Annotated in this window: 40 protein-coding genes and 7 pseudogenes; 8 read left to right on the plus strand and 39 right to left on the minus strand. The window is 60.0% G+C overall.

Features of this window, described 5'->3' with window-relative positions; translation table 11 throughout:
* Window positions 1–171 precede the first annotated feature (171 nt).
* The 22 genes and pseudogenes from bioD to IVB48_RS32605 all read right to left on the minus strand — a co-directional run.
* Window positions 172–800: pseudogene (bioD, locus tag IVB48_RS32500) on the minus strand (dethiobiotin synthase); the annotation flags it as partial.
* A gap of 412 nt (window positions 801–1,212) precedes the next feature.
* Window positions 1,213–2,237 (minus strand): annotated as a pseudogene (locus IVB48_RS32505) (8-amino-7-oxononanoate synthase); the annotation flags it as partial.
* Window positions 2,238–2,254: 17 nt separating this feature from the next.
* The gene (locus IVB48_RS32510; RefSeq protein ID WP_247406543.1) at window positions 2,255–2,914 is read right to left on the minus strand and encodes an enoyl-CoA hydratase/isomerase family protein; all 660 of its coding nucleotides are present in this window, start codon (window positions 2,912–2,914) and stop codon (window positions 2,255–2,257) included.
* 24 nt (window positions 2,915–2,938) lie between these two features.
* The gene (locus tag IVB48_RS32515) at window positions 2,939–3,583 is read right to left on the minus strand and encodes a hypothetical protein (protein WP_247406546.1); all 645 of its coding nucleotides are present in this window, start codon (window positions 3,581–3,583) and stop codon (window positions 2,939–2,941) included.
* Between the two features lie 309 nt (window positions 3,584–3,892).
* A complete protein-coding gene (gene hypE, locus IVB48_RS32520; protein ID WP_247406549.1) occupies window positions 3,893–4,933 on the minus strand; it encodes a hydrogenase expression/formation protein HypE in 1,041 nt (346 codons plus the stop codon).
* Window positions 4,930–6,072: a hydrogenase formation protein HypD gene (gene hypD / locus IVB48_RS32525; protein ID WP_247406552.1), complete on the minus strand. Its 1,143-nt coding sequence runs from the start codon at window positions 6,070–6,072 to the stop codon at window positions 4,930–4,932. The genes hypE and hypD overlap by 4 nt, the downstream gene beginning before the upstream one ends.
* A complete protein-coding gene (locus tag IVB48_RS32530) occupies window positions 6,069–6,305 on the minus strand; it encodes a HypC/HybG/HupF family hydrogenase formation chaperone (RefSeq protein ID WP_247282131.1) in 237 nt (78 codons plus the stop codon). Before IVB48_RS32530 ends, hypD begins: the two co-directional genes overlap by 4 nt.
* The gene (gene hypF, locus IVB48_RS32535; protein ID WP_247406555.1) at window positions 6,305–8,560 is read right to left on the minus strand and encodes a carbamoyltransferase HypF; all 2,256 of its coding nucleotides are present in this window, start codon (window positions 8,558–8,560) and stop codon (window positions 6,305–6,307) included. Before hypF ends, IVB48_RS32530 begins: the two co-directional genes overlap by 1 nt.
* Complete coding sequence (hypB, locus tag IVB48_RS32540; RefSeq protein ID WP_247350423.1) at window positions 8,557–9,447, minus strand: hydrogenase nickel incorporation protein HypB; 891 nt, start codon at window positions 9,445–9,447, stop codon at window positions 8,557–8,559. Before hypB ends, hypF begins: the two co-directional genes overlap by 4 nt.
* Window positions 9,447–9,788 (minus strand): hydrogenase maturation nickel metallochaperone HypA, encoded by a 342-nt coding sequence (gene hypA / locus IVB48_RS32545; protein WP_247406560.1) that lies wholly within the window; start codon window positions 9,786–9,788, stop codon window positions 9,447–9,449. The genes hypB and hypA overlap by 1 nt, the downstream gene beginning before the upstream one ends.
* Entirely contained in the window at window positions 9,781–10,875 is a 1,095-nt protein-coding gene (locus IVB48_RS32550; RefSeq protein WP_247406563.1) for a nickel-dependent hydrogenase large subunit, read from the minus strand. The genes hypA and IVB48_RS32550 overlap by 8 nt, the downstream gene beginning before the upstream one ends.
* Window positions 10,872–11,387, minus strand: a complete 516-nt coding sequence (hybE, locus tag IVB48_RS32555) for a [NiFe]-hydrogenase assembly chaperone HybE (RefSeq protein ID WP_247350417.1) — start codon at window positions 11,385–11,387, stop codon at window positions 10,872–10,874. Before hybE ends, IVB48_RS32550 begins: the two co-directional genes overlap by 4 nt.
* The gene (locus IVB48_RS32560) at window positions 11,384–11,593 is read right to left on the minus strand and encodes a rubredoxin (protein WP_247406566.1); all 210 of its coding nucleotides are present in this window, start codon (window positions 11,591–11,593) and stop codon (window positions 11,384–11,386) included. The genes hybE and IVB48_RS32560 overlap by 4 nt, the downstream gene beginning before the upstream one ends.
* Entirely contained in the window at window positions 11,590–12,453 is an 864-nt protein-coding gene (locus IVB48_RS32565) for a hydrogenase expression/formation protein (protein WP_247406569.1), read from the minus strand. The genes IVB48_RS32560 and IVB48_RS32565 overlap by 4 nt, the downstream gene beginning before the upstream one ends.
* Entirely contained in the window at window positions 12,450–12,893 is a 444-nt protein-coding gene (locus IVB48_RS32570; protein WP_247406703.1) for a hydrogenase accessory protein, read from the minus strand. Before IVB48_RS32570 ends, IVB48_RS32565 begins: the two co-directional genes overlap by 4 nt.
* Before the next feature lie 224 nt (window positions 12,894–13,117).
* Window positions 13,118–13,414: a HypC/HybG/HupF family hydrogenase formation chaperone gene (locus tag IVB48_RS32575; RefSeq protein WP_247406572.1), complete on the minus strand. Its 297-nt coding sequence runs from the start codon at window positions 13,412–13,414 to the stop codon at window positions 13,118–13,120.
* 25 nt (window positions 13,415–13,439) lie between these two features.
* The gene (locus IVB48_RS32580; protein WP_247406575.1) at window positions 13,440–14,024 is read right to left on the minus strand and encodes a HyaD/HybD family hydrogenase maturation endopeptidase; all 585 of its coding nucleotides are present in this window, start codon (window positions 14,022–14,024) and stop codon (window positions 13,440–13,442) included.
* 18 nt (window positions 14,025–14,042) lie between these two features.
* Window positions 14,043–14,786 carry a Ni/Fe-hydrogenase, b-type cytochrome subunit gene (gene cybH / locus IVB48_RS32585; RefSeq protein WP_247406578.1) on the minus strand — a complete coding sequence of 248 codons (744 nt, stop codon included), beginning with the start codon at window positions 14,784–14,786 and terminating at the stop codon, window positions 14,043–14,045.
* Window positions 14,787–14,802: 16 nt separating this feature from the next.
* Complete coding sequence (locus IVB48_RS32590; RefSeq protein WP_247377578.1) at window positions 14,803–16,593, minus strand: nickel-dependent hydrogenase large subunit; 1,791 nt, start codon at window positions 16,591–16,593, stop codon at window positions 14,803–14,805.
* A gap of 31 nt (window positions 16,594–16,624) precedes the next feature.
* Window positions 16,625–17,716, minus strand: coding sequence for a hydrogenase small subunit (locus tag IVB48_RS32595; protein ID WP_247406582.1), 1,092 nt, complete (start codon window positions 17,714–17,716; stop codon window positions 16,625–16,627).
* A gap of 353 nt (window positions 17,717–18,069) precedes the next feature.
* A pseudogene (locus IVB48_RS32600) lies at window positions 18,070–18,534 on the minus strand (nickel-dependent hydrogenase large subunit); the annotation flags it as partial.
* A gap of 27 nt (window positions 18,535–18,561) precedes the next feature.
* Window positions 18,562–18,734, minus strand: a pseudogene (locus IVB48_RS32605) (HupU protein); the annotation flags it as partial.
* Between the two features lie 2,165 nt (window positions 18,735–20,899).
* Between IVB48_RS32605 and IVB48_RS32610 the strand changes: the two are divergent.
* Complete coding sequence (locus IVB48_RS32610) at window positions 20,900–21,961, plus strand: pyridoxal-phosphate dependent enzyme (protein ID WP_247406585.1); 1,062 nt, start codon at window positions 20,900–20,902, stop codon at window positions 21,959–21,961.
* Window positions 21,962–22,030: 69 nt separating this feature from the next.
* Here the strand turns inward: IVB48_RS32610 and IVB48_RS32615 are convergent, their stop codons facing one another.
* From IVB48_RS32615 to IVB48_RS32645, 7 genes are all read right to left on the minus strand, one after another.
* Window positions 22,031–22,546, minus strand: coding sequence for a hypothetical protein (locus IVB48_RS32615; RefSeq protein WP_247406588.1), 516 nt, complete (start codon window positions 22,544–22,546; stop codon window positions 22,031–22,033).
* A 776-nt stretch (window positions 22,547–23,322) separates the two neighbouring features.
* Window positions 23,323–24,660, minus strand: a complete 1,338-nt coding sequence (locus IVB48_RS32620; RefSeq protein ID WP_247350392.1) for a glutamine synthetase — start codon at window positions 24,658–24,660, stop codon at window positions 23,323–23,325.
* A complete protein-coding gene (locus IVB48_RS32625) occupies window positions 24,660–25,946 on the minus strand; it encodes an ATP-grasp domain-containing protein (RefSeq protein WP_247406592.1) in 1,287 nt (428 codons plus the stop codon). Before IVB48_RS32625 ends, IVB48_RS32620 begins: the two co-directional genes overlap by 1 nt.
* On the minus strand, window positions 25,943–26,905 hold the full coding sequence (locus IVB48_RS32630; protein ID WP_247406596.1) for a DMT family transporter: 963 nt from the start codon (window positions 26,903–26,905) through the stop codon (window positions 25,943–25,945). Before IVB48_RS32630 ends, IVB48_RS32625 begins: the two co-directional genes overlap by 4 nt.
* Window positions 26,902–27,693 (minus strand): gamma-glutamyl-gamma-aminobutyrate hydrolase family protein, encoded by a 792-nt coding sequence (locus IVB48_RS32635; protein WP_247350385.1) that lies wholly within the window; start codon window positions 27,691–27,693, stop codon window positions 26,902–26,904. The genes IVB48_RS32630 and IVB48_RS32635 overlap by 4 nt, the downstream gene beginning before the upstream one ends.
* A gap of 38 nt (window positions 27,694–27,731) precedes the next feature.
* Window positions 27,732–28,790, minus strand: coding sequence for a dhydrorhizobitoxine desaturase (gene rtxC, locus IVB48_RS32640; protein WP_247406600.1), 1,059 nt, complete (start codon window positions 28,788–28,790; stop codon window positions 27,732–27,734).
* Between the two features lie 32 nt (window positions 28,791–28,822).
* The gene (locus IVB48_RS32645) at window positions 28,823–31,300 is read right to left on the minus strand and encodes a 2-aminoethylphosphonate--pyruvate transaminase (RefSeq protein WP_247406603.1); all 2,478 of its coding nucleotides are present in this window, start codon (window positions 31,298–31,300) and stop codon (window positions 28,823–28,825) included.
* A gap of 1,899 nt (window positions 31,301–33,199) precedes the next feature.
* Here IVB48_RS32645 and groES point away from each other — a divergent pair.
* Both groES and groL read left to right on the plus strand, forming a co-directional pair.
* The gene (groES, locus tag IVB48_RS32650; protein WP_247350375.1) at window positions 33,200–33,514 is read left to right on the plus strand and encodes a co-chaperone GroES; all 315 of its coding nucleotides are present in this window, start codon (window positions 33,200–33,202) and stop codon (window positions 33,512–33,514) included.
* Window positions 33,515–33,599: 85 nt separating this feature from the next.
* Window positions 33,600–35,249 (plus strand): chaperonin GroEL, encoded by a 1,650-nt coding sequence (groL, locus tag IVB48_RS32655; RefSeq protein WP_247406607.1) that lies wholly within the window; start codon window positions 33,600–33,602, stop codon window positions 35,247–35,249.
* 317 nt (window positions 35,250–35,566) lie between these two features.
* Here the strand turns inward: groL and IVB48_RS32660 are convergent.
* From IVB48_RS32660 to IVB48_RS32690, 7 genes and pseudogenes are all read right to left on the minus strand, one after another.
* A pseudogene (locus tag IVB48_RS32660) lies at window positions 35,567–35,953 on the minus strand (hypothetical protein); the annotation flags it as partial.
* 265 nt (window positions 35,954–36,218) lie between these two features.
* The gene (istB, locus tag IVB48_RS32665; RefSeq protein ID WP_247406609.1) at window positions 36,219–36,962 is read right to left on the minus strand and encodes an IS21-like element helper ATPase IstB; all 744 of its coding nucleotides are present in this window, start codon (window positions 36,960–36,962) and stop codon (window positions 36,219–36,221) included.
* A 13-nt stretch (window positions 36,963–36,975) separates the two neighbouring features.
* A pseudogene (gene istA, locus IVB48_RS32670) lies at window positions 36,976–38,513 on the minus strand (IS21 family transposase).
* 187 nt (window positions 38,514–38,700) lie between these two features.
* Window positions 38,701–39,698, minus strand: a pseudogene (locus IVB48_RS32675) (IS5 family transposase); the annotation flags it as partial.
* Window positions 39,699–39,959: 261 nt separating this feature from the next.
* Entirely contained in the window at window positions 39,960–40,337 is a 378-nt protein-coding gene (locus IVB48_RS32680) for a hypothetical protein (protein WP_247406612.1), read from the minus strand.
* A 523-nt stretch (window positions 40,338–40,860) separates the two neighbouring features.
* Complete coding sequence (locus IVB48_RS32685; protein ID WP_247406614.1) at window positions 40,861–41,781, minus strand: prolyl oligopeptidase family serine peptidase; 921 nt, start codon at window positions 41,779–41,781, stop codon at window positions 40,861–40,863.
* Window positions 41,687–42,220, minus strand: coding sequence for a hypothetical protein (locus IVB48_RS32690; RefSeq protein ID WP_247406617.1), 534 nt, complete (start codon window positions 42,218–42,220; stop codon window positions 41,687–41,689). The genes IVB48_RS32685 and IVB48_RS32690 overlap by 95 nt, the downstream gene beginning before the upstream one ends.
* A gap of 1,565 nt (window positions 42,221–43,785) precedes the next feature.
* Here IVB48_RS32690 and IVB48_RS32695 point away from each other — a divergent pair.
* The 5 genes from IVB48_RS32695 to IVB48_RS32715 all read left to right on the plus strand — a co-directional run bounded on the left by IVB48_RS32695 (window position 43,786) and on the right by IVB48_RS32715 (window position 53,041).
* Entirely contained in the window at window positions 43,786–45,246 is a 1,461-nt protein-coding gene (locus IVB48_RS32695) for a biotin carboxylase N-terminal domain-containing protein (RefSeq protein ID WP_247406621.1), read from the plus strand.
* Window position 45,247: 1 nt separating this feature from the next.
* Window positions 45,248–45,754 (plus strand): biotin/lipoyl-containing protein, encoded by a 507-nt coding sequence (locus tag IVB48_RS41455; RefSeq protein WP_247350361.1) that lies wholly within the window; start codon window positions 45,248–45,250, stop codon window positions 45,752–45,754.
* A gap of 1 nt (window position 45,755) precedes the next feature.
* Entirely contained in the window at window positions 45,756–47,363 is a 1,608-nt protein-coding gene (locus tag IVB48_RS32705; RefSeq protein WP_247350359.1) for a carboxyl transferase domain-containing protein, read from the plus strand.
* A 1,334-nt stretch (window positions 47,364–48,697) separates the two neighbouring features.
* Window positions 48,698–49,711 carry an anthranilate phosphoribosyltransferase gene (trpD, locus tag IVB48_RS32710; protein ID WP_247406624.1) on the plus strand — a complete coding sequence of 338 codons (1,014 nt, stop codon included), beginning with the start codon at window positions 48,698–48,700 and terminating at the stop codon, window positions 49,709–49,711.
* Between the two features lie 1,797 nt (window positions 49,712–51,508).
* Window positions 51,509–53,041 (plus strand): long-chain fatty acid--CoA ligase, encoded by a 1,533-nt coding sequence (locus IVB48_RS32715; RefSeq protein WP_247406626.1) that lies wholly within the window; start codon window positions 51,509–51,511, stop codon window positions 53,039–53,041.
* A gap of 930 nt (window positions 53,042–53,971) precedes the next feature.
* On the opposite strand, the gene IVB48_RS32720 is transcribed toward IVB48_RS32715, so the two are convergent.
* From IVB48_RS32720 to IVB48_RS32730, 3 genes are all read right to left on the minus strand, one after another.
* Window positions 53,972–54,448, minus strand: coding sequence for an Lrp/AsnC family transcriptional regulator (locus IVB48_RS32720; protein ID WP_247406628.1), 477 nt, complete (start codon window positions 54,446–54,448; stop codon window positions 53,972–53,974).
* A 607-nt stretch (window positions 54,449–55,055) separates the two neighbouring features.
* Window positions 55,056–55,418 (minus strand): hypothetical protein, encoded by a 363-nt coding sequence (locus tag IVB48_RS32725; protein ID WP_247406631.1) that lies wholly within the window; start codon window positions 55,416–55,418, stop codon window positions 55,056–55,058.
* 1,593 nt (window positions 55,419–57,011) lie between these two features.
* Window positions 57,012–57,218, minus strand: a complete 207-nt coding sequence (locus IVB48_RS32730) for a hypothetical protein (RefSeq protein WP_018459463.1) — start codon at window positions 57,216–57,218, stop codon at window positions 57,012–57,014.
* Window positions 57,219–57,671: the final 453 nt, after the last annotated feature.

The raw sequence follows: 57,671 nt of genomic DNA on the forward strand, positions 1-57,671 counted from the left end.
TCTGTTCCGACGCCGCGAGACTGGCGGTGCTGATCCATGATCACGACCCCTGTGGGTGCTGAGTTCCTTCAACACAGCTTCGATCCGGACATCGCAGGCAGATGCCTTCTCGCGATAGGCGTCGTAAAGGGCGAGTGCCTGATCGAGCGCAAACAGATGCTCGGCACGGTAGTGTATGAAATCATCGCAGCGGAATGACGCTTTGAACGCTGTCTGCAGCGTGTCCATGGTTAGGGAAGAAAGCCAGGGCAATCGCCCGAGCCAACGCGCCCGCCCAATCTCGCGAATAGCAATCTGCGCCTCAGCATTTTTTCGCCAATGAAGGCAATCCCAAGAATGCAGATCTCGCGCCTTCGCAGTGCCTCTATCGAGAGCAGTGTGTGATTGATTGTGCCAAGCGCTGTGCTCGCACAGAGAACGACTGGTAGCCGCCATCGCTGAAAGACATCAATGTAGAGTGTACTGCCACTCAGCGGCACCATTAGCCCGCCGGCGCCCTCGACCACGAGCGGCCGCTCCGCAGTATCTGGCACATTGAGCGAATCCGCGTCGATGCGAACTCCGTCAAGTTCCGCGGAATGGTTGGGCGAAGCAGGCGTTGTCAGGCGGTAACGCTCCGGTACGATGCGATCGGCCGACAGACCGCCCAGTCGCGCGACGATCTGAGCATCGGTCTCTCCTTCGAGACCGGCCTGAATTGGCTTCCAGTAGTTGGCGCCGAGGAGATTGGCGAGCCCCGCGGAAAACACGGTTTTTCTGATTCCAGTACCCGTACCGGTCACCACGATCTGCTGGCTCATCGAGCGCCTCCTCTCGTCTTCTCAGTGAGCGCATCGAGCAGCGAATGCTGTCATTTTGCTCCACCCTAATCGACGGATAGTATCTAAATTCGCGCTCTTTATTGCCTGAGCTATGAGCCCAATTTACCCAATTGTTGGCCGCTTGTTGCCGAATTGCGGCGCCCGATCAGTCGAATACAAAGCTTTTCATGCGAGACGGATCTCGAGCTTCCTCAAGCAAAGCACGCGAGGCGATCTGAGGTTTGGAACGATCAAAGCTGGGGATCGCCCAGCCGTGCGACGAGCTCGCTGGTCTCTCCTTCGCGGCCAGGCTGAATAGGTTTGCAATTTCGCGCGCATGAGATCGACCGACATTGCGGAAAAAACCGATCTTCGGACTTTGGTATCCGTAACGGTCAACAGATCTGCTGGCTCATTGAGCCTCATTTGTCGTCTCCTCGCTTAGAGCATCAAGCATTGCAAGCACATCCTCCTCGGCGACGTTGAGCGTCAGTGAAATTCATAGACGAGCGTGCCAACCGGCACCGTTGGCGGCCGGATCGACGGATATCAAAGCCTCGAGCCTGCAGTGCAGAGGCAAGCCGCATTGCGCGCGCATGTCGCCAACGATACAGGGCACAATCTGCGAGCCCGAAGGACTTTGCCAGCCACGTTTACGCATCTGCCGATGCGCAAATGTGACGAGCTTGGCCAGATGCTGCTGACGCTCGGACTCCTCCTGCAGGATCGACAGCGCTGCCCGCACGGCGATGACAAGGACGAGGGTGCGGCGGCGAAGATGAAAGGACGACAGCGATTGACCGTTAAACTGCGCAGCACGCCGGATGCAGTGACAAGCGCGCCGGCGGCACCGAGCGCCTTGCCACAGGTGTGAACGACCGGAAGATTTTCGCGCCCCTCACAAGGCGCGGTTAGCTCCCGCCCTTGCTCGCCGTAGACGCCTGTATGCGCCTCATCCACGATCAGGAATGCATCGGGTCGGGCCGCGATTGCGATAAGGTTCTTCGAGCGGCGCGAAATCGCCATCCATGCTATAGAGACTTTCGACCACGATCCAGGCGCGGCCTATTCCGCTGTTGGCCCGCCAGTCGCGCTGTGTTTTCGACCAAGCAAGAATCGTTATGGAGGCTTATTGAAACTCGGACCCGAACCGGCACGCGTGCCTAAATGAAGATTTGCGTGCACCAGGAAATCCAGGATAAGTAAATTGTCCCGCTGGGACAGCGTTGTCATGTGAGCAAAATTTGCGACATAACCGACGCCAAAAGAGTGCCGTTCTTGCTCAAAAAAAACTGACAGCTTCTGCTTGGAGACGTTCGTGCTCCTCGGAATTGCCGCGCAGAAGGCCGACGCGCCGGCTCCGATCGGCGTGCCAGCCTCGAGCGCGGTCAGATTCATACGCGGCGCGCTCGCGAGCGCGGGATCATCGTTCGCGCTCACGCCGCGACCGGTGATTAGCGATGGTCAGCGGCGTACGCGACTTCGGGGCCTTGTGAATGAAATTGTAACGCGCCACGTGGTAGCTTGGATCGAAGCCGTAGAAGTTGAGCCGCATGCGGCGCAGCTCCTCGTTGCGGTACGGCTCGAGCGGCTTCGTCGGCGGCGCGGCGCCTTCGCTTGTCGACGAGGCGCGCGGCATAGTCGGGATCCGATGCAAGCGCGGCGGCGAGCCTCACGAGATCGTCCGTTGCAGCGCCCCTGGCCGTCAGCACGCGATCGACGATGCCGAGGCGACCGGCCTCAGCCACGCCCATCGGCAGCCGGCATTGAGTGATCATGGCCGCATTCGCGGCACCCGCGCGGCGCGGCAGAAGATAAGTCCAGTATTCCCAACCGTAGAGATTGCCCATGTCCTTGTAATGCGGATTGAGCACGATCCGATCGCTGGCCCAGACCTCGTCGGCGGCGAGGCTGAGGAACACACCGCCTGCGCCGGCATTGCCGCGAACGACGGAAACAACCAGCCGATCGGTGGTCTCGATGATGGCCCGCGCAAAATCGTCGATGGCGTTGATGTTGCGCCAGGACTCATCCGCTGCGCTGTCGGCGGGCTCGATCTCGGCAAGATGAATGCCGTTCGACCAATAATCACGGCCGCCGGTCAGCAGCAGCACCTTGGTTGCGCGCGCAAGCGCGGTTCAAGCGTTGAGCAGTGCCTTGCAGTTGTCGGAGCTCATAGCGCCGTTGTAGAAGTGGAATTGCAGCTCGCCAACCTCGCAATACTCGCGATATTCGATCGGACCGTAGCCGCATCCTGGCCTGTGCGGCAGATGCGCGGCTTCCGACGCGAAGATCTTCGCCGCCGCAAGTTTCAAGCTCTTCGGCGCGACACTCCGACGTGGCCGATCCAGACCGCGCCGTCGGCGGTGGCCCAGCGCGCCGTCGCACTGCGCCACCACGGTGCCGGGTACGCTGGAGATGTCATGGGCCTCATGCGCATCGAACAGCCGGACGTGCTGCCAGAACAGACTGTCGGTCAGGCCGGGCATGCCGTCGGCGCTGTCGATATTGCGAAGCACCTCGACGGTTGTGTCGTGTTGCCAGCCGATCGCGCGATCCGCTTGCGGGCAGGGCCCCCGCACGCGAATGCGCGGATCGTCGCTCGCCATTGGCGCGGGCGCCTCGTGCCCGGCCTCGATCGCGGCAATGGCCTCGAGCACCGCCTCCACCGCGTAGGGGGTGACCTCGTTGCGGTAGATGCTGGACTTCGCGGCACGCCGCATCCGGAACGTGCGATGGACCCAGATTGGACCGGCGGTGAATTCGCCATCCGCCTGCAGCACCGTGACACTTCACTCCGCGACGCCCCTCGAGAATGGCCCAGTCGAGAGCCGCAGGACGGCGGTCACCGGGCGGGCCGGGGTGCACGATAAGGCAACGCACGCCACGCCAGACATCGTCCGGGATCGCCCGTTTCAAGAACGGCGCGATAACGAGGTCGGGCCGATACAGCGCAACGCTTTCGCGGGTCACGTCGGGATGGATGTCGAGCTCGACGGAGACCTCATGGCCACGCTCGCAGAGTTCGACATGCAGCCGCTGCGTCAAGTTGTTGAAGGAATGCGACAAAAGCAGAATGCGCATCCTGAGCCTCAACAGATCCGGGGTAATTGTTCGCCCGATAGCCAGTCGACGATCCTTCCGCCGCCAAAGCTCGTCGCCATCTGCACGAAATGGTGGTCGTCTGCCACGGCCTCGCCGATCTCGGCGGCATCACGGCCGAGCGGATGCATCCGCATCGCCGCAAGCACGGCTGCTGCAACCTCGGGCGCCACGATCGCTGCCAGCTTCCCTTTGTTGGCGACGTAGAGCGGATCAAGCCCGAGCAGTTCGCAAGCCGCAGCAACACCGGGCTTCACCGGGATCGCCGCCTCCTGAAGTTGGAAGCCGAGGCCGGACTGCTGGGCGATCTCGTTCAGCGTCGCGGCGAGCCCACCGCGGGTGGGATCGCGCATCAAACGGATGCCCTCGCCGCCGGCCGCCAGCATGCTCGCGACGAAATCATGCAACGAAGCAGAATCCGAGACGATCTCGGTCTCAAAAGCGAGGTTCTGGCGTTTGGACATGATGGCGACGCCGTGATCCCCGAGCGTTCCAGAAATCAGGACACGATCGCCGACGCGGGCATTCCCGGCAGAGAGGTCGAGCCCGGCGGGCACGACACCGATCCCGGCGGTCGAGATGAACAGGCCGTCGGCCTTGCCGCGCTCGACGACCTTCGTGTCACCGGTGATGATGTAGACGCCCGCGGCTCGCGCGGCTTCGCCCATGGAATCCGCAATCATCTTCAGGTCGGAGAAACGAAAACCTTCCTCGATGATAAAGCTCGCCGAGAGATAGAGGGGCCGCGCGCCGGCCATGGCGATGTCGTTGACCGTGCCATGCACGGCGAGCGAGCCGATATTGCCGCCCGGAAAGAACAGCGGCGAGACCACATAGCCGTCGGTCGTCATCACCATGCGCCCGGCGCCGACATCGAACGCAGACTGGTCGTTGCCGCACGCCAGCCATTCATTGCCGAAGGCCTCGTGGAACAGGCCCGAGATCAGTTGCGACATCGCGCGGCCACCGGATCCGTGGGACAGGTCGACGCAGCCGTTCTTTATCTCGAGCTTGCGCTGATGGGCTTTCATGAGGCCCGCCGTTGCTGATGATCGCGGAAGCGGCCGTAGGTCCAGTGTGCCGCACATGCACCCTCGGACGAGACCATGCAGGACCCCATCGGCGCCTCCGGCGTGCACACCGTGCCGAACAGCTTGCAGTCAACCGGCTTCTTCACGCCGCGCAGGATGGCGCCGCATTCACAGGCCGGATTGTCGGCAACCCGAAGCTCGTTCATGTCGAAGCGGACCTCGGCGTCGTATTTGTCGTAGGCCCGCTTCAGCTTGAGCCCGCTATAAGGCACTAGGCCGAGACCGCGCCACTCGAACTGGTCACGCAGCTCGAAGATGTCGGAGACCTCCTCCTTGGCGCGCAGATTGCCGTCACGGGTCACTGCGCGGCTATATTGGTTCTCCACCTCATGTCGGTGCTCGTTGACCTGCCGCACCAGCATCAAGATCGCCTGCATCATGTCAAGCGGCTCGAAGCCCGCGATCACCACCGGCCTGCCGAATTCTTCGGCAAAGAACTCGTAAGGCTCGGTGCCGATGATGGTCGAGACATGGGCCGGCCCGACGAAGCCGTCGATCTCGACGGGGCCGATATTGCGGATATCGGGGCTTTCCAGGATGTTCTGCATCGCCGGCGGCGTCAGCACATGATTGCAGAACACGCTGACGTTCTTGAGCTGCTTCTTCTCGGCGAGCCGGATCATCACGGCGGTCGGCGGCGTCGTGGTCTCGAAGCCGATGGCGAAGAACACGACCGCGCGGCCGGGAATTTCTTCCGCAACACGGATTGCATCAATCGTGGAATAAACCATACGGACGTCGGCGCCGCGCGCCTTGGCCTTCAGCAGCGAGGCACCCTGCGAGCCCGGCACCCGCATCAGGTCGCCGTAGATGCAAAGGATCACGTCCGGCCGTTCGGCGAGCCGGATTGCCATGTCGATGCGTCCCGCTGGCAAGACGCAGACAGGGCAGCCGGGGCCGTGGATCATCCGCACGTTCTTCGGCAGCATGTCCTCCAGCCCGTAGCGGGAGATTGCATGCGTGTGGCCGCCGCAAAATTCCATGAAACGATAGGATTTTTCCGGATCGGCCTCCGAGCGAATCGCCTTCCCCAATCCCACCGCGATCTCCTTGTCGCGAAACTCGTCGGCATATTTCATTGCGCGGCCTCCCGGCTTTCGGCGCCGATTTCACGCAACAGCTCCAGCGTCCGCTGCGCCTCCTGCGCATTGATCTTGGTCAGGGCGTAGCCCACATGGATGATCACGTAGTCGCCGACGGCGAGGTTTTCGATCAGCGCCACCGAGATCTCCTTGCTGACACCATCGATCGAGACGACGGCCATGTCGTCGGGCAGGAGCTTTGTGACCTCAGCAGGTATCGCGAGACACATCAGGCGTTTCCCTCCAGGCCTTGCTGTTCGAGGAGTTGGAGCGCGGCGACCCAGGCCTGCCCGAGGCTGAGGCCGCCATCATTGGACGGCACCTGGCGAGGCAGCAACGGCGAGAGCCCGGCGGCGACGCAGCCGCGCGCGATCTCGTCTGCGAGGATCGCGTTCAGGAAGCAGCCACCGCTCAGGATGACAGTCGTGACGCTGGTCTCCAGTGCCGCGCGCGCGATCCAGTCGATGCAGGCGGCGGCGAAGGTGCCATGGAAGAGCTCGGCCCCAGCGACCGGATCGACCGCAAGGCGCTCGAGCAAGGGGAAAAGAGACAGCACGCCACTCTCGATCGTCCAGCCGTCCTCGGCGACGCGCGGTGTGCGGACACACGCTTCCAGCTTCATTGCGGCTTCGCCCTCGTAACTCTGCACCGGACAGACACCAAGCAGGCCCGCCGCCGCGTCAAACAGCCGGCCGGCGCTGGTCGTCGTCGCCACGCCGGGCTGGTCGAGCATAGCGCAGAGACGCGCAGCCTGCGGCTGCATCGCAAAGCGCTTCGCAATCGTGTCGCCGCGCCGCAAGGCATGCAGCACGCTCGCGGCCATGCGCCACGGCTCGCGCGTCGCGCGATCGCCACCCGGCATCTTCATCGGGGCCAGATGTCCGATTCGCCGGAAGCGTGCACCATCGCACGCGAGCAACTCGCCGCCCCAATTGCCACCGTCGCTGCCATAGCCGAAGCCGTCGAGCACCAGCGCCAACGCCCTCCCCGCGACGCCATGTTCCGCCATCACGGATGCCGCATGGGCATGGTGATGCTGGACCGCGATCAGCCGCCTCCCGCTGGCTTCGGCGAAACGGGTCGAAGCCATGTTCGGATGCAGGTCGTGGGCGATGACGACCGGCTCGATGTCCAGCGTCGAGAGCAGGTGATCCACCGTCTCCTCGAAAAAGCGAATGCCTTCCGCGGTGTCGAGATCGCCGATGTGCTGGGAGACGAAGGCTTCGTTGCCGCGGATGACGGTGACCGTCGACTTCAGCGCGCCGCCGACCGCAAGCACCGGCGGGACCGACTTCGCGAGCCTAATCGGCTCTGGAATATAGCCGCGTGCGCGGCGGATGAACTGCGCCCGCCCCGCGACTACCGACACGACAGAGTCGTCCGCGCGGGCGACGATATCGCGGTCATGCGTGACGATCAGGTCGGCGATGCCGGCAAGCCGCCGTTTGGCCTCGTCATTGACGATCACCAGCGGCTCGCCGCCAGGATTGGCGCTGGTTGCCACGATCGCCCAACTTGCGCCGTCCGCTCGCGGATGCCCCGAATTGAGCGCCTTCAGCACCAGATGATGCAGCGGCGCGACGGGCAGCATGACCCCGATCCGCGACAGCTCCGGCGCTATCCCGGGCGCGAGCATATTGCGGGATCTCATCAGCACGATCGGCCGCGGCGAGGATTCCAGCAGCGCGAGCGCGACCGCATCGATTTCAGCGATCTCGCCGACCACATCCGCCGAGCCGACCATGACGGCGAACGGCTTCTGGTTGCGATGCTTCCGGTGCCGCAGACGCCACACGGCCGCATCTTCACGGGCATTGCAGAGCAATTGATATCCGCCGAGCCCCTTGATCGCGACGATCCTCCCGTCGGCGATCGCAGTGGCGATCTGTTTGGTACCATGACTGATCCTTGGCCCACATCGCGGGCAGGCAATTGCTTCGGCGTGGAAGCGACGGCTCGCCGGATCGGCATAGTCTGCTGCGCAGGCCGTGCACATCGCGAAGCGCCTCATCGCGGTGGTACCGCGGTCATAGGGCAGCCGCTCGGCGATGGTGTAGCGCGGGCCGCAATGGGTGCAGTTGACGAAAGGATAGAGATGGAAGCGGCTCGCCGGATCAAACAGCTCGCTCAGACACTGCGGACAGGTGGCGGCATCGGCGGCGATCCGGGTCGAGACCTTGCCCTGCTCACTGGCGCGGATGTGGAACTCGTCGCTTTCGGTGATGCCGACCGGTTGCATGGAGATCTCGTCTATCCGAGCCAGTGGCGGTTTTTCCAGCGGGAGCGCATGGACAAAATCCGCGGCGCGGTCGCCCTCGACCTCGATCACCACGCCATCGGGATCATTGGCAACGAAGCCGCCGAGCCGATAGCGCGCGGCGAGGCCGTAGACGTACGGACGAAAGCCCACGCCCTGCACGGCGCCGCGCACATGCAGGCGCAGCCGCCTTCGGTCTCGCGCCATGGCCTCGCCGCTCATGCTCATCCCGACACCGCCATCTCGGTCGGCTTCATCTGTGCAACTCGCTTGCGAATCCAGGCATAGAATGCCGCAAAACCCTCACCGGTGCACGCCGACACCGTCAAAACCTCGATCTTCGGACTGACCCGGCGCGCATATTCGATCGTCCTTGCAAGATCGAAGTCGAGTACGGGCGCAAGATCGATCTTGTTGATCAGCATCAGAGAGGAGGCGGCGAACATGTCCGGATATTTCAGCGGCTTGTCCTCGCCTTCCGTGGTCGAGAACACCACGATCTTGCAGGCCTCGCCGAGATCGAACGCCGCGGGACAGACGAGATTACCGACGTTCTCGATGAAGAGGATGCCGCCGTTAAGCGAGGGCAAGCGGTCATAGGCTGCGCCGACCATGGCGGCATCGAGATGGCAGCCCTTGCCGGTATTGACCTGGATCGCCGGCACGCCGGTCGAGCGAATCCGTTCGGCATCGTTGGAGGTCTGTTGATCGCCTTCGATCACGCCGATGGGAAAGCTGTCCTTCAGCTCGGACACGGCGCGAACCAGAAGCGAGGTTTTTCCGGCGCCGGGGCTCGAGACCAGGTTGAAGACGAGCAGGTCGTCGGTGCGGAAGCGCGCGCGGTTGTCGGCGGCAAGCCGATTGTTCTTGCCGAGAATGTCACGCTCGACTTGGATGATGCGGTCGCTGCTCATGCCGGCGATCTGCTGGCCAGCCGGGTTGGCGCTGCAATCGACCAGTCCGCCATCGCCGGGCGCGTGATCATGATGATGGTGATGGTCGTCGCTGTGCCCATGATGATGCGAATGATCGTACCCATGGGAACGATCATGGGAATGATCATGGGTGTGTTCTGTGGACGCTTTGGCATCGCGGCAACCACATACCGTGCACATCAGTCGACCTCCAGTTCCCTCACGCGCATGTCTTCGCCGTCGGTCACCTGCAATTGATAGCTGCCGCAGGACGGACACGGCTCATAGCGCTGCTTGATCTCGACGCCTTTGGAGCAGGCCACGCACCAGGCCGCTCCCGGCGTCTCGACGATCTCGAGCCTTGCTCCTTGCGCAATGGTGCGCGCGGCGGCGACCTCGAAGCAGAACTTCATCGCCTCAGGCGCAGCATGGCTGAGCGCGCCGATCTCCAGGCACACGACGTTCACCCTAGCGAAGGCGCGCTTGCGCAACTCCTCCTGGATAATCTCGACGATTCCCTGGCACAGCGCCATCTCATGCATGGCCGATCTCGCGGAAGCTGAGGCTGAAGCCGACGCATGGATCGAACGAGCCGACGAGCGCGCGGACCGCATCCAGCCCCTGCCGGCCCCCGGCGAGAACGGAGCCCTGGAGGCTACGAACCAACGGCCCGCGGGCATGGAAATTCCACTCCGTCGGCGCCAAGAATTCGAAGCGGAGGATGCGGTCTTCATCGTCGAGCTCGACGGCATGATAGAGCCGGCCCCGCGCGCATTCGACGGCACCCGCGCCTCTGCCGGTCCCCAGCCGGTAGCTCTGGAGGACACCGTCCTCGACTGTCCCATCGTCCGCCTCGAGGAAGCCGCAGAGCCGCGCCACTTCCGCGATCCGCGCCTTCAGACGCTCGGCGGGCCCCGCGCCCGGCGGCAGGATCGGCTCGCGCCTAACCCGCCGCGCCCAGACGCCGGTCTCCGGAATCCGGCCATGGAGATCAGGCGCATCGGAGAATATCGCGCCATCGGCGAGCAGCCGCATGACGATTTCGAGATCGTCGGCTGCCGACAGGAATGACTGTTCGATGACCGGCGGCAGCAAGGCATCGCCATCGAAATTCGCAAGATGTACCGCCAGCGCGCTGCCGGCCCCGGGGGTTTGCTCCTCGCTCGCGATCCCGAGCGCGGTGAGCGATGCCCTGATCTTCGCCACCGCCTCGCGGCGCGAGACCGCCTCCCCGCGCTCTGCGATGCTGCCACCCAGAACGGCCGTGGCCTCCATCATGGCACGAACCGCTGCGGCGCCGGCGCCGTCAAGCGTGAGACGGCCAACGAACAGGCCGCGTAACAATTCGGTCAGGCGTTCGGCGACGACAACGACGAGGCGACCGCGCTCGATCTGGAGACCGGCATCCTCGCCCCGCGCCGCCTCGACCGCGGACAGGAAAGCTACCTGATGCGCCATCGAGCACAGGGAGAACAGACGCGGCAGCACCGACGGCAGTGACGAGGCCAGCTTTCCCGCGAACAAGCGCGTCAACGGCGGCCGGCTGCGCGGCCGGATCGCGACGTCGGCGATCGTGCCGCCGGCGAGCCACACCGTGATGTCGATCTCGTTCCGGAAGGCTAGGCTCATCCACACCGCTCCGTCAGAACACCGCGCAGGAAGTTACGCCGGTCGATCGGGCTTGTTGCGGGCTCGCGGCAACGGACCGCCTCCTCGCTGTTGGCCGGCAGCATCAGCTCGGCGAAGGTCGCTTTGGCCGTCGCCCGCGCGGCGACTATGTCCGCAAACTGGAACATCGGCGAGAACAGCGAGCAGCTCGCGATCCGGCCCATTTGTCCGACCTCGCTGACAGTGAATTCGAGATCACCCGCAGGGAAGCGCATTCGCAGGCTCGGGCCCGAAGTATCCCGCGCGATCGCGCTCGCCGGGATCACCACGTTCATGAACCAGGGCGTGACCATGACGCCGATGGTCGTGCCGTTGAACCAGCGGAAACCGACAGCTTCGACGCCGAGCGCGTTGTTGTAGATCGGCAGATCGCGCACCGCGCGCTCGCCGATCTCCCGGTAGCTTCCTGCCAAGAGCTCGCCCCACGCTTCGGCGTTGGCGTCGCGGGCACGAATTTGCGCATCAGCCGTCATGACTCGAGCGCCATGAACTTGGATTTTGGAGAGTCGCAGTTCGGGCAGCGCCAGTCTTTCGGCAACGCCGCGAACGGAGTGCCAGGCGCGATCTGTGCCACCCCGTCGCCATCCGTAGGGTCATAGACCGTCCAGCAGATGCCGCATTCCAGCCGCGTGACATCGGCGACGTCCTGGCGCACCCCAAAATTCTCGAACCCGCTCATTTGAAATAGGCCTCGATGATCTCCTGAAGCCGCTCAGCCGAGTCCTCGAAGTCCTCGTCAGCCGCAATCGCCACCGTGGGCACGCCGCCGACCTCCAGCGTATCGAGGATGACGGTGTCCATGGCGTTGAAGAACTGCACCGACCAGACATTGCGGATGCCCGTGGAGAGCACCCGGCAGGTACCGTAGCCGCGAGAAAGCAGTTGGATCGGCCCGTGCTTGATCGTGTCCTGGAGAAAACTCATGTCGATCGGGCTCATCGGCAGCAGCGTGAAATTGATGATCTGCGAGCGGATGCCCGGCCGCCATGCGAGCGCCCGCTCGCGGATTTCCGCAAGCACCGGCAGCACGTTCATGGCCCCTTCGGGGGCCTGCCCGATCTCAAAATCCGCAGCCGTGAGATCGGCAGCGGCGCGCTTCACGATCTCCGGGATCGGCCCGACCTCGAGATATTCGTGATTGGCGTCGCTCTCGAGCCGCACGCGCCAGATCCCGGCCAGCACAGATTCCCGGATCTGCGCCAACGATCCATCGGGCAGCTCAACCACGGCGGCCACTTCGCCCTCGCCCACCACGTCGGCAATCAGCTTGCGCTCGAGATCGTTGAGATTGCCAAGCCGGAACAGTTGCGTCGGCATGTCGGCCTTCTGGCTCGCGATCGCTGCGGCCACCTTCGACAACAGCTCGATGGCGTTCGGGCACATCCTGGCGAGTTCCGCGCTGTCGAGCGTGGCAAGCTTGGCCAAGGCACCGGCCGCGGTCAGGCTGCCGCCCGTCGCGTTCAGGCTCTCATCGCCGATCGGAAACACGTTGATCGGCTGCTCCGCGCCCTCGGGCGCAGTCCAGAAACCAGCTTTCATAGTTCGACACCTCGGCGGTGCTGTGGAACGATGGTAGTCATGACAACTGCGCTCGTGCCGCGCGGACGGTCGATCAGCTTGGTGATGCGGTCGAGATAGATTGACCAGTCCTGGATCTTCGCGATCAGCCCGAGTGTCTCGCCGTTGGCGACGAAGATCAGCGTCGGCTGCACGCGCACGCCAAAACGGTCACCGAGTTCGCTCTCGGCACGGCGGGCGATCACCGCGGCACGCAACCGACCCTTGAATGCCTCGATCAGCTCCGGCAGCACGACCGCGACATCGATCGCCTCCGGAAAACGCGCGGGGTCTCCCGCGGACAGCAACACGGCGATGGCGCGGGCCTCGTCGGTCGTATTCAGAAAACGATCGACCGTCGTAGCATCCACCTTGGGCAAGCCACGCAGCGCCAGATCCTGCCTTCCCTGCTGTAGTTTCATCAGACCTCCCCTGACAAGCTTATGATTCTGCTGGGAACTGCGATCAGCAAGGTACGTGCCAAGGACGGTTATCACCTTTCCTGATTTATCTAATTGATTTGAATCATAGGGAGATGCATCAATCCCAACGGAAAGCTAATTTCCATATCGGATGAAGATGAACTTAGCAGATAGACATTTATCTTCCAGCGCGGTCGCGGGCTCTCGCGGAGCGGGCTGCCGCCCTAATTAAACCGGAGATGCTCGGGCAGTTGCGGCTCGCGGTCAATGAGGTCGGCGAAGAAGCGATCGCAATCCTCGCCATTGATCGCTGCGCCCAAACCGTCGATCGCGGCACCGATCAGGAGCGCCTCGGCCTGATGCAGAAGCCGAACGGCGGTGTCGATAGAGACCAGCACCTTGGCACCGGCCGGCGGGTTCGAGAGCAGCAGCATCGAAACGCGCCGCTGCTCACCTCGGAACTCGCACAGCGCCGATATCCCGTCAGTCTCAACGATCGTCATCGGCAAGCCGAGGCACATGGTGGATCTCCGACGGTGCAGCCGGTCAGGCAGGCCGCCCCCTCATCTCGTAATGCTGATGATCGATGTCGTTGGCGAGCAGCCGCTCCGATTCTGCCAACGGCGCCGTGCGCGGCATCACCTCGACGCCCCATTCGGCCAGGATCTCGCAACCAAGCTCGAGCGCCGGCGCGATCTGATCGCGCACCGGCTCCGTCAGCGGCCCACCCCAATTCTCGACGTCGAGCGGCTGGCAGCCGATCAATACGAGATGTCGCGGACAACGGCCAAGCAGGTCGGCCGCGCTGATGACCTCCTGGAAGCCGGTCTGGTGCAAGCTCATCTTCTTGGCGCCGGTGAAACGCGGCACCTCGTCGTCGCGAACGAGCTTCAACTGCGCGGGCTCGAGCCCATAGTCGATCGCGTCGAACACGATCAAACGATCCGCATCCTCCAGGTAGTTCACGAGGTAGAGCCCCTGCGTGCCGCCGTCGAGAATGGTGACATTGTCGGGCACGGCGTAGCGGCGGTGGAATTCCTCCACCGCACGCACGCCGAAGCCTTCGTCGGCCCACAGGATGTTGCCGATGCCGAGCACCAGGATGCGGTTTGTTTGCGAAGATGTCGGCATCGGTATCATTCCAGTTTCTCAGTCGCGGAATTGCCGCTCGCCGGAGATCATCGAGGAGATGATGCTCTGGCGCGACATGATGTCCTCGCGGACCGCGGCGTAGATGTGCACCATCACGAACACGACCAGCGCCCACATGCCGAGATGATGCCAGGTGTGAACGTCCTGGCTGTTCGGCCAGATGGCGAACACCCAGCCGAACAGCTTGTGCTGCCAACTGTCGGTGCCCGCACCTTCCGAATAGAGCGCAAAACCGGTAACGATCATGAACGCCACGGACAGCGTGAAGCCCGTGAACATCGCGGTCCGCGCCAGCGGGTTGTGGCCGACATACATCTTCGGCTCGCGCTCCAGGAACGCATACCAGCGGATTTCATGCAGCACTTCCTTCCAGAAGTGCTTGCGATGCACCGGCAGATAGAAAATCTGCCGGGAATGGTGATTTCCGACGAAGCCCCACAAAATGCGGGCAAGGAAGAACACCGCCAGCACCTGCCCCGCCGCGAAATGGGCAAAGCGGATATAGCCCATCACGAAGTTCGCCGAGGCCTCGCCCTCGACCGAGGGCAATGGCGTTCCGATCAGATAACCAGTCACCATCAGCACGATGATCGTGAACGCGTTCACCCAGTGGCAGATCCGCACCGGCACTTCGTAGACATAGACGGCGGGACGGCCGACCGCATGTTCGCCGGCCGCCTCGGCCGCTATCGCGGAGAGGTCCGGCTCGGCTTCCGACGGACGTGCAGCTACATCCATCATGGTGTTTCCCCCTGCTTCACCTGATCTTGACCCTGGCCATTTCCTGGCCGGCCGGACTCATGACATGCGTGGAGCAGGCCAGGCACGGATCGAAGGAATGGATCGTCCGCAGGATCTCCAAAGGCTGCTCGGGATTGACCATCGGGGTGTTCATCAGCGAGGCCTCGAATGCACCGATGTTCCCTTGCGGATCGCGCGGTGAGCCGTTCCAGGTGGTCGGCACCACGCACTGGTAGTTGTCGATCTTCTTTTCCTTGATCTTGATCCAGTGCCCCAGCGCGCCGCGCGGCGCCTCGGTGAAGCCAAAACCCTTGGCCTCCTTCGGCCAGCTCTCCGGCTTCCACTTGTCGACGTTCGCGGTCGAGCTGTCGCCGGCCTTGATGTTGGCGACGAGCTTGTCCTGGAAGTAGCGCATTTGTCGACCGGCCCAGACCGACTCCAGCGCGCGCGCCGCCGTGCGACCGAGCGTCGAGAATAGCGCCGACAGCGGAAGATCCATATCCTTCAGGAACTTGTCGACAGGATCCTTGAACTCGGCCTTGTTCTGCGCATAGCCCACCACCCAACGCGCCAGCGGGCCGACCTCCATGGCGTGACCCCGCCAGCGCGGCGCCTTGATCCATGAATATTTTCCGCCCTCGTCGAGCTGCTCGATCGCGGTCTTGGTGCCTTTCGCATTGGGTCCCAGCACGTAGTTCGGCTCGGTCAGGCCGTCCCAGGGATGCAGTCCCTTGGTTTCGTCGGGATATTTGTACCAGGAGTGAACCACGAACTCCTGGATCTCATCGGGGTTGGCATGATCGACGGGAAGCACCTCCGAAAGATTGCCGTTTATGATGGCGCCCCGCGGCAGCTTCAGGCTTTTGGAGGAGTAGTCGTTGGCGTGTTCCGGCACGTCGCCATAAGAGAGTACGCTCTTGCCGGAAAGACCGCCGCCGTAGAGCCAGTCCTTGTAGAACGAACCGATCGCCGCCACGTCGGCCAGGTAGACCTGCTCGTTGAACTCGATCAGGCGATCGATGATGGACGAGATCAGGTTCAGGCGCTCGATGTTGATGGCACCGACCGCGCCCGTGCCGTCGACGTTGATCGGACAGGGCGCGCCGCCCACGAGCCAGTTCGGATGCGGATTCTTGCCGCCGAAGATGGTTTGGATCTTGACGATCTCCTTCTGGAAATCGAGCGCCTCCAGATAGTGCGCGACCGCCATCAGATTGGCCTCAGGCGGCAGCTTGTACGCCTTGCTGCCCCAATAGCCGTTCTTGAAGGGCCCCAACTGCCCCGACTCGAAGAACTTCTTGAGACGGGTTTGCAGGTCCTTGAAGTAACCCGGCGACGACAGCGGCCAGCTCGAGATCGACTGCGCCAGCGTCGAGGTTGCCCGCGGGTCGGCCGAAAGCGCGGAGACCAAATCGACCCAATCCAGCGCGTGCAGGTGATAGAAGTGAACGACGTGGTCGTGCACCTGCAAGGCAAGCTGCATCAGATTGCGGATCGAATTGGCGTTCTCCGGAATGGTGATCCCGAGCGCGTTCTCGACCGCGCGCACCGAGGTCAGCGCGTGCGTGCCGGTGCAGACGCCGCAGATCCGTTCCGTGAACGCCCAGGCGTCGCGGGGATCGCGGTTCTTCAGGATCACCTCGATCCCGCGCCACATCGTGCCGGTGGAGACTGCGTTTCGGATGACGTTGTCGGCGTCGACATTGACCTCGACCCGCATGTGACCTTCGATACGGGTCACCGGATCGACGACGATGCGCTTGCCGGAATTGTCGAGATTGAAGCCGTTGGGAGTCTGGATACCCATGATTTTCTTACCCTTGGATCTCTTTGGCGGCTTAGCTGGTGCGGTGCGCGTCTTTGCGCTTGCCGGCGAACCGCTTCACCGCGGTCACCGCTGCATGCGCGGCGACTGCCGCACCGACGGCTCCGGCCGCCACCATGCCGATCTGGTCGGCGCTCTTCTCGATGCCGAACTGCTTGATGCTGGTGAGACGGTCGTAGAACGAACCCTTGTCCCAGAATCCGTCTTCCGAGCAGCCGATGCAGCCATGGCCCGACTGGATCGGGAAGGAGACGCCGCCATTCCAGCGCACAGTCGAGCAGGCGTTGTAGGTGGTCGGGCCCTTGCAGCCCATCTTGTAGAGACAATAGCCCTTGCGCGCCGCCTCGTCGTCCCACTCCTCGACGAACTGGCCGGCGTCGAAATGCGACCGCCGGTAGCACTTGTCGTGGATGCGCTGCGAGTAAAACATCTTCGGCCGGCCCTGACGGTCGAGCTCGGGCAATCTGCCGAAAGTGGTGATGAAGGTGACGGTGCCAGTCATCACTTCGGCGATCGGGGGGCATCCCGGCACCTTGATAATCGGCTTGTTGGGGATGACCTTGTCGATGGGCGTCGCCTGCGTCGGATTGGGCTTGGCCGCCTGCACGCAGCCCCACGAGGCGCAAGCGCCCCAGGCGATGATCGCCATCGCATCCTCCGCCATCATCTTCAGCTTCTCGACGAACGGCTTGCCGCCGTCGATGCAGAACATGCCGCCTTCGTTCAGCGGCGGATTGCCTTCCACTGCGAGAATATATTGCCCTTTGTGCTTGGCGCGGGTCTCTTGGAGGATCGCCTCCGCCTGGTGGCCTGCGGCCGCCATGATGGTGTCGTCATAGTCGAGCGAGATCATCGAGAGCACGGCATCCTTCACCAGCGGGTGCGCGGAACGAATGAAGCTCTCCGAACAGCAGGTGCATTCGAGGCCGTGCATCCAGATCACCGGCACGCGCGGCTTGGTCTCGAGCGCGTTCGCGATGCGGCTCGCCGCCAGCGGCCCGAGGCCGAGACTCGTCGCAGTCAGGCTGGAAAATTTGTGAAAGCTCCGACGGGTGATACCTTGTCGCCTGATCACGCTGTAAAACGTTTCCGTCGCCGCGCCCATGAATCCTCTCGCCTCAGCTTTGGCTTGTCTATGACGCCAAGGACAGCAAGAAGCAGGCCAAGCACTGGAAGAGTAAGGAAAGTAGAGTAGAGTGATACCAAATTGTCGCAGATTTGAATTGCTCGAATTGCGGTGCGCGCGTGTGCCGCGACCGAGAAAAGCGGAGACAATTCGATTTCAGGCGACAACGAAGTTTCCGCCCCCGCGCGAGAGACCACTCAATGCGCGGTGCACACGATCCAGGGATCGAACGAGCGCACGACATGCTGGATGGCGACCGAGCGTGCGCCGGCGTGGCCGAGATCGGTGCCGATCAGCGCCTGCTCCAGCGGGCCGCCGTCATCGGCCGGCTAGAAGGCCACACTATGCAGCCACTTCCCGGCGAAGATACCCATGGGTTCGAGCAGCCGCGCCCGCGCCGGCAAGACATCGCGTGCCGCAGTGCCGCGCGTCGCTGCGAAACGGTCCCGTGTCTCGTCATGCATGCGCGGCACAGGGCTCGCGGGCGAAATGCGGCATGAAGAAGATGTAGAAGTGTGTGAGATGATCGGCGGCATTCTCCGCCGCATGCGCGAGATTGGTGGCGAGAATCCCGTTCGGCGCGACCTCGGCCGCCATCGCATCGCGAGGAGCGGCAGCCGCGGCGACCGACTGCGAGACCGAGCAGATGCCGCGGATCCGCGGCGCCAGCGCCAGCGCCTCGGGGGCGGACGCCCCTCGATGATGTGCTCGAAGTCGCGATACAGCGGCGCCGTCACCTCCGCGCGCATGCCCCGCCCACTCTCCACATCGAGGCCAACTTCGAGATCGCCCTCGATGCGTTGAGCGACCGATCGTGTTGCGCGTCATGGCATGCGCTTGGCCGTCGGGTGGCCGGGCGGCACGACCACGTGGTCCGCGGTCGACTCAGCCACACCCCTCGCGGCGTCGCCCACTTCGATAGGGCCGCGAGCGCCACGAACCAGGTCTTGGGCATGTCGGTCGGAAGTCCGACGGCAATGCCGGTAAGCTTTGCGGATGTCTCTCTCCACAGTGAAACGCGAAGCGACTTGCTCCTGCGCGAGCTCCCTCGGTACATCTGGCGCGTATGCGCGATGTTGGAAAGACAACCAATCTTACGGATGTGAAAGGTGGTAGTCGGACGGGGGAGCCCGCAACGCGCGAATTGATAAATTTGAACTTGAAGGTCGGGCTTTCTGGCCTCACAGTAGCACGGTTGGCGATAGGCTTTTTGCTGACGTGATGGAGATTCGTTCACGATGTCATGGCGTCCGCGTGACTCAATAGCGGGCACCCACGCCGAAGCCAAACTTATCGCATATAAAATAAGACAGAACTTCCTTCGCTCTGTAAACCGCCACTGCCTCGGCTTCGGAATGTCGTTTTCGCGACACACGAGCGTGCATTGAAACACGGCCGCGTCGGAATCGAACACAACACACATTTTCCGAATACAGAGTGCACATGCAGGGAGGACCAGACCTTGATGATGGAAACGATCGCCTCGATTACGCAGGCGAAGGAGCCTAAGTACTGTTCGCTCGAAACGTCGGCTGGTTCTGCGACGTGATATCCGCGAACAGGAGCAGCATCCCGCAGATGGGCGCTCGCGTCGGGCTGCGTCGCGAGGGCCATCGCCGCAATCCTTCAGTCGAGCTTCGCTGGGATCGCTCCAACCGCGGGCGTATTGTCATCAGCACTAAAGCTGTGATGCCGTGCGACATCCGCGTCGAAGGACTAGCCTTGCATCTCACGTCTCGTCAGGTCGTAGAAACTTACGAGAGACGGCGCTTCACCGCGGATGCCAGACCCACGGTGCTCCTAAATGCCAGGACTGGAGGTAGTGAACTGCAACCAAAGCAAGAGCGAAGACAAAGTGGCGGGCTGGAAAGCCCTCGTTCTCGGCTCCAGACGATGATCCATATTGTGATTGGAACAGATCGCAAGCGCGCAGGCGCTGAGATTTATCAAGCGGGAGAATTACAAGACGTTGCAGACGTTTGACGGAGCGGCATTCGAGCGGGAGCGGGACGCGCTGGCCTCGATTTACGATTGATCAGACATTATATCTTATATTAGCCGGCGTGGCGGCTATCTCTACAATCTCTGGAAGTGCACCAACAATCCGCGGGGCCTCTGGCGACGAACCACTCTGGAAGAATTCGAGCGCCGCGTTGTGGGAAATTCTGCTCGACATCGGCCAGCTCGGTATCAGCGAGGGCGAAGACTGGCTTCTGAATGCGACGGCCTCGCTGCCCGGGGCTCATGGACGCACGAAACTGAGCCTGCCGGCGCGCCAGCGATGCTGTCACCTTGCGTGAGTTCAACATCGACGCGAAAGCGTTCGCTCGCGATAGCTTCGTGTTGCCGGAAGCCAAGCGACGCTGAATGGGTTGATCTCGATACGGTGGTGCTGTCGAGCTCTTTTGGGCGGGACATGGCGACGACATCTGGCTATGCGCGCACGGTGCGGCTGTGGTGGCGCGGCACGGGGGCAGATCAAGCTCCGGTGATCTTTGACATTGCAGCCGATCTCATGGCAGAGCCCATCGCAATGTCGACCATACCGTTGCGCGAGCGCGGATGTGGTTCGTCGATCAGGTCAGCGCGCGTGCGGAGAGCTTTGCTCTACCGAGCTACACCACCACCGGCGACACGACCTTGCGCCATATCGGGGACGCGTGATTTGGTCACGCGAGATCGGGATGTACCCCGCGTTGTCGCGATTGCTTGTATTGCGGTTGTGGCTCACCAAGCGTCCCACGTTGTTGAGGTTAACGCATTTGTCTTCAGCGCATATAGCTCACAGGTTCAGGCAGACGTGACGAGCACCTCATGCAGCTGTGAGTGTGATGGATCCAACAGGCTCGGATTGTGAAGTCCGAGGCAAGGTCCCGACAGGATAGTACAGCAAGATCGCGATACTTGCGGAAAGAGGGCACGTGCTGCTCACAAACTTCTTACGGCTCCCAGAGACTTCCTGCCGATAAAACTCTCAGATCATTGCGCAGATGCGCAATTTAAGGCGTAGGCGGACTCGAGCGCGAAAGGGGCCTCCGCGAAAAGCGCGCGATCGAAGTCGTCGAGGGTGGTGCTCGCAAATACAGCTGATATGATCGACGGAAACAGTTGCTGTGCAACGGTCCAGCAGCAGCCGTCACCTGTAGCGGGCAAGATCAATCCATGAACAGCACCTCCTCTTCACCAGTCAATGCGATCGCAGCCGAGCTTGGCCGCCTCGATCCCGCATACGCGCCGACACCCCTCCTGAACCTTCCGGCGCTTGCGGAGCGGCTCGGAGTGGCGCAGGTGCTAGCGAAAGACGAGGGCCGCCGCATGCTCGGCAGTTTCAAGTCGCTTGGTGGCACCTATGCAGGGCTGCGCGCGCTCGCCCGGGCCTCGCGCATGCAGTTAGCCGACCTTCTCGCGGCCCGACCTAAGGGGCAGCCGACCCTGGTCTGCGCCAGTGACGGCAATCACGGGCTCGCGGTAGCTGCCGCCGCGCGCTTTGCCGGGGCGCCTGCCCGCGTGTTCCTGCACGAGGGCGTGCCGAACGCGCGTGCGCGCCGCATCGAGAATCAGGGTGCCGAGATCGTATGGGTGCCGGGCACCTACGACAATGCAGTTGATGCGGCCGCAGCCGCGGCCTGCCAAGGCGCCGGCATTCTTGTCGCCGACACGACCGACGATCCGAACGACCCCATCGTTTGCGACGTCATGGCGGGATACGGCGTCACGGCGGCGGAAATCCGCGATGAGGTGGATTTCGCCGGCCTTCGGCGTCCGACACACGTCTTTATACAAGCTGGGGTCGGCGGACTCGCCGCTGCCATCGCCGAGGGCCTCTCGGGCTGGCTGGCATCTCCGGGCTGCATCGTGACGGTCGAGCCGGAAACCGCCGCGTGTCTTGCGCCCGCGCTCGCTGCCGGTCGCCCGATTCGGGTGATGGGCGATCTCCGAACATCCGCGGAGATGCTCTCCTGCGGCCAGGCGAGTGCGGCCGCCGTTGCGGTGCTCAGGCGTCACGGCGCTCGAGCCATCACCGTGCCCGAGGCGGAATTAGTGGATGCTGTCCGCGTACTCTCCGCCCATGATGGCCTTGCCACCACGCCGTCCGGTGCAGCGGGCCTGGCGGGTGCCATGGCTGCCCTCGCAGACCCGAGCCATAGAAGGGATCTCGGACTCGACCGGTTGAGCCGCATTCTCGTCCTCCTCACCGAACGCGCCTGGGAGGACCGAACGTGAGCACCGCAATCTTCGCTCCTAGTTCGAATTGCATCCTCATGTCTGGCACGCTCGACGCTCATCATTGGATCATCGGCGGTCCGTCTCCGGCTCGGGGACCAGCGGCGCGCCCCCGACGGAAACGGGCCCTTCTGCTTTAGGCGGGCGAGTGGCTCTTGTAGTCGGCTTTGAAGCGGCCTGGGCTGCTGGCGGACGAATATCCGCAGGAAGAGGCGCAGCAATGTTCTGCAGAGACTCAATTCTTGAGGCCAGGGCTGCGATTTGATCTAACATCCGTTTCAAATCGGCTTGCTGCGCATCGATGTTGCGGTTGAGCGCTGAAAGCTCCTCGCTCACCTCCTGTTGCCCCGACCGAATCTCCGAAAGGGCCGCCTTGTCTTCAGGTGACAACGCCGGCATTGGGACGACTTCACGTGCCACTAACGCCTCGATCATTCGGTCGATATGGGGCCAGTAAAATGGAACCCCAACGCATAGCCCGATGAAGATGGCGACAAATCCAAAAACCCACGGAAGGCGTCTTGATGACTTCTGCAGGACGGGCGGCAACTCCGAACCGTTCGCTTGATCAATCACATCCATCATTCTTTCTCTCGATCTATATTGGCTCTCGTTGCCGCGGTAGTAGCGATGACGGTCAAGAGCGTCCATGCGAAACTAATTGGCCATGCGCACAAAGATATCGGGAAAGATCATGCCGCTTCAGCGTCCAACACGACTCTGCTCGTGCAACGGATCGATGTTTTTTAGCCCCAACAGGCACTCGGCGCATTAACGCTGCACGCGCAACGAAAAAACGCACGAAACGATCGCGTCCATAGCTCTAAGTACACTCGCGATCGCGCGGGCTCCTCCGCACTGGCGGCAATCTGCCGGGAGCCCGGTGTGGGCAGCACGCGGCGGGCACCAAGATGGCTTTGTGCCGCGGCTGACCGCGTCGATGCCGCCAGTCAACGTACGCTAGTCTTATGATCGCGGTCGAGTAGCTCGGCATTTGGCTTTGCCCTCACAGACCCAGGCAGCCGGCTTTCCCGGCTCTTCCCGGGAGTAACCCGCGCCATTCATTGGATAGATAAAAATGACCTGGGCAGGCAATACCGCGCTCGGCCAAATCGGTTCTGTTTTGTGATCAGCCGCTTTTTCACCCTTGTGGATCCCTGGCGCGACGCGCGCCTCTTTCAAAGCACGCGACCCGGGCATCCGGCCAAAGTGGGTCAAGCGCCATCATAGTGATGGCGACGCTCGAATGCTTCGAACCCTCGCTAGCTTGCGTTTGATTCAACCACAATGCCAGCCTCACTCGCGTCTCACGTGATAGCCCCAACATCAACCGCGGTTCGGACGAACGACCGGCATACCTGCTAAATCGCTTCGAAGTACCGCTGGCGTTCACAGTCGGAGACTCGATGTTGAACGGCTTCCCACTCCCATCGCCGGGAACGGGAGAACGCTTCAACAAACCTTTCGCCAAAAACGTCCATCGCCTTTGGAGATTGTTCAAACCGGGATGTGGCCTCAGATAAGTCTTGGGGAAGCCGTTCGAACGGAGGATGTTTTTCCTCGCTTGCATCACCCACAGTTGGAGCTGCCAACCCAGCATTCTCTTCAATCCCCAGAATACCGGAGCCGATAGCACATGCGAGAGCGAGATAGGGGTTCACATCTGCGCCACTCAATCTGTACTCGAGGCGGTGTGCAGACTTGTCTCCCGGAATGACCCGCACCGCACACGAACGATTGTCAACTCCCCAGCTAGGACAGGTTGGAGCCCAGTAGCCTGGCCGCAGCCTCTTATAGCTGTTCACGTTGGGCGCAGCGAGTACACAAAAGTCGTTCATATATTTCAGCTGTCCGGCGAGGAATTGGCTCATAGTTCTTGAGATGTTGCGGCTTGCCTCGCTTTCGTAAAATGCATTTTGACCATTTGACGACATTGAAATGTGAATATGTCCCGACTGTCCCGGCCAATTCTCGGAAACCTTCGCCATAAACGTTGCCATCATACCCCGCTTCTGAGCCCAGGATTTCAACATCGACTTGAATACGACTGCTCGATCCGAAGCCTCCAGGGCATCACAATGACGAAGCGATGCCTCAATCGCCCCAGGGCCGGTTTCAAAGTGGAGCCCGCTGAGCGGCAATCTAGCATTCTCACAAAGCGCCAGAATTTCTTCGAATAGCTCATTACTGGCAAGTGTGCGCGCTACTGAATAGCCAAAAGGGCCCCTCGTCAGGGGGACCCATTGATTATAAGGCTTTTTCTCAATTGTCTCGGCGCTCTCATTAAACAGCATAAACTCGAACTCAAATCCAGCAGCGCAACTGTATCCGTGGTCAGCAGCTCTTCGTAAGACCTTCCGCAAAACACCACGCGGGCAGATGCTCTCATGGCCACCTGCAAACTCTGCGAGGTAAAGATACCGATCATGACGATTAGACACCGGACGCGCTGTGCCTGACAGAACACGCAGGTTGGCGTCTCCGAAGATCGATGGCGCCTCGTGCCCGAAATTCGCAGGTATCACTCGGTCCGAACAATCCCAGCCGAGCACGGCTTCGGAGAACTTGATTGTCCGGCCTTCGTCCGAGATATCGTCAGCAAATACGTGCTTGCCGCGAAGAATGCCGTCAAAGTCGCATACTCCAATCAATGCCTTACGCGCCTCGTCCGCGCCAGCCACCTGTATTTCGCTTGCCATCACTCCTGACCCTGCGCCGTCAATCCGAATACCTCGTCCATACGCATTGCTCGCAGCTTTCGATAATCCTCATAAAGCTCAGTCAAGTTGTTGCTCACGAGATACACAATACCCGGCGTCGAAGCTAAGTCGGTCGTCGGGACCAGATTTTGACCTATCGGAACAAACGCTATCGAATCTGCGAAGCTGGGCAGCTTGCGGATTGCGTCCAGTCCGGGATAACCGCCAACAACACCGTCGATATCGGAGATGAGTGAGACGCACAATGCGTGCGCAAGGCGCGTGTAAGGCCCGCGTCGTCTCATATGAGCAGTAAAACCGATAGGATCTGCGTAGCGCCACGCCGTCAGTGTTATATGATTGTGACCCAAAGCCATGGTCCGGGCTTTTGCCGACATTGTCCCCTGAAGCCTCGCTCCAAGATCCACCAGAACCGGCCCCTTATGATCGATGATAATTTCGGCATGAGCAGGTCCGTTGACCATCTCAAGCGCCCTTAGCGCCGGCACCAAGTAATCGGACAGCTCTTGAACAACTTCTTCGTCACCTCCCAGCAACTGCTCGAGCGCGCAGACCGATGCCGCGCCCTTGATGGCAACGGTGTCATAAGTCCACACCTCCGTGACAAAGATTTCTCCGTCGATCGAGACAGCGTTTACGGTGTATTGTTTGCCGTTTATCTTCTCCTGACCAAGAACAAAACGATTTATCGCTCCGAGGCAATTGGCCTTGCCGACAATAACATGCACAGCTCTGCGAACATCAGCCTCGGTCGCGCAAAAGAACACGTCCTCCGTACCTGCGCTGTTCAAGGGCTTGATCACGATTTCGTCGTAGCGCTGTTGACGCATCCAACTTATGACGTCCTCCGCATCCTCGGAAACAACTTGTCTGATCGATCGCACTCCTGCAGAGCTCAAAGCGTCAGCCAAGCGCGATTTGTCACGTCTTGCAGCGGACAACGCGGTTCCATTTGAAGGTAGTCCGAGCCGCTCGGACAAGGAATCGGCCACTTCAACTCCTGACTCACAACCCGCTATGATGAATTCCAACTCCCTACCTCGGAGAGCCTTCAAATGAAATTCAACGACCTCCTCCTCAGGCATTCGCTCGTCTGGCTGGATGATTTCATCATAGATGTCGACGTTAAAGTGCGATTGGAAGATTGGTGGGATTCGTGCATTCGACATCGCATGCACGGTCCTAATTCCGTAGCGCTTGAACTCTTCCGGCAGATATCGGCCTGTCGAGTATGCGTCGACAATTACACAATTCCGTTCCTTCATGCCGATCTCCGATACTGCAAGTAGACGTTAGCCACGGCGACAGCCGTAATGAGAACGTTTCCAACAAACGTATATAAAGAAGGCACGATACGAGTATCGAAATACTGGAAAAGAAACGTAATGACAGGTGCCGTGGACAAGACCATGTTTGCCGTAAATGGCTCTACGCGGCGAATGCCCTCCTGCACAAGGAGCAAGGGAACAATGATCGTCGAGAGTGCAATCACTATGATCGCAAGCCAATGCTGTGAGATCTCTCGTAAGATGGAGGAAGGATCGCTGAGTGCTAGCAGCAAGAGGATTGCTCCATAGAAGCGATGGGCCAGCACTTGTCGACCAGATAATCCACGGTCGAACAGCAGTTTCACAAGGATACTGGTAAGCGAAAGGGACAGCCCAGCTGCGATCGCCAGGAAGATACCAAAGGATGAGCGAGATCCCCATTCGATCCCAGCGTTGCCGCTTGCCGCGATCCAGACCATGTAAACACCAATGGCCGCAATCAGAACGCTCACGGCGATATCTGACTTCGGAGGACGCCCCTGTCTCCTGATCAGTGCGTTCAACCATGCTGTCGCTGTAGGTCCCAATGCGACCATGAACGTGACGACTATAGCTGGCTCGGCGTACTTCAGTCCAATAAACAAACCGACCCAGCTTATCGCGGTAACGCAATTGAGCGACACAAAAGCTAGCATCGACGACTTCGTGACCTTCGCTCCAATGCCTTCGCGGCGAGCCAAAATGTTGAACGTCATACTTACGATACCAAAGGAGAACAGGAGAGTGACCCACACGTTCGCTTGCTGAAAATATGACGCCGCAAAGACTTCACCTGCCGCGCTAACGACAACGTAGAGGGCAATAAAGAGCACTCCTGCGGCGAATTGTCTGCTCGGCCTGTCGAGAGGCTCTTCTTCTTTCAATCCCAAAGGGCCCCATTTCGATCGAAACTTCACGCTACGCCCCTATCACTTCTTAGGCGATACGTGACACACGCCTCTCCAAATGCATTGAAAAGCTGCTTGCTCAGGGAATCAGTTTCGACGTGCCATTCGGGGTGCCACTGCACGCCGATCTGCAGCGTCGGTGCGCCTATTACGGAAGCCGCTTCGATCAGACCGTCGGACGCCCAGGCCTCCGGTTTCAGCGCAGCCCCAAGCCGTTCTATGCCTTGATTGTGCAAGGAGTTAACGTGCGCTTCGATCGCGCCCGCGATAGCAAGGAGAACGCCGTCAGGACATAATTTCACGCTGTGCGCTATATCGTACTGGCGATCCCTCGGCAGCCCCGCCTTCTCAGCGTGCATCTGTCCGCTTTCCAGCCTCCATTCGGACAACGACGGGTGAAGCGTGCCGCCAAAATAGAGGTTAAGCTCCTGAAGCCCACGGCAGATGCCAAGTATCGGCATCCCAAGGGCAACCGCCTTCTCGATTGCGCCCGCGGACAGCCTGTCACGAGGACGGTCCCTCACGCCAGCTTCAACGTCCGCCTGGCCTGTCAGTTTCGGTCTGCGCGAAGCGGACCAACTGAAGATGGCAGGATCGATATTCGATTCATCACCTGTCAAAATCAGACCGTCGAGCCTGCCCATGATCGACAGATCACTGTCGCCTTCCGCATCGTCAGCATCGATCGTTGGCAATATCACGCAAGCCACGCCCGCATAGCGAACGAGGGCTTGAACATATTTGCGCCGCAACCAGTCGCGGTGTACGCCATCGGCCAAAAGGCGGTTTGAGGTCACGCCCACCACGGCCCGGACCGACTCTGTTAGCCGCGATATCAAGCCAACTGCTCCTTCGCCACGGGACTGGCCAGAGACTGCTCATACAAGCATCGATTTCGCTCCTTCAACTGGGCAATTACGCTGGGTTGACCTTGAGGGCCCTTGACGAAGAGCCCTCCCCAGGTTGCGGCAACACTTGCGTAATGAGGATCCTGCATTCGAATTTTCTGAGCTTTGCGCAGGAGCCAGAAAGGAATGCCGGGCGATAGATGGTGCTCAAGGTGGTATTCATCCAGATTCTGACCGACAATTGCTCGCTCGATAAAATTCCCCTTTCTATTCCGGGTCAGGTAGACATTCGTTGTCTCGGTCTCGCACATAGGTGAGTGCTCGGCGAGCTCGATAAACCAGCCGAGAGCTTGAAACGTGGTGAGATAGGGCACGATCCAAAACAGGACTACGACGTGGAGCAGTCCAAGAAGGTATGACCCACCGAATATGAGCGTCCAAAAGAGATAGAAGCCATACTTGTCGATGAGGATTCCCGACCGGCTCTGGTCCTCGACATCCGTGATCGAAAACCGATTGGTCCAAAGATACTTCAGATACGCGACTGTCGCGCCACCCAGTATCGGCTTCCAGATGATGTTGAAGGCGTACTGCTTAGGCGGCACAACATCGTAAACGCCGCTGGCCAAGAAGAACTTCAAGTCGGGATCCTTCTCCGGATCGCCGAGATTCGGGTGATGCAGGTAGACGTGTGAAATCCGATATGCCCAGTGGCGCTGGAACAAAGGATAGGACGCGAACAAAATGCCCAGCATATAATTCCAGGTCGTGTTGCTCGCGAGGGTGCGGTGAGCCGCATCGTGAGCGATTGTCGTCAATCCACGCTGGTAGGCGCCAATTAACAGAACTGCGAGGGGATATAACCACCATGACACATGAACCGTCGCCAGCACGCAAGCTGCGATCACAGCGTAGTCTTTCGCGATGTAAGCAGCTCCCGTCACGTTGTCAGGCCTCAGCGCGGAGAGCTGCTGGTTGATCTCGCGGCCAAATTGAACCGCCTCAAAACGTGACGACCTCAATTTCCAAGTATCTGCGTGTTTCATGAGAACCCCTTGCTTGATCGGCTTTCAGGTTGTCAGATTGCGGAAAGCGCTTTTTCCAAGTCCTTGATGATGTCGCTAACATCTTCAATGCCGACGCAAAGCCGGATGGAGCCACCAAATATGCCGGCTGCTTCGCGCTTTTCCCGTGGGACGGTGGTGTGGGTCGTAGAGACAGGATGGGTTACCAGCGTGCGGGCGTCCCCCACATTCGACACGTGATACATCAGCTCGACGTTCTGGATGAACTTGCGTCCGGCTTGCTCGTTCTCCACCTCAAACATGATCATCGCCCCGTGCCCATACCCGGTATTAAGTGTCTGATCGATGATTTCTCGGTCAGCTCCCTCAAAGAGGCTCGGGTAGAAGACACGGCACACTTTCGGATGTTCCTTCAGAACGTTGGCTACAATCCTGGCGTTTTCACAGTGCTGCCTCATGCGAAGAGGCAGCGTTTCAAGTCCCTGAATGAGTTGAAAGCTCGCAAAGGGGGCGATGGCCGCGCCAGTATCGCGCAACCACGTCATACGGGCCTTGAGAAGATATTCGCTCTTTCCGAGGTCCTCGAGCTCCGCCAAGGCGTTACGCCAGATGATCCCGCCGTGCGCATCATCCGGACTATTGAACAGTGGGAAGCGAGATCTTCCCTGGTAGTCGAACCCACAGTTGTCGACGATCAGTCCGCCGAGCGTCGTCCCATGACCGCAAATGTATTTCGTGGCAGAGTACGTCGTAATCGCGGCGCCGAGAGCTGACGGCTGGCAAACCAGGGGGGTTGTCGTATTGTCCACAACCAAGGGGACGCCGTGCCTCCTGCCGATCTCCGCCAGCTGCTGGACAGGAAGCGGAATCAGACAGGGATTGGAGATGACCTCCCCGAACAGACATATCGTGCGATCATCAATGGCGCGTTCGAAGGTCTCGGGGTTTCGAGGGTCTGCCGTCCTTACGTTGATACCAAGACGCTTCAACGTGTTGTGGAGCAGATTCCAGGTATTGCCGTATAGATACGGAGAAGCGACGACGTTATCTCCCACCTCACCGCTTGATAAGTTTACGATCGCAAGAAACGTCGCCGCTTGACCTGATGCAACGGCCAGCGAGTCGCTTCCCATGTCGACGGCGGCGTACCTTTTTTCCAGCGCCCGGGTCGTCGGATTGATGATGCGAGTGTATGTGAAACCATCAGCCTTCACGTTATAGACGTCAGCAATATGGCTCAAATTACCGTCGAGCTCATAGGCCGTATTCTGGTAGATCGGCACTGCCACAGCTTTCGTCACCGGATCACGACGGTATCCTGCGTGCAGAACAGCAGTTTCGATCGAATATGAATGCCGCGCGATGCTCGCCATTGGGCGCGATATCTCTGTAGGGCTCTCGCGTGTTTCCTGGGCTGACACTGGTCCCACGGTCAGAGTCTCACCGGAGCGGAAGTATGTGCGAAAGGCACAGCCCAACTGCTCAATCCAATTGGATTGAATCTCGCCAATACAGCCGATCCGAAAACTGCGGGTAGGAAGATGCAGTTTAGAGTAGACGTAGAGGTTATGGGCTGCCAGGTGCCGATATAGGCAGTCAAACGCTACCTGGTCGGAGATGTCAGCTGGCGCGGTGAACGCCACGCAAACCGGCGACTGGAGGTTCGCTGGAAGCAGTGGGGACGCCACTCCTTCCAGCTCTTTTATGACGCTGCCTCTTATCTTCTCATACCTGCGGCGCCTGGCATCAATGCCTTCGATGCTCAGGACCTCCAATGCCTTTGTGACTGCCTGCACGATATGCGTTGGTGGGGTCGATCGCCATTCACCAGTGCGCTCAAGCGAGCGCCATTGATCTCTCACGTCGAGCACAAACGATCTTGGCTCTTGAACTGCATTCTCAAGAAGCTCGCGAGAGGCAATAACGAAAGCCAGCCCTGGCGGACCTTCGACGCACTTGTTGCTCGACGTAACCAAGACGTCTGGCCCGCCTCGGCCTAGGTCGATGTCGACGCCGCCGAAAGAACTCATTGCGTCGACGATAGTCTTTACACCACGCTGCCTTGCTCCTTCTATGATCGCTTCGAGCGGATTCACAATCCCGGTCGTAGTCTCGCAGTGGACCAAGCATACGTGCGTGATACCTGGATCTCGGTTCAAACGCTCGATGACTTCCTCGGGGTCCAACGGTTCGGTGGCTCCCTTGATAAGATTCACCGCTTGGACGCCCCACAGCCGCAGAATTTTGAGAATGCGCTCGCCATAAATGCCGTTTATGCAAACAAGCGGCCGGTCGGTCTGGGCGACAAATGAAGAGAGAGCAGCTTCCATTCCAAAGGAGCCGCCACCCTGGATAGGAACGACCGAATAGCCTTCCGCATTGCCCGACACATTGAGCATCAGCTGCCTCATGCGAGCGGTCACTTTCTTGAACTCGCAATCGCGCGATGCGAGGTCGAGTTGCATCTCGGCCTTCACTGCCGACGATAACGACATTGGCCCAGGCGTCAGCAAAGCACGTTGTGTTGTCACACTACCTCCGGTTAGTTGTCTCGTCACACGATCCCCTTATGTAGTGCCCATCGCAGTTCGACAGAGTCACACGATGTGTTTCGCGTGAAGACGACCGAAACCCGAATGAACGAGACCCTTGAGCCTAGTCGCGGATTCCGGAACGATCTGCGTAAAGCCCGCAGATGTCCGGTACCGCACCACGTAGCCGTTCGCAGTTGCCACGAAGCATCAGCTTCCTTCTGGCATTGAGATGCAGGCTTGAGGGCCACCATCTTGCGTCGCTCACAGGCAAGTCAGCCGCTCTACTTACGTGCGAGCGGCGTCTTACGATCCGACGGTGAGCCAAGCGCATCTGTCAGACGCGCGTTGCTATGACCCAGAGACAGGGGAGCTTCACGACAGTCGTCGATGACCGGGCTCGCCTTCCGTGAGCCTAGGATTGGGACATTCGCACTCTATGTTACTCGTTGGGACGGCTTCGGGTGCTGAAGTCTGTCACCGCCCATTTCGACAGGTTACATCTTGACGTAAGGTGCGATTCAAGCCCCTCCGATAACTTATCGTGCGAAACTTTTCGGACGATGCGGCTGTGTCGCATGTAATCCGAGGCGCCACAGTATGTGCACGATGTCCAAGATGAATCCCATCAAGCTCCAAACTTAAAGACGCGCTCGACGCACAAGGCAGGCAAATGACCGCTGGGGCTTCTTGAAGGAGAGCGCTTGTCGTGACCGCAGGTATAAGAGCCGCCCGACTGCGTCGTTAGGGCCCGCAATATCATATCCACTTCACGCCGACTAAATCCGCAGACCAGACGGCTCTGCCACAAGGCCTGGCGGACCTGGGGCGAACTTAGATCACCTGACTAGTTTCGGAGTCCGTATCCCTCCGGCGGCGCCGGCGGCGGCCGTGTTGTGTAGTTTGAGAGGCGGCCGAGTATTTGATCTTAAGTCTAGCTTTGAGGTCACGTAGCGATAGGGCGCCGAACGTCGGTGGCGACGGAGCTGCGACGAGCAGGTTCGCCATTTGCAGGCTGACGAGACGGTCTGCGGCCTCGCGCGCCGGTACGCGGTGGCTTACAGCCTGCTGTTCACCAGGCCGACAAGCGCACCAGGGGCGACCGGGCGGAGATTTTGTGCCAGCTCTTGTTCCTGTCGAGATCACACCTACGCTGGCTCCGGTATTGATCAGCACGCCGCCACCGGCGTCTTCACAGCTCGCCCATCGCTTCAGGATTTAGTTGAACGCGTCGACCAGGCCATGGTCGCGGGACAGTTCGGCGAGCTGTTCGCGCATATAGAGCTGTCGCGATGCGGGCAGAGGTCCTTTCGCGCAAACCGGGACATCGGCGCGCTCGCTGTCTGGAGCACGGGCGATCCGTCCAGCAGCCTTCGCCGCGCAAAGGTGATCTGAAACTGGACCAGGTGCCGAACGATCTGAGCACATTTCTGCGCTAGCTCTCGCAGCCGGCGTTGCCTCGCCTCGAGTTGCTGAGTATCGGATCATCGATCAAGCGGAGCGATACCCCCCAATTCGCGACCTCTGCGTCAGGTTCTAAACGCATCCCAATCTTAGAACGAAGTCAGCCGACGATCCGCACTTGAACCGGCACCAGATCGGCGGGCCTTTACCAGCTCGAATTTAGGGCAGAGGAATTGAACTGTTAGGCTACATCGGGCTGAGAGACAGAGCCGTACGACTCAATCAGAAGAAGGTCGGGTGCTCGGCGGCAAGCGGACAAAGTGATCTGGGGCAGCCCCCACAGAGATCCCGCGCGCCCACCGGATTTTTCCTGCTACAAACACTTGTTCCCCAAAAAATCGGTCCTATTTCAGCTGCGCCTGCATTGGCACTCGCCGGCCACGATTGCTAGCAATCGGGAAATCTTCAACTGAAGTAAATGCTTAGGAGATCTGCATGGAATTCCGTCCGCTTCACGACCGCGTCGTGGTCAAGCGCATTGACGCAGAAGAAAAGACCGCTGGCGGCATCATCATTCCGGACACTGCCAAGGAAAAGCCTTCGCAAGGTGAAGTCATCGCCGTCGGCCCCGGCGGCCGCGACGAGAGCGGCAAGCTGATCCCGATCGACGTCCTGGTCGGCGACCGCGTCCTGTTCGGCAAGTGGTCAGGCACCGAGGTCAAGATCGACGGCCAGGAGCTGTTGATCATGAAAGAGAGCGACATCCTGGGCGTTCTCACCGACGTGTCCGCCAAGAAGAAGGCCGCCTAAACCATCGCTCGCACCGCTCATCCTGAGGAGCGCCTGCTGGGCGTCGCCAAGGGTGAGACCAAGTAAAACATTCAGGAAAACTCACATGTCAGCTAAAGAAGTCAAATTCGGCGTCGATGCACGCGACAAGATGCTGCGCGGCGTCGACATCCTCGCCAACGCGGTGAAGGTCACGCTCGGCCCGAAGGGCCGCAACGTTGTGCTCGACAAGTCGTTCGGCGCACCCCGCATCACCAAGGACGGCGTCACCGTCGCCAAGGAGATCGAGCTCGAGGACAAGTTCGAGAACATGGGCGCGCAGATGGTGCGCGAAGTCGCCTCCAAGTCCGCCGATGCGGCCGGCGACGGCACCACCACCGCAACCGTTCTCGCGGCTGCGATCGTTCGTGAGGGCGCCAAATCGGTTGCCGCCGGCATGAACCCGATGGATCTGAAGCGCGGTATCGACCTCGCGGTCGAAGCCGTCGTTGCGGACCTCGTCAAGAACTCGAAGAAGGTCACCTCGAACGACGAGATCGCCCAGGTCGGCACCATCTCGGCCAACGGTGACGCGGAGATCGGCAAGTTCCTCGCCGACGCCATGAAGAAGGTCGGCAACGAGGGTGTCATCACCGTCGAGGAAGCCAAGTCGCTCGAGACCGAGCTCGACGTCGTCGAGGGCATGCAGTTCGACCGCGGCTACATCTCGCCCTACTTCGTCACCAACGCCGACAAGATGCGCGTTGAGATGGACGACGCCTACATCCTCATCAACGAGAAGAAGCTCTCCTCGCTGAACGAGCTGCTGCCGCTGCTCGAGGCCGTGGTGCAGACCGGCAAGCCGCTGGTCATCGTCGCCGAGGACGTCGAAGGTGAAGCGCTTGCGACGCTGGTCGTGAACCGTCTCCGTGGCGGCCTGAAGGTTGCGGCCGTCAAGGCTCCGGGCTTCGGTGATCGCCGCAAGGCCATGCTGCAGGACATCGCGATCCTGACCGGCGGCCAGGCGATCTCGGAAGATCTCGGCATCAAGCTCGAGAACGTTACGCTCAACATGCTCGGTCGCGCCAAGAAGGTGATGATCGACAAGGAGAACACCACGATCGTCAACGGCGCCGGCAAGAAGGCCGACATCGAGGCGCGCGTGTCCCAGATAAAGGCGCAGATCGAGGAGACCACCTCGGACTACGACCGTGAGAAGCTCCAGGAGCGTCTTGCCAAGCTCGCAGGCGGCGTCGCGGTGATCCGCGTCGGCGGCGCGACCGAGGTCGAGGTGAAGGAGCGCAAGGATCGCGTTGATGACGCGATGCATGCGACCCGCGCGGCTGTGGAAGAAGGCATTGTCCCGGGCGGCGGCGTCGCCCTGCTCCGTGCCTCCGAGCAGCTCAAGGGTCTGCGCACCAAGAACGACGACCAGAAGACCGGCGTCGAGATCGTCCGCAAGGCGCTCTCCGCGCCCGCTCGCCAGATCGCGATCAACGCCGGTGAAGACGGCTCGGTGATCGTCGGCAAGATCCTGGAGAACAAGACGTATGCTTACGGCTTCGACTCGCAGACCGGCGAGTACGGCAACCTGATCTCCAAGGGCATCATCGACCCGACCAAGGTGGTCCGCACCGCGATTCAGAACGCTGCCTCGGTTGCGGCCCTGCTGATCACCACGGAAGCCATGGTCGCCGAGCTGCCCAAGAAGGGCGGCTCCGGTCCGGCGATGCCGCCGGGCGGCGGCATGGGCGGCATGGGCGGCATGGACTTCTGATCCAACTTTCTCAAAAATGCGATCCCCGGCAGAAAAATGCCGGGGTCATTTCTTGCTCGCGTCTTTTTCAGTTCGTTGTTCTGATCTCGCGCTATGCGCTGCGGAAATGACGATCAGCAGTTGCTAGACGTTCCGCTTGGGGTTTTGCGAGTCTGCTGGTAGGCATGTCACCGGCAGGACGAGCGGGTGATCGTCGTTCTGCACAGTCTTTCCCTGCGGCCTCAACGTCGGCGGCCGGTCAAGGCGAACACCTGAGAACGCCGGTCGCGGTAGCCACCCATTGGCGCTACTGACTTAAGTAGCATCGGTTCCGGCGCCTATCCATCGCTGTAAACGGATGCGCGAGCTAGGTGGCCGTCCGTTAAGAAGCCGAATTGAGCGGGGCCCGACAGGGCGCGCGTGCGCCAGAGCTGAATCAGGAACAGGCACAAGAGTTCTCTGAGCCAGGCGAGGATGCGGCGGAAGTTGTGGCCGACGGCTGAGAGGATGACGTTGGCCGCATCGCCGGCGCGGCCTTTGAGGTAGCAGCGGCCGAGGTGGCCATCGGTCTTCAGGTGTCCGATGGCGGAGCGGCGGCGCGGCTCGCGCTTGATGACACCGAAGACGCCGCGCTTCTGGCCAGAGATGAAGATTCGGCGGGGACTTTGTGCGTCGTGGCAGCGGTATCCCTTGTCGACATAGGCCCGCTCGATCGCACAGCCGGTGTGCGCATTCCAGGGATGGTGATCAGGCGTTCCAGACGATGGTGATCACGGATTCCAGATGATGGCGATCACTGGAGACGAACACGACTGACGAGTTTATGTGTGCTGGAAACGGCCTCCTCGTCAAGGCTGGCGGGCTGGTTCGAAGATTGTTCCGGCGGTCCATGGGAGGGCCCCGTGCGCGGCGCGGAGTGCCCCCACGAGCGACGCAGCGACGCGCGCGGGAGGGACCTGTGGGCCGGCGGGACGATCGTGCGCGAGGTGCTCACGGCCTTTTCTTTTCGCCGGCTTGGCGCCGCAGACTGTCGCCCTTGAGTTCGATGCGGTGGGCATTGTGAATGATGCGATCCAAAATCGCATCGCCGAGGGTGGGATCGGCAATGACATCGTGCCATTGCGACACGGGCACCTGACTCGTGATCAACAGCGATCCCTTGTCGTAGCGATCGTCGACGATCTCGAGCAGATCACGGCGCTGATCGGCGGTGAGCGGTTCGGGTCCCCAGTCATCAAGAATGAGGAGATTGACGCGCTCGAGGGCTGCGATCAGGCGCGCCAGACGGCCTTCGCCGCGCGCCTGCGCGAGATCTGCGAACAGGCGGGGTGCCCGTTTGTAGAGGACGGAAAAGCCGTCGCGGCAGGCCTTGTTGCCGAGTGCACAGGCAAGCCAGGACTTGCCGGTGCCGGTTGGGCCGACGATGACCAGGTGGTTGGCATCGCGGATCCATTGGCAGGTGCCGAGGTTCTGGAAGAGCGAACGGTCAAGGCCGCGAGCGGTGCGATAGTCGACGTTCTCGATGGCGGCGGCTTGACGGAGCTTGGCGCTGGTCAAGCGACGCGTGATGCGACGGTTGTCGCGGGCGATGGCCTCGCGATCGACGAGGAGGCCGAGCCAATCGGCATGCGGCATTCCGGCAGCCTCGGGATTATTCTGCAGTTCAGTGAGGCCATCGGCCATGGCGGTGAGGCCGAGGGCGCGCAAGCGATCGACGGTAGGGTGAATGAGCATGCTGATCTCCTGATCAATTGTAGTAACTGCGGCCGCGGATGTTGGCGTGGAAGAGGATGGGTGTCTCGTCGGCGGGCGGAGCGGTCCTGTCGGTGCCGTTCTTGAGGATGGCGGCGACCGATTTGTACGAACGGGCGTTGAGCAGCAGGGCACGGGCGCAGGCGGCGTCGACGCGCTCCTGGCCATAGCGCTTGACTAGCCCGAGAATGCCGATGGCGGAGCGGAAGCCCTGTTCCGGGTGCGGTCGCGACCGCAGGATGACGTCGACCAGGGTGTCGACGTCGGGGCCTACCTTGGCGACTTCGGAACGAATACGCTCATGGGTCCAGTCGCGATAACGACGATGCGAGCTCGGCATATGCTCGGCAATCGTCGTCGGGCGATGCTGCAAGGTGCTGCGTAGATGCGACGCCACCCGCTTGCCGCGCAGGAAAATCTCGACGGTCTTTTGGGTGACGCGGGTCTCGACCTCTTGACGCACGAGGTTGTGAGGGACGCTGTAATAATGCTTGGCGATCTCGATGTGATAATCGAGGTTGACCCGGCAGCGCTTCCACTCGGCATACTGGTACGGTTCATCCGGCAAGGGAGTGAGCGCCGGACGATCGAGTTCTTCGAACAGGTCGCGCCGACTTCGTCCCCAACTCCGGAGAGGTCGGTCGTTCAGCTCGACCAGGAGTGCGTGGATCGCCTCGTTGAGGGCGGCGAGGGAGAAGAATCGGTGGTTGCGCAGACGCGCGAGAATCCATCGTCCGACGATTTGGACCCCGACTTCGACCTTGGCTTTGTCGCGTGGACGATACGGTCGCGCCGGGACGATGACGGTGCGGTAATGGCGGGCGAGATCTGCATACGTCCGGTTGACCATCGGTTCGTGAAAGCAAGCCCGGGTGATGCCGGCCTTGAGATTGTCGCTCACCGTCTGCCGCGCCACGCCGCCGAAATAGGCAAAGGCCCGAGCGTGCGAGGCGATCCAGTCCGGCAAGCTCTGGCTGAAGCTGGCTTCGGCATAGGTGTAGTTCGAGGCGCCGAGCACGGCGACGAAGATCTGCATGCTGCGCACCTCGCCGCTGAGCCCGTCAACCACCTCCATGGTATGGCCGGAATAGTCGACGAACAGCTTCTCGCCGGCGACATGGACCTGGCGCAGGGTCGGCTTGAGGCGGCCGGTCCACTCCTTGTAGCGTTCGCAGAACCACGCATAGCTGAAGCTGTCGGAGTTTGCGTCGCAATACTCCTCCCACAACAGCATCAGCGTGACGTTCGGGCGCCGCAGCTCGCGATGCAGAGCGCCCAGTCTGGATGCGGACGCTCGTCGCTGGGCTGATCAGAAGGCGGCGGAAACAGGCGGTTGTCGAGCTGGACGTCGTCGTCCAGCTCCGGCGGCAGCGGCCAGGTCAGACCGGCGCGGCGGGGTCGGTTGAGGTACTTGCTGACCGTGCCCTGGGCCAAGCCCAGGCTGCGGGCAACGGCGCGTTGCGACACGCCGACGCTGTAGTGCAGGCGTAGAACTTCACGGATGTGGCGCATGGACAGTCTCTCGGTCGGCATCTCGATCCTCTGCGGTTAGGCAAAAGACCAAGCTACCCGGGTTGCAGACTGTCAGCCGCGCGCGCCTCCTGCCCCGATCGCGATCGCTGGAAATAGCGATCACGATCCGCTGGAAACGGTGATCACGATGCTCTGGAATGGGTGATCACGATGGCCTGGAATCCGTGATCACGATCGGCTGGAACACGCAGCCGGTGAGCGTCTCGGTGCGGTCGATGACAGCCCGCAAGGTGTGACCGTCGTACGGGTTATCGGGCAGCGCCCTGGCGTGCAGCATGAACAGGCCACCGGGAGCACGGCGGTTGTTGGTGACGATAGAGGCTTTGACACCGAACTCGTAAGGGCGGCTGCTTTGCCCTTGCCGATGCACTCCACCTCCGGGGCGTGGAAGGGATAGAGCTACCAGCCGCGCTGGCGCTGCTGCTGCGAGCGGATCTGCAAGGCCCGGCCAAGCGGGAGGGCGAAGGCGTTCTCGAGCACGGTCTGACCTTCGAGCTTGCGGCGGGTATCGCGGATGATCCGGCCCAGCCGGCTGCGCAGAATGCGCAACTGCCGCTGATGCCGCTTGAATTGCTTGGCATGGGCGTAGCGCCCCGCCATCATTGCCGCGGTCTTGGCAATGCGAAGATAGGACTGCCGCAGCCTGACCGCGTGCTTCCTCGCCAGTCGGTTGAGCCCCTTGATGGCCGCGTGCAGCAGCTTGGCATCGGTCGGGAAGGTGATGGCCTTCGGCTGCACGGTGGTATCGACCGTGACCCGCTTGAGGTCCTGGCTGCGTAACGCACCGGCCTCGTGCGCCACCCGCAAGCTCTCGGCCAGCAACGGCTCCAGCTGTCGCCCAGCCGCTTGCGCCAATAGCTCAGGTCCGAGCGCTCGTGCGGGAACGCGTGCTGAAAGAACTCTTCGCTGGTGAAGTACTGGAAATACGGGTCGTGGACCCAACGCTCGCACCCCCCCTCATCGGCAGCCCGTAAGTGTGCTTGAGCAGGAGTAGCCCGATCATGAAGCGGGTCGCGATTCCCGGCCGGCCGTTCTCGCTATAGAGCGGCGCGATCTCGCCGTCGATCCACTCCCAATCGACCTTGCCGGCAAGCTGAACCAGCTCGTGCTTCATATTAATGAGTGGTCCAGCCTGGCCCGGAACAGATCGCCCGATCCCGTCGTCCTGTGCTTCTTCGGTCGCATCGCCACCTCCGATGCGACGACGGAATCATGACTGGCCATTCGACGGAATCCTGAAAATGAAATTGCAAGGTCCCGATGCCCCAAGCATCAAAACCCTGCAATCGCAAAGCAGTCCACAAAGACAAATGCGATTCTGGCTCAATCCCTTAGCCGCTCTTCACGGACGAGTAGGTGGTGGTCCCCGGCAAGAGCGATCCTCATCTCTCCTAATTTGGGCCGATCTGTTGCACCGTTCACAATCAGAAGAAGAACATCGCCAACTCAATCGAGACGGAAAATCTTTCGCCCAACCGCTACAATTTCCCGGTCGGTCGGAGGATTACTTGTCTCGACGTGCAGAGTGAGATCCGGCCTGTTCACTCTCAGGAAGTTCATCAGCTCGGTCTTCTCGGTTCCCGGTCCGATGATCAGCAGATCAGTGCAGCTACTCAGGGCCCGACCTACCCTGACGACAAACGTCGGATCATCATTCACGTCGGCAGAGCCAGTATGCGCTTTGCAATCAAGACGCTGGGGCGCCAAATGCGCGCGTACGGCCGTCGCGCTGACGCCCGTTAAACCTATGGAGAATATCTTAGCAATGAGGTGGTCGATCCACACGACCGCGTGCGAATGAATCTGAGTTGTCATGTTGCTCATGAATGGATTCCATTGCATTTCGTAATTCACCTCTCCGTCGGAGCGCAAGCCCGCAGGCAACTTTCCTGCGGCTGACGATCCCAATCATGGCTCAAGTGATCAGCGTAAACCGACTCGCTACGTTGATGTAACCGAGAACAGATCGCGTTAATTGAGCGCTGTGCAGCTGGAAAGTGTCCACAACTTCATGCCGCGCGCCGCCTTCTTGACCATCGAAGGCTTGTGCATTCTCCGCTGCATGTCGCCCACTGCTCCGAGATGGATTTAACGCACCATTACGAATGCTCGAGCGCAACGAAGGAGGGCTCTTGTGGCTATGAGAGTTCTAGATATTCAGGTTTGCGAAGCCGAAGCCACCCCGCCGGACGTGGGGATGGCTGGAGTGAAGCCATAGAGCACAACGACATCCCGCAGTGGTGGGTCATGACATACACGGATGCGGCCTGGTCACTGATCTCTCCGACCAAACGCGCTGATGCTGACAGGCCGCCATTTGCAATGGCGACCTTAGCGAACTCACTCGTCAACCGCACTCAATCCACAAGCCGCCTGGATGCATAGGTGTATTCGAGTGCAGCCGGCACGCGTATCCCGTGAGATTGGCGGCCGCGCTATGTCCGCCATCGATATTCTCATAGCAGTAATAGGGCTGGCCGAGCGCAGCAAGCCTAGCGGCGGCCGTGGGCCGCATGCACGCGGTCGCCCTTGGTGGAAGTGAGAATGAAGGTGTCTGGGTAGGTCTTGCCCGGGACAAGCTTCTGATAGGGTGAGTAGGCCTCGATCCACCCGCGCTGCTCGGGATGGCGGGATCGCCATATTCGCCGATGTAGGAGGAGCCTGCGCCCAACTTGGTGAACCGAAACATGTCGAACAGCGCCACCTGCACGATCGCTGCGTTGAAGCGGTCTCGGCGCTGAGTAGTCGCGGTGCCCACCAGCAGATCTCCCTGGCTGCCGCCGACCACGCCCAATCGACGCGGAGAGGTGACCTTCCGGCGGATTAGGTCCTCCGCAAAGGCGATGAAATCATCCCATGTCCGCTGCTTCGTTGCCGCTTGGGCCGCCTCGTGCCATCGCGGCCCAAACTCGCCGCCGCTCCGCAGGTTCGCGACGACATAAGCATTGCCCTGCTCGGGCCAGGGCCGCCCCATCGCTCCCGCAAAGGAGGGCAGGAGCGAGGCGTGGAATCCGCCATAACCATTGAGAAGAGTTGGGATCTCCGCTCCGAACCTCGCGTTCTTGGGACGCACCAGAAAGTAGGGAATCCGGGTCCCGTCGAGCGAAGTGGCCTCGAACTGCTCCGCGACATGCCTGAACGGGTTGAACTTCGGAGGTGTCGTCCTCAGTATTTCAAGCCCTTCGCTCGCCGCGTCGAAGTACCAAAGGGGCGTCGGCTCCAAATAGTTGGCCCGCCAATTGCCCTGGTCGTACCTTGCTCTGAACATTGTCAGGGCTCGCCATCAACAAGTTCTTGGTGACCGGGAACCCGCTGAGCGCTCGCCGAGGCTCGGGCTGGAAGACGAGCGATGGCATCCCGCGCAGCGGATCTTTGTTCCATTTGCCCAAGCCATACGAGATCATCGAGCCGGCCGCAAAGCGGGTGCTGCCGGACAGTATCCAGTCTTCATCGAGCGTCACGAGCAGGCGGCCGCTGACGATGCCGCTGATGTTTGCTTTCTTTGGCAGGTTTAGCTTGATCGGTGCGTTGGGCCCAAAGAGCACATACTCCTGCTCGACGAAGCTTATGGCGCGCATGGCGCCGGCCGCATGAACTTTGCCTTTATTATCCTGCAGCACGAAGGGCGCCGCCACGGCATCGGTCGGCTCCCCACGGAAGACCTCGCGCGCTCGAACGAGCGGCTGAGCGCGCTTGAGCTCCTTCAAGACGAAAGGGTAGCCAACCTGCGTCAGGGTCCCTTCTCCCCAATCTCGTGCGATGAGCACCGCGTTGCGGTCGACCCAGCTGACGGCCTGCTTTCCCTCCGAAAGAGCGAAACCGGTCGTGACGAAGGCGTTGGTGTCCAGGTCGAACTCTCGTCAAAAACCTCAGGGCAACGTCTCTTGGTTGTTCATTAAGAGCGGCCACCATGGTGGTTCGCTACTCACCGACCTCCGATCGATGCGGCGTGCCAGGGAGAGGTTGGTCTTACCGGCCGGCAACAGCGGTCGTGATCTCCCGAGTCTCTGGTGGTCCGACGCTGACAGGGCGCCAAGGTCGACAAGCGTTCATAATCAAAGGTCTCGAGCATGGCGCGATTTGCCTTTCGACACGCGCTTGATCTCGGCATCGGTGCGTTGGCGCACGGAAGGATTTCGTTCGCGGCGGCTACAGCCGAAGGCCGAGTGTTCGGCACCTGAAATTATCCGGCGGACCGGCAATCTTGCACAGTCTTACTACGAGTTTGTGACGTCAGATTACCTTCGAAGCACTTGAGAACGGCGTCAATAAGGTCAAATCAGCGGCTCGATTTTAAATTTAGCAATCTACGGGTGGGGGCTTGCCCCGTGAAGGCGCTGCGCCGGCGCGCTGCGTAAGCCAGGAGCTTGGACAAATTTGTGCGATCATTTCGTTGAAAGGCCTTGATTCGCACGTAACGTCACATTGTACGATCTTGAAATGAGATCGCGACCTCTGACAAACGAACGTAAGCTACTCCTAGGGTGTGTGGCGATGACATAACGATCTTGTCGTATTTCGAATTTGCGGCGAACGCTCGCCGTAAATGAGCCGGCGGCAACTCTCCCTTGCCGACGGTCGGGCGATGTGTAGCAGCGTCGCTCCTCCCAGACTGACTTCGCCCGGCTTCCAAAATGAGGCCGGGCCTTTTTTTCGTCGGGAAGACCTTAGCGCCTTGTCGACGCGCAAGTTTGCCTGGTTTCCCGACGAGCTGATCGAGCAAGTTGCGAGGCGATTCCGGCAAGACAACACGCGTTAAGACGACATCGGCATGCTTATTGTAAATCGTCAACAAATCGCAGCCTTCGGTTCTAGCATACAAAGCAACGCTTCCGCAGCCACCAACGACTTGAACGGTTCCGGCCTGTTTTTCCTGTAGACAGGCCATACTGTGCCTTTGCGCAGGAACACCACTACCACAACGTAACGACTTAAAGAGGATATCGTGATGCGCACACAACGAACGCATTTGTTTTTGCGTCCCAAAGCCAACTGCTGTGCAGTAGTTCTTATTGTGCAACGGCATCTCTGTCCTCGAGTCGGCGGGTTGCGCAAGATCAGCTGCCGACCGACGCGAAGCATCTTGCATGGAAGACGTATTTCGCCTGCGTAGCACCCACACCCCCGGATCGCACCGCCATCACTGCGTGTCTCAGAGCCAAGCAGGCGAGCTTGAGTCATCAATGTCGCGACCTCCATTGGCGATACCGCCAAAGAAACCACGGGACTCGAAGTCTCGTTTGAGTTGTTTGTTTGGATGCGAATGTACACAATGCCTTTCGATACAGTCCTTATCGCCAACAGAGGCGAGATCGCCGCCCGCATCATCAAGACGTTGCGAAAGCTGGGCCTTCGTTCTGCAGTTGTCTACCACGAGGTCGATGCGCGAAGCCCGGCAGTCTCCATGGCCGACACAGCGATTCTTATCAGCGGTCACACGCCGATCGCGGCCTATCTGGACATCGCACAAATCATCGCCGCCGCTCACAAGGCGGGCGCCGGCGCTGTTCATCCAGGTTATGGATTTCTTTCCGAACAGGCTCAATTCGCCACGGCCGTGATAAAGGCCGGCATTGCGTTCATCGGCCCCGCCCCCGAAACTATTGAACTGATGGGCGATAAGATTCGGGCCCGCAACTTCGTCCAGTCGAACGGCTTTCCAGTGACGCCAGCTGCAATTGAGGAGGACGATCCAGCGACGTTCGTCTCCAGGGCGCGTGCAATTGGAACCCCTTTGCTGGTAAAACCGTCAGGGGGCGCGGGCGGCAAGGGCATGCGGATTGTACGCGACGTTGATGCTCTGGAAGGCGAGATTGAGCAGGCTCGCTCTGAGGGGCAACGGTATTTTGGGGATCACCGGCTTTACGTCGAAAGTTACATTGAGAACCCGCGGCATATCGAAGTGCAGGTACTCGGCGACTCTTTTGGGAACATTGTACATCTGTTTGAGCGGGAGTGCTCGGTGCAACGCCGCTTCCAGAAGATCATCGAGGAAGCGCCCTCGCCAGCCCTGTCGCCAGAACTACGGAAACGCGTCTGCGAGACCGCGGTGGGTATCGCACGCGCCGCGAATTATCAAAACGCAGGAACCGTCGAATTCATTTTCGATGCAGGAGAATTCTACTTTCTCGAGATGAATACGCGCCTACAGGTCGAACATCCCGTGACTGAGATGATCACCGGCATCGATCTTGTCGCCGAACAGGTCTATGCCACCGCGGGCCGAGAACTTGGTTTTGCTCAGTCAGATATCGTTTCGAACGGCCACGCGATCGAACTAAGGCTGTACGCTGAAGCCCCCGAACGAGGCTATGTTCCGACGTCCGGCAAAGTACTTCTTCTCGAGTATCCGAGCGGGGTACGGATTGACAGCGGCATCACGCGGGGTCAGCCAATCACCACTGCGTTTGATCCCATGCTCGCAAAGATCATCGCGCATTCGCCGACGCGCACATTGGCCACCGCCACAGCCAATCACGCGATTCAGGGGGTCATTCTTCTCGGCTGCGAGACAAACGCTAGCTTCCTCGCCCGCATCCTTTCCGACGAGTCGTTTGTCCGCGGACAGTTTCATACAGGATATCTGGAGGAAAACCCGCACATTGCCGCTGGTAACTCTGCTACCGGCCTACCGGCATTCCTCGCATCAGCTGCTCTCCTGACCCGACAAGTCCGCGAATCGGCCGATGCCGTGCCCGCGCTTCACGCTTCGCTGGGCGATTGGAGAAATTGACGTGTATCACTCCGTCGAGGTTGATGGCGTCGACCATCAGTTATGGCTTTCACCCTGCCAATCCGGCTCCTATCATCTTCATTTGCGCGACCAAGTCATTTCCCCGGTCGCGTTCGCTCAATACGGCGAGAATTCAGGTGTCCTGACTGTTGCCGGCGAGACCGAACGGGTCCGCTTCGTCATCGAAGGCGATCTGATTCACGTCCACATCCGTGGCATAATGCGCGTTTTGCGCTACCGCGACCCGTTGCGAACGCTCGCTTGCGTGAACCAAGAGGAAAGTTCGCTCATGACCCGCGCACCGATGCCGGGAGTAGTCGTTACGATCGCGGTTTCGCCTGGTCAACCGGTATCCGCAGGCGCGGCGCTGATGATGATTGAGAGCATGAAGCTGGAGACGATTATTCGCTCGTCACAGGATGGCGTAGTCGATGGAATCCATTTCAAAGAAGGGGAGAGCTTCGAGCGGGATGCTGTGCTGATTACGCTATCGAAAGAAGGGCGCTGAAATGCTACGAATCGCTTCTGGGGCGAATGTCAATTCGCAAGACTTTCGTCAAAACGAGCTCCACAACAGGCGGCTTTCTGACGAGTTGAAGGAGCGGCAACGTGCTGTCCGCTTTCAGCGGCCCGAGCGGGAGCTCGAGCGCCTTCGACGTCAAAATAAGCTGTTTGTACGAGATCGGATCGACGCCTTGCTCGATCCAAAAACTCCGTTCCTCGAGCTTTCAACGCTGGCCGCTAACAAGGCCTATAACGGCGAAGTCCCCGGCGCGGCACAGGTCGTCGGCATCGGGATCGTCGCGGGTCGCGAGGTGATGGTTCATGCAGATGACGCAAGCGTGAAGGGCGGCGCATGGTATCCGTTGTCTGTCAAGAAGATAGTGCGGGCCTTGGACATCGCAATCGAGAATCGTCTGTCAGTGATTCATTTGTGCGACGGCGCCGGAGGATTCCTACCTTTTCAGGCAGAGTTCTTCGCCGATCGCTACTTCGCGGGTCGGATCCTCCGTAACCAATCCATTCTCTCGAAGATGGGAGTACCGCAGGTCGCGATCGCAATGGGTCATTGCACAGCGGGAGCGGCCTACGTCCCGGCGCTTAGCGAATTCAGCATTATGGTCGAGGATACGGGAGCTATATTTCTCGGTGGCCCTCCAGTCGTGAAAGCTGCTACCGGTGAAGACGTATCGGCACAGGAGCTTGGGGGCGCCCACATGCATACGAGCGTGTCGGGCACGAGCGATTATTCCGCGAGCTCCGAGATGCACGCTATTGCGATCGCACGTGATATCGTTGCCCGATTCCATCGGGCCGCGAAGACTCCGATTGATCAAGCCGCCCCGGAGCCCCCTGCCTACGACGCATCGGAACTATACGGCATTATTCCCAAGGACCCTCGAGTGCAGTTCGACATGCGGGAGATCATCGCCCGCATGGTCGATGGCAGCCGATTTCACGAATACCAGCCGCGTTTTGGCACGTCTCTGCTGTGCGGTTTCGCGCGGCTTCATGGATATCAAATAGGGATTCTTGCAAATAATGGCGTGCTGCTCAGCGAAAGTGCGCTAAAGGGCGCTCACTTCATCCAACTATGCGACAAGAACCGGACGCCCCTGCTCTTCCTGCAGAATACAACGGGCTTCATGGTCGGCCGCGAATACGAGCGCCGTGGCATAACCAAGGATGGCGCCAAGCTGATCATGGCCGTCTCGGGAGCGTCGGTCCCAAAATTCACGGTCGTTTGCAACAGCTCGCACGGAGCAGGTACCTACGCTATGGCGGGACGTGCTTTCGATCCTCGGTTCGTCTTCACCTGGCCGCAGTCTCAGATCTCTGCGATGGGCGCCGAGCAAGCGGCAGGTGTGCTGACCCATGTTAAGGCCAGACAACTGGCCCGTGATGGTGGGCGACTCGCAGAGCAGGAGCTAGCAGCCATTCGAGGTCCCCTTCTCGACGAGTATCGGGAACGATCGAGCGCCTACTATGCAACCTCTGAAATCTGGGACGACGGAATTCTTGATCCAGTCGATACCCGAAGTGCACTCGCGATCGCCCTGAGCGCTTCGCTGAATGCTCCCATCGAAGCGCCCCATTATGGCGTATTCCGAATGTAGCCGGCAGGAGTCGAACGTCCGTGTCAGTGGATTCTACTCTCTAACCGGAGTCCAAATCGACGGATCGTCCTGTCCCCGGCATGAGCCAGATTGGTGTCGCCCACATTCCGCGCAGAACTCGAATTCGCGACCTTCGTCAAATAGATCAACCCGGGTGGGGCGTTGAATTCGGTGACCACGTTGTCGATCAGGACGACGGCGTTGCGTCGACGCAGGTGGAGCTGGTCGCATAAGCCTGATTGGCCGCGCATCGAACCTCGCGTGGGGACTACGCAAAGTGCGTAACACTCGAGATGATCTGCTCGTTACACTGCTAGCATTGCGTGGTGTAAATGCGAGGTTCCTGCGTGTCGACGCCATCGACATCTGGAGTTCGCGATCGATGCAAGCGCGGTCTGCCCTGCTGACTCTGATCCACCAACGGACGCGTCAGTCACACTAGATCTAAGGTGCGCCCTACTGATGGATTGTTGGTCCATTCATCGCCAACGATAACAATCCTTAGGAGGAGACAAGCCATCATACCGATCGCGGTCAACGATTCCGCGACGGGCTGGTTGCAGAAGAAGTCATCCCGCCATGCTCGACGATGGAACCACCCACCGTCTTGCCGTCCGATCGTCTGATCTGATCTCGAGCAAAGAACACTTGCTCCTTTGCAGGTGAACGCCATGGATAGCTTGATTCTTACGCAGCGTCAGGTTGTAGGATTGCAGAGCGGACTGACGTTCAAGCTGACACCGCGCATGCCTCGACGACGCATACGCGGTCCGAGCCGGACCGGTTGCCGAGCTGCATGACCCCACCAATGCCCGTTTCGAATGACGCCTCGCTGTTGAACGCAGAAAACGAAAAAGGGTGAGAATGATGTCATGGGCTCGCAAGTATCGATAACGAGTGACTTAGGATCAGTGCAAACATCCACTAAGCAGACGCTTCCGGTAACGAGCGCCGATGATGCCGGCCGAGACGCGCGCAAGTTGCGCAACGCGCTCTAAGGTCAAGTACCTCAAAGAGGAGGAGCACCATTGTGATCGAGACGGTGCGACATAATGCCATATCAGGAGCAGCATGCAGTGTATTTGGTCAGGATCTCGAGCTATGCGCCAGCGCCAGCGGGGAGCATCAACGGCGAGTAGTCGTGTGTGGCATCGACGTCATCCTGCAACCGTCGAGTTCGGCTCGATCCACAAAACCGCGACGTTTTGTCCGATGATATATCAGCAAAGAACAGCGTGGGTATCGACAACATGGAAGATGGGATCATCTAGCGGATTGAGGTCGCGCTCGCACGCGGGACTGGCCAATTGGAACGACTAAGCACGTGGAGAGCAATGAACGCCCTCAAATCGATCATTAGCAAAGTTGCTACAGGTGCCACGCTGACCCGCGAGGAGACCGCAACAGCCTTTGAAATCATGATGTCGGGCCAGGCGACATCCTCCCAGATCGGAGGATTGTTAATGGGGATGCGGGTACGTGGCGAAACCGTGGAAGAAGTCACCGGCGCAGCCTCGGCCATGCGGAGCAAAATGCTCCGGGTCAGTGCGCCCCCCGATCCCGTCGACATCGTTGGTACGGGCGGTGACGCTTCGGGCTCAGTCAACGTGTCCACATGCGCCTCATTCATCGTCGCCGGGGCCGGCGTTCCGGTGGCCAAGCATGGCAACCGCGCCGTGTCCTCACTACCAGGCGCTGCTGACGTCTTGGCCCGGCTCGGCGTGAAGGTCGACCTCCCGCCTGTAGGCGTTGCTCGTTGTGTGCACGAAGCTGGCATCGGCTTCATGCTTGCGCCCATCCGTCATCCGGCTATGCACCACGTTGCCCGGATCCGAGCGGCACTTGGGACCCGCACGATCTTCAATCTAATCGGCCCGCTCGCAAATCCGGCCGGAGTCAAGCGGCAGATTGTCGGAGTGTTTTCGCGTCGATGGGTGCAGCCCTTGGCGCAAGTGTTAAAGAACCTTGGTGCTGAGTCGGTGTGGGTGGTGCATGGCTCAGATGGACTCGATGAGATCACCCTCACCGGGCCGACGTTTGTTGCCGCGCTAGAGAGAGATGCGATCCGTACCTTCGAAGTCACCCCGGAAGAAGCGGGCCTCGCCCGCTGCCACAACGAGGCGCTGAGGGGCGGCAACGCCGATGCCAATGCAATCGCGCTGCAAAGCGTGCTCGACGGCATGTCAAGTCCGTACCGCGATGTTGCTCTTCTCAACGCCGCCGCGGCAATGATCGTGGCCGGCCACGCAACGAGCTTGAAGCACGGCGTCGCCCTTGGGCAAGAATCCCTTAATAGCGGTGCGGCAGCCGCGCGATTGACACACCTGATCGCGATCTCCAATGCTTGAGAACACCAGCATCGAAGCCCTACGAGCGCGAAGGTTGCACGCGCAACGCGCGAGTTCCCTCTGCCACACGTCGAGGCGCTTACCGCGGTTGCCGGGTCACAGACGCAGCAGCCCCGCTTTCGGATCTACGGGAGCGGGATGAGCGAAAGGCCTCAGATCGCGAAAACCAGTGTGAAGCAGCCTGCCGAGACAATCAGAAGGCCACGGCCGAAGCTTAGGTTCTCAATTTTGTGTGCACGCAATGCGTCAAAGGATGAGCAATGACGTTCCCCACGAACGGTAGAAGCGCTCGCATTTAGGGCAAAGGTAGAACACATCGTTCGGAAATTTCGGGAGGTCATCGATACAGACAGCTCCATCCCCCGAAATCTGCGGGGTACGCTGCACACAACACTCGATAAGCATCTTCTCGCTGCAAGAAAAGCAGATTGTCGACGATTCCGGAAACCACTGGGTGCTCTCATGCCGCTACGCGCGGAGAGCTGCCGACGCTCCCAAACCTTGGAGGTGGCGTCATCTTGCGGGCCCGGGGGTGCCGATGGTTCACCCGCACCTATGCCGATGGCGACGACGAGTTCGTGAGCCACGGCTTACGCTTTTTGGCCCAATCCTGCGCGAAGGCCTTGATGCCCGGAGTGCCTCAGGAAGAAGGCTGAAGTGCGCAAGTACTATCTGGATGATATCGCCACAACAAAAACACGGAAAACCGAACGCCGGAGCTGCGCTCTTCGATCATGCCAACCCCTTGCCACCGGGCTCGGCTTCGATTTAGTCGACGTCTTCACCGGCGGCGTTTCCGACGCGATTTGCCGCGTCGCACCGCGAATATCTGCCATCGCCATTTGCCGCCGTACGGCGGCGCGCTCGCGCATTCGTGCGGCTCGTTCTTCAAGGCAGGCGCCGCAGCCGGGGTGCATCTCGTGAATTGCGTTGGCGGGACCAAACGCACGCTATGGCGTGAGGGTCGAGTGCGGAAGACGTGGTACTGTGTATTTCTCGGTCGCGGCGATTAATTAAGCTTGGCATCGCGAGCTCTTCCAGCTTGAATCGCACGTAACGTGAAATTGTACCATCTCAAGGTACACCAGTCTCGGGCTGGTCGAGATAGGATTGCGAATGTTCGAGCATGTCAGAATTGCACCGCACCGCCTTACTTCGATCATCGCGACAGTGCGGCTTGCGGGTGGTTTTGATGGGCATGACAATCTTGGGCCGGCACCATACGCCTTCTCTGATCCACATCGCTGGAGAGCTGGTCAATTCAGAGGACGTCAACGTCACCCTACCGCGCTGTGCGGCTCCCCCCAATTGAAGATTGGAAAGCGAGTTCCTCCGCGGGCCGGGACACCCGTGGAGATCAGTTGAACCAAGGCGTTTTTGGTTCTGTTCGCTCAGCCCGCTTGGATCTCGCACGGCGCCATCATCTCGGCTGCAGGACGGTCGATCCGACCTCGGATGGTTCCAATCGGCCCATATCTGTGGTGAGCCTGTAAGTCGGAAACCTGCAGAAGATAACGTCATGGTGCGCTTATCACTGCGCGCAGATGCACGCCAGCGCTGTTGGACGAACCGGAGCCCGTGACGAAGCGCCTCCGCCTTTACGCTTTAAGAGATTCGAGCCCGGGCTGATGACGTCGTCAAGACCGTATGCTTCCGACTGAGATCGCTTGACTGCTCGCGTGCCTGAAGCCATCCGATGCGTCTGATCGCGATCGAGAGCTTCCGAACGGCTCAGGAGGTCAAGGGTTTAAGCAGTTTTCCAAGTACGTAGCGAACCTGAGCGAAAAGGGGACAAAGGTGGATCTTTGCACACTGATTGAGCGAAACGCGTCGTTTACTCCCGACAAACCCGCGATCCACTTCGACGGGGGCACCCTAAGCTACGCCGCCTTCAGTCAAAGGATCGAGCAAATCGCTCGTGCTCTAAAACATCAGCTCGGCATCGAGAGAGGCGACCGCGTCGCGATCCTTGGGCTCAACCGGCCCGACTACCTGGCCCTGCTGTATGCCTGCGCGCGACTCGGCGCAATGCTCGTCCCATTAAATTGGCGGCTTACGGTCGCGGAACAGTTGTTCATCCTCTCCGACGCCCGTCCCAAAGTGCTAGTTCTAGAACAGGCCTTTGATGCACTGCTACCAGCTCTGGCGGGGCAGTTGCCTGATACCTTTGTTGCCGGGTTGAACTTTTCGCCTCTCGGCGGAAGTAAGTGGGACTGCCTGGTAGACCAGGGTCGAGGCGACGATCGCAATCAGCACACGGACCTATCTTGCCCGCTTCTGATTGTCTATACTTCGGGTACCACAGGGCGGCCGAAAGGCGCTGTGCTGCGTCAACAAGCGTTGCTGTGGAATGGAATTATGAGTCAGCACATGCATAATCTCAGCTCGACCGATCATGTCCTGACAGTCTTGCCGCTGTTTCACGTTGGCGGCCTGAATATCCAGACCACGCCGGCGTTGCATCACGGCGCGACCGTCACCATTCACACGCGATTTACGCCCGAGGCGACGCTTGCTGCGATCGAACGCGACAGACCTACGCTGGCAGCGTTGGTGCCTACCACGATGCAATCCCTAGCCGATCATCCTCAGTGGCGGACGACGGACCTCTCCTCACTGAAGGCAATTTGCACCGGTTCAACGATGGTCCCGCAGCACCTTATCGAACGCTTTGTCGCGCGTGGGGTGCCAGTGCTGCAGGTTTACGGTTCGACCGAGACCTGCCCTATTGCTGTGTATACGAGGCTCGGCGGCGATCTTGCGCGTAAGGGGTCGAGCGGCTTGCCCGGCCTATGTTGCGAAGCGGCTATCCTCGATGATACCGGCAACGAGTTGCAGGCAGGCAGCCCGGGCGAGATCGCCGTACGGGGCCCGAATGTCTTCAGCGGGTATTGGGGCCCTCAACAAGCAACGCGCGAGCCTTTGCGCAACGGTTGGTATCTCACCGGTGACATCGGCCGCCGCGACGCGGATGGATACTTTTGGGTTCATGATCGCAAAAGGAACCTGATCATATCGGGTGGAGAAAATATCTACCCGGCGGAAGTAGAGCGCGCGCTTATGGAGCATCCCGATGTCGCAGACTGCGCCGTTGTCAGTCGACCCGATCCGCGCTGGGATGAGGTGCCGATCGCTTATGTGATCAGGCGGCCGGGGGTTCGGCTTGACGCGGAAGCACTAACGGCGCATGCAGCCTCGCAGCTCGCCCGCTTTAAGGTGCCGCGCGAAATTATTTTCACGGCAGAATTGCCACGAACTGCGCTGGGCAAGATCCAGCATTTCGCGCTGAAGGGGCTTACACGATCAAGCCAGCACAACGACGGCGACTGAAGATTTCGATCGGGTGTGGCATTTCCTTTACCCCGCAGGCGTGGCCGCTGAGGGCCGCGAAACCCCACGGGTCACTGCGTCTATGCGAACACGGCAGCTGCGAGTTGATCATGTCGGCGCCCTTCCATGGAATAACGTTGCCCCGAGGTCGCTGATGCCGCGGATCCTCATTATGAATGCCGGTACCGCGCAAATGTCGGGCTCTGATCTGGCGACATCCAAGTTTCGCTTGCCTCCAATTCGGCCGAGACGTCGTCCATGTCTTCACAGGTGCCACACTCTTCCAGGAAGTTAATGGAGGTGCTGAGCCGGAGCGACGTCGCCAGTTGGGTAGCCATCCTCACTCAGCCGATATTCCGATCGTCTATCCCATCTCGGTTTTTGGCTCCTCGCCGCCGACGCCGCGTCAGTTAGAGCTTTGCCCTTGTTGCTGCCGGCGTATTCTGGGACGTGATCGAACTACCCATGCCGTCTTTGGGAGCGCGATTTGTATCAATCTTCCTATCAACCGATGAGTAGTGCGCCATTCGAGCCCGTCCGGGTTCATAAGGAGAGATCGCTCTTGCGAGCCTGCGTGGACGCTCGCCCTCGACGAGTGCTTGCAGCAATCCCCGTATCAGCGCCATGTTGAATAAAGCTTCTGATATGCCCGGAAAAATGAGCGACCTGTCCCGCGCAAAGCGTCTTGAACCGGACCTGACTTGTTCGGAAGCCCGAAACCGCACAACAAGCGCCGGCCTCATAGTGTTAGCCTCGGACACTGCTGTTGAGGAGCATGCGCCGAGCCAGATGGAATTGCTGGAACGCGACCTCATTTTAATCGGACCGCATCGACCCGGGCCGAGAGTGCGAGATGGTCGTTACCGCTCTCACAGCGCGGAAAGCGATTATGCTCCATCCAAGATGAGGGCGTTGAGGGTCACGGCGGGGTCACCAGCATGCCAACGATCCCATTGGTAAAAAGAAACCGGCTTTGACTCGGTCCAGAACAACTACAGTTTCAAGGCGCTTTATATCTGGATTTTCATTTATCAAGCGTCGGGTGAAATGCTCGTACTCTTCCATATTATTTGCAGTCAACAACAGGATGAAATCAGCTTGGCCCGTGACGTAAAACCCGCTCATCACCTCCGTCATAGTGCGGATCCCCCGCTTAAAACGATCAATGATGTCGGCGCGATCGCGCTCAAAGAAAATGAGGACCAGCATAGTCACGTTTCGGCCGATCGCCCTTGGCGAAATGATTGAGACGTCTGATTCTATCACGCCCTCTTTTCGCAGGCGCTTTAGTCGGCGCTGAACTCCTGATGCAGATAGGCCAACTTTCGCGCCGAGTTCTTCACTGCTTAGGCGATTGTTGCGTTGAACGAGATCAAGAATACGAGCATCGATTTTGTCGATTTCCACGGCTCCATTGCGGACTCTCGAGCGCGACCGCCTCCTCCAAGCATGCGAAGTAGTCCCATTGAGTGTCCCGGCCATCTCTAAACCTCCTCCCTAGCACCTTACGAATGTACGTCTTCAGCCGACAATGCGCGCACTGATGAGTTGAAGGCTCAAACCTTATTGGGGACAGCCAACCACCGGTTCCGGTCTTGTGCGCGCCCGGTCGGCTTGCGTCGCCTCCCCTGATTCCAATAAGCCGCTAAAGCTCTTTTCCTCACGGCGCCGTTTGTGGAGGTTAATTTGTCGGTAGCGCACCTCTCTTGACGCCTGGCAGCTGATTGAACGTAGTTCTTCGGCAGCGGACATGTGGGCGCGTTAGCGTCACCAATGGAGAGCGCCATTGGATTGACGTCGCGGGCGAGCTAGTGAGGGTGAATTTCCTTCAGCTATGTCACGCCGCGCCCGTGGCGGCGCGCAGGCCACACTGGCAGTTCTCGAAATCAATTCACGACAGGCAGGGCGGCTTCCCGCCTGCGTCCCCTAGTGTGATGATCGATCACTGGACGCAATAGATCAGGAAGCAGCGCGCCCGGTATCGTCCCGCTCGCACGAGCATCGAGATCTGGCATCATTGTAATGGCTTCCTCTCCGTCGAAGGGGCGAGGATTGTCCCTCCTCCGGCGTCAGTCAACGTCCGCGGCTTCGCCGCGGCAAACGGCACCTCGATATTGAAATAACTAAAGCGCGGCATCTCCCGGGCAAGGCGCACCAGAAACGACATTGTTAACGTCACGCCACTGAGCAGCGCATTCAGGATCAGGATCGAAATCTTGGCCGCATCTGCGATACGGCCGAAACGATCGAGCATCGAGGGCGCGTCCGCGTTGAGGCTCACGCCGTGGTAGGCCGGCATCAGCATCAGAAGGCTTGCGCCACGCGCGGCCGCATAGCGGGCGCGCTCGATTGCAATTGCGTCCTGAAATGTTTGCATGTGATCATGACCGCCTTGCGACTACCCACATGAGCCAGGCACAAATCAACCAACATATCGCATTCCTGCTCCGATAACAGGAACTGCTCGGAACGATGAGCCAGAATGCAGATCCATCGACGCGCTCGTCGATCATGCATCGCGGCGCTGCCCCTCAATGGCAGGAACTCCGGTTTCCGTGAAAGCCGATGCGACTGGGAAGAGGCGGCTACAGGCGTATTTCCTTGCATTTGGCATGAGCAGGCTTCCAACAAGCAGATGTTCTTGACGGGCAGATGTCTTTGGGCTCGCTCAGGTCATCAAGAACATTGGATGCCTCGAACTGACAATAGGATCCGAGAATGGTCCTCCCAGTGTTCGCCGTCTGATGAAGGGCATGAGCAATCCCACGAGATCATTCCGGCTCTGCGGCAGCCTTTGCCGATGAGATCGGAGCGATCGAACTTTATCCTAGTGGTCATCCGTGGATACCCGGCGTTTTTCGCTCAGCATGGAGATGACTGGAACTGTCCTGCTTCGACCTTATGAGGCGCGACCCTGACCCGACCGTGATTATTCCACATGAGGTCGCATTGGTCGCTGGCCTCGAAATCAGCATCTGGGTAATTTTGGGAAAATATCCCCTGTAAGACACAACCCCGTCTAATTCAGCTGCCAACTCAGACTTGTCGTTTCTCGCGTATCGCGACGTGAACGGAATGATTCACCTAACATATGCTGGGCGGTGTCTTCCGCTTATAGAGCTTTCGAGAAGCAGACGGCGCTAAAGGCTCCGCAGGAAGGAAAACGCTAGCGAGCTTTTGTCTCAATCCCATAGGCTCCTCCCGCGGCCAAAGCATGCTTGTGAGTGAAGCTTTTTCTTGTGCAACTGAGAGAAGGACACGACGCCCTGTTATAGAGATCTTCAAATTGCCGGTCGTCTCAAGGATTCGAGTGCGCTGGCGCCCCCCAGTGTCAGTCCCGTATACATCCTTGTCCACTGGACTCCAGCTGGACACTTTCAGAATGATGCTGAGGCATCGGCGATGGTCAGGCGCATCAGGGACAAGACGGTTAAAACCGCAGTGCGTGGCTGGACAAGCCGGTGCGCGAAACGCCCCTCTTGGTTTCAATCGGACGAGGCCTGTCGATCGGTTATCGGAGGAACGAGACCGCCGGCACGTGGGTGTTTCGCAAAGCCGATGCATCGCGAATGTTCGCCCCCCGACACTCGGACCCAACTGTCGACTACAGCGTGGAGTGCAACCGATCTAAGCGCGTGTCCATTACGGGACCCCGATGCAAAACCCACTGTCGACCTCCAAGGTCGCACCGTTCCGTTGTATCTGAATCATGACCGATCCGGGGAGAACAACACGCAGTAACCGATGCTAAGCCGAACACCGTCGTGCCAGCAACGATTGGCACTATCGAAATAGTCATTGCCGAAAGAATCACAAGAATTGTAACCGGCAGGCCCTCGCCGATGTCTTCGATCTGCGACAGACTGCACGCCCTGGCGCCACCCGCTCGATCGCATCGGCGGGACAGCCTGCGAACACCCCAATATCGTGGCTAGCCACGATATCGATGATCTCTTCGCTCATGCCGGCGTCACAGTTTCTGCTTGAAGGTATCAACTGCGGCCCGGGTCACCCGAAAAACGCCACGACCACGGGACAGTGGGCGATAGGCAGAGCCGGCTCGGGTCTTGAGAACATCAAACCATTGGTCGGGCGTGAGCCTCGCCGGGCGCTCGCTGATCTGGATCACCCTGCCATTCGGGGCGAAGCGGACGTGAATGATGATCTGCGGATTCATATCGTTCCCGCTTTTTGCCAGGTTTAGAGACCGGTGGGTTGCTCGATTGTGGCGTGTTCAGTTTCGGCCCCCTTGGGGTGGACCTCGCGCAGCGACTTAAACTTCGCACCTGCATTGGTGCCGGGGGCCCGTTCGGGTTGGCGGCGATAATCGCCCGTGTGTTAGGCCTCATGCGTTCTTCGGCATTCGTCTTGAGGCACGTTTCGGACCAACATTCGGTGTCGGCAAACTCCCCCGTGCGTCCGCCAGATTGACGGCATGCAGGGTCTGAGAAACGAATAGGAAGAGGCGATTACCTCTTCCCGCTCGATACCGAGCGCCTTCAGGCCAGGCAGGAGCCCAATCGTGCGTTTGGAACCGCAACGCTATGCTTGCGGCCAACATAGATCGCGAAAGCTCGTTCGAGCATCTCAGTCGTCGACCGACTGGAAATTCGCTGCGAACACAATAGCG

Origin of the sequence: Bradyrhizobium sp. 76, assembly GCF_023073025.1 — a bacterium.
Taxonomy (GTDB): Bacteria; Pseudomonadota; Alphaproteobacteria; order Rhizobiales; family Xanthobacteraceae; genus Bradyrhizobium.

What these genes read in the sequence shown, in the direction of transcription:
- IVB48_RS32625 (WP_247406592.1), bottom strand. Translation starts at nt 25,946, where the DNA reads ATGAAGGAACGGAATTGTGTAATTGTCGACGCATACTCGACAGGCCGA.
- IVB48_RS32590 (WP_247377578.1), bottom strand. Translation starts at nt 16,593, where the DNA reads ATGGGTATCCAGACTCCCAACGGCTTCAATCTCGACAATTCCGGCAAG.
- IVB48_RS32595 (WP_247406582.1), bottom strand. Translation starts at nt 17,716, where the DNA reads ATGGGCGCGGCGACGGAAACGTTTTACAGCGTGATCAGGCGACAAGGT.
- hypF (WP_247406555.1), bottom strand. Translation starts at nt 8,560, where the DNA reads ATGAGCATGAGCGGCGAGGCCATGGCGCGAGACCGAAGGCGGCTGCGC.
- IVB48_RS32620 (WP_247350392.1), bottom strand. Translation starts at nt 24,660, where the DNA reads ATGGCAAGCGAAATACAGGTGGCTGGCGCGGACGAGGCGCGTAAGGCA.
- IVB48_RS32685 (WP_247406614.1), bottom strand. Translation starts at nt 41,781, where the DNA reads ATGTTCAGAGCAAGGTACGACCAGGGCAATTGGCGGGCCAACTATTTG.
- IVB48_RS32610 (WP_247406585.1), top strand. Translation starts at nt 20,900, where the DNA reads ATGAACAGCACCTCCTCTTCACCAGTCAATGCGATCGCAGCCGAGCTT.
- hypA (WP_247406560.1), bottom strand. Translation starts at nt 9,788, where the DNA reads ATGCATGAGATGGCGCTGTGCCAGGGAATCGTCGAGATTATCCAGGAG.
- IVB48_RS32580 (WP_247406575.1), bottom strand. Translation starts at nt 14,024, where the DNA reads ATGCCGACATCTTCGCAAACAAACCGCATCCTGGTGCTCGGCATCGGC.
- IVB48_RS32730 (WP_018459463.1), bottom strand. Translation starts at nt 57,218, where the DNA reads ATGAATCCGCAGATCATCATTCACGTCCGCTTCGCCCCGAATGGCAGG.
- IVB48_RS32705 (WP_247350359.1), top strand. Translation starts at nt 45,756, where the DNA reads ATGCTACGAATCGCTTCTGGGGCGAATGTCAATTCGCAAGACTTTCGT.
- IVB48_RS32570 (WP_247406703.1), bottom strand. Translation starts at nt 12,893, where the DNA reads ATGAAACTACAGCAGGGAAGGCAGGATCTGGCGCTGCGTGGCTTGCCC.
- IVB48_RS32725 (WP_247406631.1), bottom strand. Translation starts at nt 55,418, where the DNA reads ATGCAAACATTTCAGGACGCAATTGCAATCGAGCGCGCCCGCTATGCG.
- IVB48_RS32695 (WP_247406621.1), top strand. Translation starts at nt 43,786, where the DNA reads ATGCCTTTCGATACAGTCCTTATCGCCAACAGAGGCGAGATCGCCGCC.
- IVB48_RS32565 (WP_247406569.1), bottom strand. Translation starts at nt 12,453, where the DNA reads ATGAAAGCTGGTTTCTGGACTGCGCCCGAGGGCGCGGAGCAGCCGATC.
- istB (WP_247406609.1), bottom strand. Translation starts at nt 36,962, where the DNA reads ATGCTCATTCACCCTACCGTCGATCGCTTGCGCGCCCTCGGCCTCACC.
- IVB48_RS32560 (WP_247406566.1), bottom strand. Translation starts at nt 11,593, where the DNA reads ATGAGCGGGTTCGAGAATTTTGGGGTGCGCCAGGACGTCGCCGATGTC.
- hybE (WP_247350417.1), bottom strand. Translation starts at nt 11,387, where the DNA reads ATGACGGCTGATGCGCAAATTCGTGCCCGCGACGCCAACGCCGAAGCG.
- hypD (WP_247406552.1), bottom strand. Translation starts at nt 6,072, where the DNA reads ATGAAATATGCCGACGAGTTTCGCGACAAGGAGATCGCGGTGGGATTG.
- trpD (WP_247406624.1), top strand. Translation starts at nt 48,698, where the DNA reads ATGAACGCCCTCAAATCGATCATTAGCAAAGTTGCTACAGGTGCCACG.
- hypE (WP_247406549.1), bottom strand. Translation starts at nt 4,933, where the DNA reads ATGAAAGCCCATCAGCGCAAGCTCGAGATAAAGAACGGCTGCGTCGAC.
- cybH (WP_247406578.1), bottom strand. Translation starts at nt 14,786, where the DNA reads ATGATGGATGTAGCTGCACGTCCGTCGGAAGCCGAGCCGGACCTCTCC.
- groL (WP_247406607.1), top strand. Translation starts at nt 33,600, where the DNA reads ATGTCAGCTAAAGAAGTCAAATTCGGCGTCGATGCACGCGACAAGATG.
- IVB48_RS32575 (WP_247406572.1), bottom strand. Translation starts at nt 13,414, where the DNA reads ATGTGCCTCGGCTTGCCGATGACGATCGTTGAGACTGACGGGATATCG.
- hypB (WP_247350423.1), bottom strand. Translation starts at nt 9,447, where the DNA reads ATGTGCACGGTATGTGGTTGCCGCGATGCCAAAGCGTCCACAGAACAC.
- IVB48_RS32615 (WP_247406588.1), bottom strand. Translation starts at nt 22,546, where the DNA reads ATGATGGATGTGATTGATCAAGCGAACGGTTCGGAGTTGCCGCCCGTC.
- IVB48_RS32550 (WP_247406563.1), bottom strand. Translation starts at nt 10,875, where the DNA reads ATGAGCCTAGCCTTCCGGAACGAGATCGACATCACGGTGTGGCTCGCC.
- IVB48_RS32680 (WP_247406612.1), bottom strand. Translation starts at nt 40,337, where the DNA reads ATGAGCAACATGACAACTCAGATTCATTCGCACGCGGTCGTGTGGATC.
- IVB48_RS32530 (WP_247282131.1), bottom strand. Translation starts at nt 6,305, where the DNA reads ATGTGTCTCGCGATACCTGCTGAGGTCACAAAGCTCCTGCCCGACGAC.
- groES (WP_247350375.1), top strand. Translation starts at nt 33,200, where the DNA reads ATGGAATTCCGTCCGCTTCACGACCGCGTCGTGGTCAAGCGCATTGAC.
- rtxC (WP_247406600.1), bottom strand. Translation starts at nt 28,790, where the DNA reads ATGAAACACGCAGATACTTGGAAATTGAGGTCGTCACGTTTTGAGGCG.